A 57,671-nucleotide genomic window follows, 5' to 3' on the forward strand; every position below is an offset into this window, starting at 1 on the left:
ACTGTACTGCCAATAATACAATAGTAATGATTAATGCCGCACCCCATAAGGTTGACTTAGAAAGCATCACAGCTGCCACTCCAAAAAATGCACTCATTGAGTATATGATTAATACTGTTTTACGGTGAGAAAAACCTAATCGTAATAAACAATGATGCAAATGCGATTTATCTGGAGCTGATAACGGTTGTTTATTGACAATTCTGCGGATAATCGCAAAAAGCGTATCTGAAATTGGTACACCTAGTATTAACACAGGTAATACTAATGAGAATACCGTAATATTTTTAAATCCTAAAATTGAGATAACAGAGATCATAAAGCCTAATAATAGTGCTCCTGTATCTCCCATGAAAATTTTTGCTGGATGGAAATTGTATACTAGGAACCCTAATGTACTCGCTAATAAAATTGATGCGACTATGACAACAAACATGCTGTTACCCATGATAAGTGCCATTGTGACAATTGTAATTAATACAATTGATGATACTCCAGCAGCAAGTCCATCGAGACCATCAATTAAATTAATCGCATTTGTTATTCCGACAATCCATAAAAGTGTGAACGGAATACTGAAATAACCTAAGTCAATCGTTCCACCAAATGGAAGGTTAATAAGTGGAACTTGAACTCCCCCATATATCACAACTGCCGCTGCTAGTATTTGTCCAAGTAACTTAACCTTTGGAGAAATTTCAAAGCGGTCATCGAAAACTCCTGTTAAGACAATTATTGTGGCTCCAATTAGTAATGGCCAAGTATATTCACTATGTGGCTGGGCGATTGCAAAACCTAGTAGCATACTTATAAAAATTGCTAATCCACCTAACCGTGGCATAATTTTTTCATGAACCTTCCGTTGATTAGGTTGATCAACAGCGCCGATCTTTATTGCAAACTTTTTAACGATTGGTGTTAAAGCTACCGAAGCTAGAAAACATATAATTGCCGTTAATATAAGCATATTTGAAGACACTCCCCAGATATCCGTCATTCCTACTAACTATCCTATTGTGACTTATACATTTATTCTTACTGCAAATATTTCTAAGAGAATATGATTTTGTTTAATTTGCCTTTTATTTCTAGCATCACATGAGATTATACCATATCTATTAGTATAGAGTAATCTTTTTTGCGACAAAATGCGATTATGTTCGTTTTTTCGTTGATATTTTTCATGACTCTATATGTATTAGGTTAACTCAATTTTGCTGTTGTAATTTGCTGAAATAGCGGCCAATTACTGGCAGCGATTGTAACTCTTCTTTTTTTAGACCTTTCCCTACTATTACTAGGGCTGCATAAATGATACCGCCAATTGGTATCATAACCACGATATACACTAATGACTGAAGCCTTGACCAATCAGTCTCGACAAAATATAGTAATGGCGAAAAAACCACAAATCCCATTATAATACTTGCTCCAATAAATACAAGCGTTTCTTTTCGCCAAATGCTGTAAGCTGTTGTTTTAAAAATAAACCAAACGTTCACAAACATCAGTATTACGTAAATTAAAAGTGTGGAGTAGGCTGCTCCTATAATACCTGATTGGGAAACAAACAGGATATTGAATAACCCTTTCAGCAACGCACCTGCGACAATAATCCATGCTGCAAGCTTTACACGATTAATCCCTTGTAATATCCCCGTTGTTAAGACCGTTAATGATGTGAATACAGAACTAAAATTGATGATAGCTAACACATCACTACCTTGAAAATCCATGAATAATCCCTTATTAATAGGTAATGTTAGTACGAGTAAGCCCATCGCTGCAGGCCATGAAACTAAATGTGCGAGCTTTAAAGAACGTTCTATATATGTATTCGTTTCTTTCATATCGTTTTTGGCAATAGTTTTTGTAATCATCGGGATTAACGGCAAAATGACAGCACTCGAAAATACTGTTGCAATTTGCACAGTTGATAGACCGCGTCTGTAAATACCGACTTGCTCTTGAATATCACCATCTGATTGTATGCCTGAAAAAACAAGCCCGTGAGGAATCGTAACGGAATCAATCATATTTAGCAACGCCATCGTTAGTGACCCGACTGCAATCGGAATCGATAGTGTTAAAATCTTCGGTGCCCACTGCCTAAATATATTCAAAGAAAAAAGTTTCATTCCTTGTGGCCGCGACTTAAATTTTACAAAGCGTGTACGAAGATAAACAAGCGATAAAAGTGCTCCGATTGAGGAACCAACCATTACACCACCTGCAACTTTTTCGCTTGACGCCCCTTGATTCACAAGGTAAAGCGCGATCGCGATAATAAGACCGACACGAACAAGTTGCTCAATGACTTGTGATGCGGCCGTTGGTTTCATATCTTCAAATCCCTGGAAAAAACCGCGATATACAGCCATGTATGGTGCGATTAGTAACGTTATTGAAACAATCATAACAGCTGGTTTCGTAAATTCCCCACCTAAAGCTATGGAAATTTGATTTAAAAAAATCATCACGATCGAAAAGCTTATGATTCCGAATAAAATTGCTAGCGCACTGGCGGAATGAAAAATTTCTGCAATTTCGTTATCACGATTTGCTTCCTTCGCTTCCGAAATTAATTTTGAAATTGCTAGCGGTATTCCCGCTACAGATAGTATTAGTACTACCATATAAACTGGGTATACGAGAGCATATATTCCAAGTACCTTGTTCCCCGCAATATTTTGCAAAGGAATTTGGTAGATGCTTCCTAGAATTTTGGAAATCAGCGTTGCGATTGTAATGATAACTGTTCCTTTTATAAATGAAGATTGACTCATAATCGAGTTAGCTCCTGACTTTGGTTTCATTGGGTAAATTTTGATTAAAAATTTAAGACTCTCTGAGCGATTAATTAAACGTTTGTTTAACTAGGCCAATTCGAATATTTAATTGTTTCTTAGATGTTTTTTAATTTTTTTTTTGATAGTTGCCATCCACTTTGCTTGTTAAATGGTTGCTAGCAGTTTATTATACTTTTCTAAAATTTTTACAATTAACATTATTAATTTTTGCCGTTACCAGTTATTTTTTGCTCATATACTTTAAGAGCAAAATGAGGCAATGCCAGCATCCGCCGCCACCTTGAAGGTTGCTTTAACAAACGGTATAACCATTCTAAATTCAGCTTTTGCCAAAACGCCGGTGCCCGTTTCACTGTACCAGCAAGAACATCAAAGCTGCCGCCAACGCCAATAAATACACCTTTTTCCACTGTGTCAATATTCTCCGCTATCCACTTTTCCTGACGAGGTACACCTAAAGCGACTAAAATAAGATCCGGTTGTTTTTCGAGGATTTCATTTATCATCGCTTGGTCCTCCCACTGAAAAAAACCATTATGATAACCAACAAGATCAATTTGTGGGAATTCTATTTTTATTGTTTGAACGGCCTTTTGAATCGTTTCTTCTGTAGCGCCTAGCATATAGAGCTTTAATTTTTTTTCGTTCACGACAGTTAAAAGATTTCGCATAAGATCATAACCAGCAACCCGCTCTGGCAATGGGTTCCCTAGAATTTGTGCTGCCTTCACAACACCAATACCATCTGCTGTAACATAATTTGCTTTGTCTATGTATTGTTTGTACGTTGAATCCTGAAGAACTTTCATGACAATCTCAGGATTTGCTGTTACAATAAACGTCTTTTGATGGTTCAATAAGCGTTGCTCAATTCTCGCAACCATATCTTTCATATTTGTATCAATAAAACTCACGCCTAATATAGAGACGAATTTATCAGCCATTTGTTTCACCAACTTTTTGAATTATATAGAATTTTATATTTGATTTGCGATATTGGACGTTTTTCATCTATAACTGTGTTATGCAAGTTCACCATATATTAGTGAAACACTTAATTCGTTAATGATTTACTAAACTTTTAGTTAAGTTTGATGAAAAATAAAAAAAATCAATCATTATTCAACTAATCACTACATCAGACTATATCAAATTAAGTTAAAAAAGGGAATGGAATAAAAAAACGATCGATTTTCTTGCAGAAATCTTGAATCCTCATTATAAATTTAAACTTATTAGCGGGATACGACCATTTATTAACCTCAGCCTGAATTTTATTGTCCTGCTAGGCTAACTTTTTGTCCGACTAGACCATTTTATTAGCCGACTACCATTATTTGGATATTTGGCGATTTCTAGACTACTTGACTTAATCTTAGCTCATGCACCACTTAAACGTATAAAAATCCCATAATTGTTTGTCCAAAATTGTTCCAAGTGCCAGGGTGGTGTCCATAGAGGGTGCCATAGAGGTGTCCATAGAGGTTCCTGACCCCAACATATTTTGGTAACTAAGCAAATAACTACCATACGGAGGTTGGTGGCTAGTTAATGAAAGAATCCCACCGCGTGGGTGGGACTCTATTATTTGTTTTGCAATTTTATGACGCGCTCCATGAAGGATGAGAATTCGGCACGTGTTGTTGGTTTTGATGGCCTGTATGTGCCGTCCTCAAAGCCGCCAGTAATTCCGTTTGCAGCAAGTGCGTTGATTGCCGCGCTTGCCCAATGGCTAGTGCTAACATCAGCAAAGGTTTTATCTGTTTTGCCTGATAAGTTGTAAGCCTTCACTAATACGGCTGCCATTTCTGCACGGGAAAGTGGTGCATCTGGTGCAAACTCTGTTGCTGTTCGGCCGTTAATTAATCCTTTTTCAGAGACTGCTTTTATAGCATTATATGCGTAATGATTAGCTTTTACATCGGTAAATTTCAGCGGATTGTCTGACTCAGTCAGGTTAAACTCACGCGCAATCATCGCAGCCGCCATTGCTCTCGTAATTTCTCCACTTGGTCTAAACGTTCCATCTTCAAAGCCGCGAATCGTATTTCTACTACTTAAGAAACCGATTGATTTATATGCCCAATGGTTGCTTGGAACATCCTTGAATGATACAACTACAGGTGGCTGAGGTTCTGGTTGAACCGGCACCGTTGGATCAGTCGGCTGAGTTGGATCCACTGGTTGCGTTGGCTGCGTGACAGCTCCACTATCACTGTGATTACTTACATAAGCTGCAATTAATCGATCAATATAAATTTCGCCTTTATTTTGTTTTTCCTTTACGGCTTCTGCTACATATATACGATCAAATTTCACTGGTGCTAGGAGATTAGCTGGCATTTGTGCACGGACATATTTCCAGCCCTGCCACGTCAAACCGCCTTCTTCAGTAAAGTTAATGGTATGCTTTTTACCTGTACCATCTATAACGCTAGCACGTAGCCAATGTTCTGCTCCATCACCGTAAACCCAAACACCTAACTCCTTTGGATTCCCTTGAAGCTGAATTGGTGTTTTTGCTGCAACATAGGCTGCTTTAATACCTTCTTCACTAGTTGTAAAATCATATGATAATTTTATTGAAGTTTTACCATCTTTTACTGGTTCACCATTCTCTGAAAGCCGAACTGATGCAGAAGCCTTCGCCTGATCGGCAGACCAGTTTGCAATACTTTCAAATCCATCAATTAAAACTGGATCCGCGCCAACTTTGACTGGAATTTTTGCCGTAATATTTCCGTATGAAGCTACAATGTTACCAGCAGCTTTTTCACTTCCTGCAGTAAACATGCCGTCAGCGGAAATCTCACCAATTCCACCTTCAACGGACCATTTGATTAATGAGCGATCATACAGTAGAGCTTCGCCACTGTTATTAAGAGCATTAGCAGTTAACTGGATAGCTTCATCAACCCCAATGACAACTGACTTCGGTAGAATTTCAATTTTATCAAACGAATCAACTACCGTTATCGGAAGCTCACCATAGGCGTCATCATATTTCGCAATAACTTTCCCTGAACCGGCCCGTTCCGCGGTAAAAGTCATGTCGTCAACATCACCAATGCCACCATCTACTGACAATCTAATGTCATCAACGTCTATCGAAACCGGATTCATATATTTATCAATCGCATATTTAAATGTTAACGGAACTTCTGTACCTTTTAAAATTTTCCCGTCAGGCTTTGTAAGCTTTAATGTTTTCGGCTCACTTGTTGGTGCCGTACTTATCACTTGAAAAATAGTTGATACCTTTCTTTCCGTACCACCTGATGGATTGTTGACAAGCGTTGGCTTCTGACCACCTAATTGACGAACAACCATCGCTGTTGAGCCACCGCCATCAAGATTAATAGCATGATAGGCTCCTAACGAAATTAAATAATTTGCTAAATCACGCAAATTCGCACCGCTACTAACACCATTTTGTCTACCATCCACAGTGATTAAAAAGATTTCATCACCTGCTTTATTTGTAGCAATTGCTGTACGCGGATGACGGTCCTTCGCAAAAGATTGTGACTCATCCATCGAGATGGATACTTGGCCATTTTTCACTAACAACGGGCCTGTACCGATTATATATTTTGCATCCTGCCAAACATCACCTAAGTTAAACTGAATAGTAGCAGAATCACCCTCGTTAATATTTTGAAGTTTTTCTGCCCACTCTTCACCATGAGCAGAAATTACAAATCCATTGGCTGGAATAGTAGCATTCCCACCTTCTCCAAATCTAGTAATCTTCGAAACTATACCAGTCATGGATTGTCCAATCGTAAGATTTTGCGGAGAAGGAGTAACATCAGAAATCACAATTTCTGTACCCCATTCATTTGTTCCAGTAGTCTGTTTTGGTCTCGTATAAAAAACGACCGCACCATCCTCACGCGTTGTATTTATCTTTGTTAGTTTTTGTGAAAAATCACCAACGGAAACATCAAAGTTCAATTCATATTGTTCAATAATAGCTTTGCCGTTACTGTTCAAGCCGAACGCAATTGGGGCATTTGTTGGACTTTTTTTCGTTAACCCAAAGACACCCAAATTAATCAACTGGTTGTCTTTAGCGATTAAATTTACCGGATACTTCCCATTCGTATCAAAAAATCCACCATTTGTTGCACCAATCACAAAATTGCCTTCACGATGATTTTGTGCGGCATGTTGTGAAACAGTAGCGGTTGCATTTAATGGATATGGAATACCTACATCTAAAAATGTAAACGGATCATTTAAATCTACATTCAGTATATTAACCTCTTGTTTTGTAGTGCTGCCATTGAATGTTTGTTCAACATAGGTTACTCCAGGTGAAAGCTGAGTGCTTGTCTCATCCACTTTCTTCCCAAACACAGAAGCACTCGCTAGCGTTGCACCAGCAAAGCTTTGAAAAACTAATAAAAATGACAGTATGACAGCCAATCTAGTTCGTTTCATTTTACCTCTCCCTTTACCTACTGTGCTTTTTTATCTCTATCTTATATTGTCGTATTTGGCTATGAAATAGTTTCATTTTTTTTCAGTCTAGCAAAATATTATTTTGTTGTTTTTGTAAAAACTCTACCCTTAATTTACTGTGGATAACTGTTATTTCATTCAATTTCGAGCTAAATATTTACATGGTTGTCTATTAAAGGTGGATGTTGAACATTAAACCACAACAGAGCCTTTGTAAAAAAAGCCTCATTTTTTCAGTCTGGCGATTTTGCGAGTGTAAGACTTTGGGTTGTGAAACTTTCATATCCGTTCCTTTTATTATTTTAACATAATAGTATAAATCAAGTATAATATTTAACTGTCAAGCGCTAATCAGCCGTTCGCAGTTCATAATTCTGCCACGTTAGTATTTCATATAGTAGTGGGTCATTTTTTTTACAAGTAATTAACTACTATTTCTTAAATTTACCACGTTAATATTTCAACCAATAAACTAGCAGTTTTGCCCATTCGGTCAAAACAATTTGCTGTTTCTCAGAATCCTTCCACCATTCTTTAAGACTATCAATCCGCTCGTCCGGTGCAGTTGCATACGTCAAACGAACCCCAGACCCTTTAAAAACATTATCGAAAATAAACTGACTTCGTTTCGTATGCCATTCTGTCGTTACTACAACCGCTGAAGTCCAGTTATTTTCTATCATCATTGCTTTTGAATAAAAAGCATTTTCATATGTACTGCGTGAATCGGTTTCTTTTACAATATCCTCTTTTGGAACATTTAGATCAAGTGCCAAAGCTACCATTTCATCAACAGCTTTTGTACGCCATGATAAATCGGTTCCATCTGAAAAAATCAGCTTGTCACCATGACCTTGATTGTAAAGCTCGACCGCTTTTTTCGTACGTTCTCCAGTTATTTCCCCACCGAGAACGATTATTACATCGCTTTTTTTCGCAGTTTCCTCCGCAACTAAAAAATCCGCCACTGCTTGCAGCAACGGATTTTTCCCAATAAAACCGATAACAATCAAAACGAATACAATCCCAAAGAACAGCTTGAGCTTTCTCATTACTTTGCCCTTATCGATTTCATTTGGGAAATCATTTCTTGAACCATTTCTTTAGGATTATTAATAATTGATTTTTCACCTTTTTGATAAGCAGATTGAAGGATTTCTAACAGCTGCCCTTGATTCAGTTCACTAACTTTTTGTTCATTCATATATAGTACTCCTTTAAATCTTATACTAGTTACCTATAATACTAAGAAACTCGTTGTGAGAACATATCAAATTTTTGGTAAAAGGTTGCATCATTTGACAGTACTTCATATTATTCGGCAAAATGAAGCGTTTTTTGCCCCTTCATTATAGCATACATATACGTAACAAATTATGAAGAATTTCCAATAATTTTCAATTATGAATTATGATGATCCGGTACACTCATTAATTATTAGTTCCGAACTTAACGACGATTTGAAATATATATCCGTGTTTCAACAAATTGCAGGTACACTCATTAATTATTAGTTCCGAACTTAACAACCCGGTTCAGGTGGAGGTGACGATAAGAAGTTTACTCGGTACACTCATTAATTATCAGTTCCGAACTTAACAACTCTATTTTTCATGTTGTATACGTATTTTTCTAAACATAAAAGGTATCAAATTGTAGCTGCCCTTTAATTAGGTTAATAGTATTTGAAAAAAGGATTTTCATTTTCGTATTTTTTTGTATCAATTAACCTCTTTAAAATCTAACTAGAGCTTAAATTCTATATGCGGCTAATAGTCTTTATTCTTTTTTGATAATCAATCATGATTTTAATTGAGATCGGAATTAGCAATACGGTTAATGCGACAATTCCTCCCCAGCCGAATGAGGTCCACAAAAGACCTGTTGCGGTACCACCTGATGCAACACCAATATAGTAGCTTACTAAATATAGACTTGATGCCCCACCTTTATGATGTCTCGCTTGCATATTAACATATGCGGCTGCCATTGAATGTGTGATAAAAAAGCCAAGACATAGGACACATAACCCAATGACGATCATCGGAATTGAGCTAAATAATGTCATAAGATCGCCAGCAATCAAAATCACAACCCCAGAAATAATTAAAGTACGGTGACTAAACGTCTGAACAAGCTTGCCTGCTATTGGCGAACCGACCACGCCAAGTGTGTACGCTAAGTACATTAGTGAAATCTCCTTCATTGATAATGAAAAAGGTTCAGCCCCTAAATAAAACGGTAAATATGTCCAAACACCTGTAAAAGCCAACTGTAAAGCAATTCCCATAAAAAAGGCATTCACTAATACGGGATCTTTGAGATGTACTAACATTCCTGTAATGTCCTCTTTAATCTGCAATTGACTCGGCTCAAAATTTCGCGACTTAGGGAGCCAAAACACAAATATTAATAAGATGAGTAAACTGATGCCACATAACGTCCAAATTGCTATTTGCATGCTTGTGATGTCCGTTAACACCCCAATAAGGACTCTTCCACCCATGCCGCCGATTGCGTTACAAGCAATATAAATCGTAATCCCTAGTCCTATGCTCTTATGTTCTATTTCCTCACCAATATAAGCAATGGCAGCCGCGGGTAATCCCGCCATAAAAAATCCTTGCACAGTCCTAATGACTAGGAGCAACCAAAAGCTTTCTACAAATGGAATGAGGAATAAAGGAATGACCGATAAAAGCATCGTTACCTTCATCAATGTCGTTCGACCATATCTGTCAGAATAGAAGCCAAAAAACAACAGACCAACAATTAATGCAATTACAGCAACTGATAAAGAAAGACTTGCAACTGTTGGAGTAATGTTAAACCTCTCTACAAAATCTGGCATTAAAGGATGGACAAAATATAAATTTGCAAAAGTTAAGATTGAACCTAAGCCGAGTGCTGCTATGGCTAACCAAAATTGGCGGTCCTTTGGCGTTAGCCGCTCTTGTCTGTTAAAATGTACTGCGTATGCTTCCACTTACCCCCACCCCTTGTAAACGACTTTATGATGATTTTTTAAAATAAATTGTCGCACTTGAAACCATTAATTTCAAGAAAAATTGTTTGCCGGGATCAATAATGCTAGTTTTTTACATAAAATGTTTAAAATGTTGTAATTGTTAATAAACTAAATACACTATTTTTTATGTTTAATAGCTGGGAGTTTTGAAAACTCGGTGAAGTTCTGTCTGATGTAGCATGGCGAGGATGAAATAAGAAAAAAGTGTCTGACATCATTGCCATATTTAGTATGCTACTAAACATGATCTACGAACAATGCCAGACACGCTATTTCAAAATTTTCATTACTTTTATCAAATTTCTTAATATCTATTTTGTGTGAATGATGATGACACTTTCAATTTTTCCCCACTTTATGCCATTTCGGTTTAAGGAATTTTTATGATTACATGCCGCTTGGACTTGCTACTCTATAAATCTTCACATGATCGAAATATTCGCTTTCGATTTTTTATAGTTACATGCCGCTTGGACTTGCTACCCACGGTTTTTCATAAGTCATTTTTAACAATTCAAGCTGTGCCTCAATATCAAACATTTGTTTTTTGATTCGTTCGACCCCTATATTTACTTCCAGAAGATTAACTAACGGAACCATACCTAAGTCGTATCTAGCCTTCATCGCTTTTTGGTTTTGTTCAAGATTGGCCAAATTCGTTTTTAATATTTCATATTTATTTTCTAGATCTTTAATTGCATGGTATGTTTGTCTAATTCCATCTTCAATATCTTTCTTTTGTTGTGAAAGCGATAGCTCTGCTTTATCAACCTCAAGTTCATTGAAAGTATATGATTCTTGTGGAAGTCCACTATTAAATGTATATAGATTTAATCCAAGTTTAGCTAACTTAAGATTTTCTTCAGCAACATATATTGCAGTACTATCGGATATTACTTTTGCAACCTGATAGTCAACATTCTCTTCAATTGGTTCATCACTCTTAGGTGTATCTGTTAAATTAAAACGTTTATCTTTTGAATATCCTAAAAGATGATTTAGTGTATCGTACGCCTTATCCAATGCATCTTCAGCTGCTTTATATTGTTTTTGAGATTCTATCAAAGTATTATCTGCTGTTATTTTTTCAATATCACTTATTAGCCCTACAGCTGCTTGCTGTTTTTTAATATTATTTTGAACCTTAGCAAACTCTAATTCTTTTTCTGCTAGTTTTAAATTTTCTTCAGCTTGTAATACACTATTATATGCATTTTTAGCCTGATAAGTCAGAGTCTCTTTTAATATTTCAATTTCCTTTTCAGCTTTACGGATGCCAGAATTTATTTTCTGTATTCCTAAAGCTGTACTTCTATCTGCTGCATCCTCTGGACCATTTCCATGGTCTGTTGGAGAAAAATCAATACCGTTAGTAGCATTATCATGCTTATCTTCAAGCTGTTCCATCCCAACATCAGCTGCTCTCAGCTTCGTACTATTCTCTAGGGCTTTTTTTATAGCTTGATCTGCAGTTAATACCGGTAGAGATGAAGATGCGTCGTTGTCGTTGTTATCATTGTTGTCGGCTTTACTTGTTTTCCCAGCTTTGTCGTTCGTTTTGGCATTTGCGGATTCAGCATCCTTTTCTCCGGACGCTTCTAAAGGCGAAGTGATTTTTACAGTTCGTGTAGCTTGATCCCAATCAACTTTCGCTCCAAATGATTCTGAGACAAACCGCAACGGTACCATTGTGCTGTTATTCATAATCATTGGTTCCTGTCCTAAAGAGATTGGCTTATAATTTTTAAATGCCTGTTTTTCGCCAATTTTCAATTCAACGACATCACTACCTTTATTGGCAGTAACCTTTTGCAGCTTTTCATCCCACTCCACTTCAACACCAAGTGCTTCAAAAATACCTCGTAACGGAACAAGTGTTAAATCGTTGTATACGACTGCCGGCTGAGAGAAGTTTTGTTTTACACCATCCATCTCAATATCAGCAGTTGGATAATTCTCTGCAGCTTGAGTCGTATTTATAGCAGGAAGAGCAAATATTGACGCAGCAACTACTGATGATAGTAGCTTTTTATTCATTTTAATCTCATCTCCTAATAGTAGGCTTTTTGTAAATATGTAAGGGGTAAGGCTAGTATAACCCGTCGTTGATACCCTACCCCGTATAATCCATTTTACCACAAAAACATATTTACATCTCTATAAATTGCTCATCAAATTGATCTATATTTTTCGCTTAAGCTAGTTTCCATTTTCCGGAGGGACACAGTGGTGTCCATAGAGGTTCCTGACCCCGGAAAAATTTTACATTTCTGCAGGAGTATCTTCGGCAGGTTGCTTGTTCTTTCTACCGAGTTTGCCGATTCGGCCGATTTTGCCGCCAATTTTCTTAAAGAATTTGTTCAGCCATTTTGCATTGTCTTCTAAGATTGTGTACATAACTGGTACGAATAATAATGTAAAGCACATTGATGCCGATAAGCCGAAGATTATAACGACTGCTAACGGTATTTGCGCTTCGCCCCCTTCTCCAAATCCTAGTGCAAGTGGGATCATACCTAGTACTGTCGTTAATGTTGTCATCAATATCGGACGTAGACGAGTTGGACCTGCTTGAAGGATCGCTTCTGTACGTTCCATCCCTCTACTTCTTAAAATATTGATATAATCGACGAGCACAATCGCGTTATTTACAACGATACCCGCTAGCATAATTACCCCGATAAAGGCTGGAATACTAAACGGCTGACCTGTTATGAATAGGCCGAAAATAATTCCAACTATTGTTGTTGGCATTGCAAACATAATAACAAATGGGTTAATAAGAGATTCAAATTGTACAGCCATCACAACATAGACAAGGAAAATTGAGAATACTAATGCTAACGCCAGCTGTGAAAACGATTCATTCATTTGCTCAACTTCGCCACCCATTGAATAGCTATACCCTTCAGGGAAGTTCATACTTTCCAATGCTAACGTAATGTCTCTTGTAATACTTCCTAAGTCGCGTCCACTTATATCGGCTGAAACATTAATTTGTCTTTGTTGATTTTCACGAGTAATTTGTGCAGGACCTTGAAGTTGTTTTAATTCTGCAACAGCTGAAAGCGGTAATAGTGTACCGTTTGGTGTTTGCATAAACATGTTTTCTAGATCGCTAATTTTTACTCGCTCTTCCTCTGGTAAGATAACGCGAACATCGTATTCACTACCATCTTCACGGAATACGGTTGCCAGTCTACCATTAAACCCAACTTCAACCTCACTCATAACCTGCTGATACGTGACCCCATATTGCGCTGCAACATCCTTGTTCACTTCAACGCGAATTTCAGGTCGACCTTCAGATATTGAGCTTTCTACATTCGTCGTTCCTTCCACATCTTCAACGACCCAAGTGATTTGTTCAGCAATTTCTTCAAGGATATCTTGTTCTGCACCTTGAATGCTAATGCTAATTGGTTTACCAGAGCTTAAGCCTGCTGACATTTCTGCAACTTTTATTTCTGCACCAGCAATGTCTTCAACTGCCTTTGACAATTCGTTAACAAACTCGTCAGTTGTTAAATCCCGCTCTGATTTTTTTACTAATTGGATTTGGAAATTACCAAAGTTTGTATTTCCTTGACCGCCAACATGGCTAGCACCAATCGATAAATAATTCGTTTCAAGTATTTCTTTATAAGGCTCCATTCGTTCTGCGATTTGGTTCGCAATATCATTTGTTTCCTCAAGCGTTGTACCAGATGGTGTTTCAAACGTTATTTGAAGCTGTCCTTGGTCTGAAGCAGGAATCGCTTCTGCTCCAAGAAACGGCGTTAACGTTAAACTTCCAATTAATAGTAAGATCGTTACTCCCACCGTTGTTTTCCTGTGGCGGAGAGCCCAGTCGAGTGTTTTTTTATAAAAATCATAAAATCGCTCAAAAAACTGTATAAACTTGCTCTTTTTTGTTTTTTCAGTCACGACCGGCTTCGTTAATAGCTTTGATGCTAAAACTGGTACTAACGTAATCGCAACAGCTAAAGAGCCAATCAGCGAGAATGATACAGCTAACGCTAATGGTGTAAATAGTTCAGAAGCAATTCCATCAACGAAAACGATTGGCAAAAATACAACTAAGCTTGTTGTTGTTGACGCAACTACAGCGGACCCTAGCTCTGATGCCCCTTTAATCGCAGCTTCCTTTACAGAAGCTCCTCTTTGACGATAGTTAAAAATATTTTCCAAAATAACAATCGAGTTATCAACCATCATCCCGACACCGAGCGCCAAGCCACCGAGCGACAGAACGTTTAAGGTTTGACCAGCAAAATACATCATTACGAACGTGGCAATAACCGCAAACGGAATTGACACAGCAATAACTAACGTTGGACGCATACTACGCAAGAATACCAATAGCACAAAGATCGCTAATAGGCCACCCGTAATCATATTCGATGAAACAGAGCTAATCGAATCACGTATAAACGTTGATGTATCAAATACATTTATAATCTTAATACCTTCCGGTAGCTGTTCATTAATTTTCTCCATCGATTCATAGACTTCATCTGCTACTTCAACTGTATTTCCATCTGATTTTTTCAAGACGGAAAGAACTAGCGATGATTCGTTGTTTACAACTGATACAGACGTTTGCTTTTTATACGTATCATTTAACGTTGCAACGTCACTTACTTTCACATGCCCACCAGTAGGAAGTGAAATAAGTGTATTATTAATATCATCAAGTGACGTAAATTCCCCATCAATTCTAATTTGTAGGTCCTGACCACCTTTTGTGATCGTACCACCTGAAGCTGAACGATTTTCTGCCTGTAACGCTTGAACAACTTGATTTGGGGTTAGCTTATAAAGCGCAAGCTTCGCGCGGTCTAGCTCTAACCTTATTTCCCGTTTCTTTCCGCCTTCAATCGATACAGAGGCAACCCCTTCAGCCCTTTCTAATAAAGGTTGAACCGTTTCCTCAGCGATATCTTGCAGCCGGACAATGTCGTCACCTACTAGCCCCAGCCACATTACTGGCATTTGTTGTGGATCAAATCGTAAGACAGACGGGTCATTACCGTCTGCAGGTAACATCCCTTTTACTTGATCTACCTTTTCCCTTACTTCTAGAAGTGCATTATCTAAATTTGTTCCCGACGTAAACATTAAAACGACTAGTGAAGAACTAGGTATTGATTGCGATTGGATTGTATCCACACCTTCAATCGAAGTTAATGCGGCCTCCATTGGTTTGCTTATCATTTTTTCAACTTCTTCAGGTCCAGCACCTGGATAACTTGTAGCAACAACAGCGATTGGTAAATCAACCTCTGGATACAAATCAACCTTTAAATTTGAAAATGAAACAAAGCCTAATGCTAAGATGGCAAGAACAATCATTAATACGCCTACAGGGCGACGGACAGAAACATCTACTAGTTTCAAGATTAATTGTCCTCCTCAATGATTTTTACAAGATTTCCATCCACTAATGTGAGTTGACCTTTATATACTACTTGGTCATTCGCTTTTACATCACCTTTAATAGCTGTGAAATCTGTTTGGCTTTGAATGATTTCAATTTCTTTTTCAACTGCTTTGCCATCTTCAACTATAAATATTTTCGAAACGCCGCCTTGTTCAACTATGCTTGAGGTTGGAACAATGATTGCTTTTTCAACTAAAGTTTGATCAATCACAAACTTTCCGATCATACCTGGCTTAATTTCTTTATTTTTATTTTCAATTTTTGCTTCAACAACATAAAGACCTGATTGGTTGGCAACTGGTGAAATAAAGCTGACTTCGCCAATAAATTTTTTGTTTAAGACTGGTACGTCAATATTTACCTTCATACCCTCTTTAAACAAGCTTAATTGACCGGCACTAACCGTTGATTCAATGATCATTGGATCAAGAGAAACGATTGTAAACAGCGGTGATTGTGGACCAACTGTATCTCCCACTTTTGCATTGACCTCCACAACCTCACCTGCTTGAGTTGCTTTTATCGTCGCATCCTTTAAACGATCCTGCGCCTGTTTGACAGATAGTTCTGTTTGCTTTAATTGAGCTTGGGAGCTTTCAACACCGATCTCAGCTTTTTCAATATCAATTTTTGCTTGTTCATATTGAAGTCTTGAATTTTGCTCCCTAGTAATAGCTGCCTCATATTCAACCTTTGAAACGGCACCGTCTTCATATAAAGCTTTCGTTCTTTCAAGGTCTTTTTGGGCATTTTGCCAATTAATCAGCGCTGCATTTAAAGCTGAATCACCCGCAGTCACTGTCGTTTTCGCAGCTTTTTCACTTGCCTTTGCAATTTCCAATGCTGCTTGCTGAGCTTGCAACGCTGCTTGTTGTAATTGTAAAGTTGTTTGCAAGTCACGATCATCAATTTTCCCAAGTACTTGCCCTTTATCTACTTGATCTCCTTTTTCTACATTAAGAGCTACTAATTCACCAGACAGCTTCGGCATAATTGCTACATTGACATCAGCCTTCATTGTCCCGACAATCTCGGTATCTATTTTTAGCGAGCTATTTTCCACGTTCACTACTTTTACTGGAGTTTGTTTCTCCTCCTGTGTAGCTTGATCTACCGGCTTACCCGAACACCCTGCTAGAGCTATCGTGAATGTAGCAAAAAGTGCTACCCCTATTTTCAAGGGCTTTATTAAAGTTTGTTTCATTATAAAACTCCTTCCTATTGGTTGGCACTGCAATTTCTAATTAGTCCAAAATTCTTGTTTGTCATGTTCATTACCAAATTACGTATGAACAAATTACCTATGATTCTATTTCCAGTAAAAATCCCCAATTATCATTGACGAATGAACATATAAAAAGGTTTCGTAATATATAAAAAATTTTTGCGAGAAAATTAATCAATACTCAATTAATCTCAACGTTCACATTTAAAATTACCTTTTAAGCTTTAAGAAATTAGCTTAATTTCCAACAAGTCGGCAATTTGTTGACGGCTATCTTCTAGTTCTGAAACGCCATGAAAATTAGATAGCATCCCTTGAAAAATAATTTTTTCAGGTTCTTCTTTCTTTACTTCCTTTAACAGAAAATCAAGTGTTTTATCCAAATCTTCGAATTTAGTTTTTTCCAAAACTAAATTTGGTAACCTTTCCTTCATATCTACTAAAATCGTATTAACCTTTTCCCTCAATTCATTTCGGTCGTTTATTTGATATAGAGGCTTAAACATTGCTTTATTTAGTTGCGGTTTTTCTTGTTTATTGAGCATACCTCTAATCACATCATCCGCCCTTCTGGCAAGGAATTTTGAAAACTCCTTCAAATCTAAATCTACACCATCAAACAGAATGACCTTCATATACGAATCTACTAATCCTTCAATTAAAATAATGCCATCTACGATAAATGGCTTTACTTCGTCACCGTAAATTTCCAATAAATTTTTCTCATACCAAGCATGGGCCTCAATCCTCATTTTAAAAACAAGAACCTCCAGCTCTTTATGTATAGAAAAATGTTCTTGGAAATGCATAATAATAAATTCTTTTTTTCTCATAAATTCTTCAAAAAACACTTCAATTTCTAATTCAAATTTCTGCCATGGGCTTAAATCTGTACGCGCGCCAACTTCATCCAGACGATTCTTCACCGTATCATAGTAATACCTATATATCGCGACTGTAAAATCCTTCTTCGACTTAAAATGAAGATAAAAAGCTCCCTTTGATATTCCACAATGATCGGCAATTTCTTGAATGGACGTACTATGAAAGCCCCTTTCCGCAAAAAGCTTCATACCCACTTCGATTATTTGTTGTTTCTTATCATACATTTAATCACTCCTTTAAATAAAGCAGCATTCTATTTGCCATTTACCAAATTTTGCCGGGGTCAGGAACCTTGGTGGTACCCTCTATGGACACCGCCCTGGCACCGGAATATTATTAATTGTCTAACGTCTGACCGGTTAGTCAGCAAGTGTACTTCATAACTATATATGTTTATTACACTTTTTTCAAACATAAACCCACAATTTTTTTATTAAATTTTTGTAAAGATTGATATGGGAAATTCCACCCCAATATGGGTAAAAGTTAGATCGTTAATTAAACTAGCAAGATGTAATTTGATCATTTTGGTACAAATTTTGTTTAGATGAAAGGTCTAAATTTAATCTACGGCTGTTTTAGGTTATAATAGAGGGATGGTTTGCAGTTTGAAGTGGTGGTGTAAATGAATGTTAATAAAGCAACTTCCAAAAGCGAAGGTTACCGACAGTATTGAAAAAGTTTTTTCAATACTTGATCCGTGTGATGAGCATATAGTAAAAATTGTTAAACAATCACTTTTCTTATATCGAAATGGTGCTGTTTATAATGCTTCCGCTTCTGATGATACGATCAAAGCAACTGTTTTAGATAACGGCCGACAATTTGATGTGGAATTGGTGTTTGATTTTATTGAGGTAAGTTATTGTCAATGTGAGGAATTACTCTTTTGTGAACATAAATTAGCTACTTTGTTTTATGCCTTTTCGTTGTTTAATAGCCCTGGTGAATATTTTAACGCCTGGAAAAACAGTGGGAAAGATATGTTGCATCAGCAAAAACAAATATTTTCTTCGGTGCAGGATGATGTTGAGTCAATAAAAGATGAAGCGAAGTTGAAAAAAAGTGGCGTTGAGCTCGCTGGAAACAAAGGTAATTTACTGCAAAACAACACTTGGGTTGGGAAAAGCGATACTGGATTGGTGCAAAATGATAATAGTTCGTTGGGAAACAATGCTGAATTAGAGAAAAATGATAATAGTTCAGCGGAATACGATACTGGATTGATGCAAAACAGCACTAGGTCGAGAAATAACGATGCTCGTTTGATGAAAAATGGTTCTAGATCAGCGGAAAACCATACTGGATTTACGAAAATTAATTCCGTATTGACTGGAAACAATGCTAAATTGATGCAAAACAACACTGGAGCCGAAAAAGGCGATGCTGAAATACTACCGAACAAATACGATGCTAAATCAAGACCAAACGCGCGAATACTACCGTATGAAGAATATTCCTTAGAAAATTGGTACAGCTTTTTCAATAAAAATTATGAGTATTTCCAAAAAAGACAAGAGCAAAAGACATCATACTTTTGGAGCTATAATCGAAATACAGTTCTAGTTACAACTATTTTTGAAGAGTTTTATCCTACTTTAGGGAATGCTCCAAAACCATCGTCACTCGTTGGGTCGATCTTATTTGAAATACACGAAGCTATTTTTACGTTTGAAAAAATTCTCGAGTCAGCTAGCAATGCTCCTGTCTCTATGTACGCCCATCAATACACAACAAAGTATTTAGACGAACTTTGCCATGACATTGATGACCATATTGTAACAATTCAGGAAAAAAGCCTTATTCCTACCGAGCAGGATGAAATGATTATAAGTAAAACTCCAGAGCGAATGCTTGAGCTTTTATTTCTCTCTAGAGATTTTCAATTTGAACGATTTCGTCTTTTTCAATATTTATGCCCGCTCCTATCGTACTCAAAAAATTTAATTGAAGAACTCGAGCAAAAATTATCTATTCGTATGAAAACGGAAGAACATCTGAAAAAGTTAGGAAAAATTAATTTTTCGTCAGAGTGTCGATTGGCACTGGCCCATCTATCATTTTTATTAGAACAAGACAACGAAGCAATTAATAGACTAACAAACGGAAATCATTATGAGCTTTATTTTTATACAACATGGGTCAAAACCCTGGCACATTATAAACGATGGAACCGTTTTGAAGTTTGGCTACCATTTATCAACAAGCGAATGGGAGAATATATTCACCAATATGGCGATCAAAAACATAAACGAGAGTTGGCAGACTTTTATTTATATTTTATAAAGCAATATAGTGATGAAAATAATTTGGAATCTGTTTATTTTCATACATTACAGGCATGGCTCCCATATAGCTTCAGTGATTTTTCCAATTATTTAATGGAGCATAAAGATTACCGAAGCTGGGTGGAGCTGCAGCTTTTTAATGAAATATCGATTGAATATATAGACGAAGATGATATGAAAAAGGTGGAAAGTGTTGATCGTTCTTGCCTTTTACCTCTCTATCACAACGCTATTGAGGAACAAATTAATTTGAAAAATCGCAATGCTTACAGACAAGCTGCAAAGTATTTGCGCAAATTAAGAACTCACTATCGAGCTTTAAAAGAAGAATTGATTTGGGAGAATTATATCAACCATCTAGCATTAAAATACAAAAGATTAAGAGCCTTTCAAGAGGAGCTGCGAAAAGGGAAAGGAAAATTAATCAATGATTAAACAACAACTTCAATATGAAATTCAAATTGATTATATCGATTCGAAACAGTTTTTTATTTGGGCAAACTATGTTGATTATAAAGGGAGAAGAGCACCTCTTCAGGCATGGAAGAAGCTGATGTTTTGTTGGCATAAGGAAAGCTTTTATGGTACAAATTTTCCCGAAATGAATGAAGGGGTTCTCCTGTCTGCATGGGAAACATTGCATTATTTTTCACGTTATTATAATATCTCTCTTTTCGAATTTCAATCTAGCCATCGCGTCGAATGGCTACAAAAATGGGCTCCTGTTATTTATAAGGAGATTTCTTTAGGGCGATTTTCACCTGACTTTGAGCAATGGAAAGAAGGACAAATTGGCTGGAAGCTGCTTCTGGAAAGTGAAGAAATAGAGTGTGAAGATTCTTTATTTATGATGTCGTTTGTAAAAAAGTGGATATCGATTGCGATAACAGAATATATCCAAAATGACATAGAGCTACGTTCTATTTGGGCTAATATATTAGAAAAATTCCCGCTTCTGTCGGCAAACAAGCAAGGTGATTCCGGTATATCCTTTCATGAGGACTTGTGGTTGGAGAGAATTGGCTGGAAGCAGGATTTGACACCGTTTACGATCGAGCTTCGCTTAACCGAGCCGCAGGATGATGTTAAGACGCTTGATTTTGGTCAAAATGACAAAATGTCAGAGTTTGATAATACCGTTGAATCGTTCGCACTTGCGGATAATGCTAAAATTCCTGCGGTTGATAGCGACGATGAGGCGTTCGCACTTGCGGATAATGCTAAAATTCCTGCGGTTGATAGCGACGATGAGGCGTTTGGACTTGCGGACAATGCTAAAATTCCTGCGGTTGATAGCGACGATGAGGCGTTCGCACTAAAGAGTAGTGTTCATGATGGTCATGATACAAATGACTTAACAAATACTTGGACATTAGATATTATTTTACGAGACAAGAAAAATCCAAATTTCTTGATAAATTGGAATGATGATCGGGCCCTTTTCTTGATTCCAACTGAATGGTATGACCACCTTGGAAAAATTGAAAAAAGCAAGCAGATTTGGTTTGAAATTGTTCCGTGGTTACAGCTTCCAGTAACGTCCAATGAACTTGATCTTGAGAATTACAGCCTTGAAACCACCACGGACTTGCAAAATAAATCCGATGAAGATTCACTCCTTCCAGCAAATGATAGACTACAAAAAATAATTGATGAAGATTCACTCCTTCCAGCAAATGATAGACTACAAAATAAAATGGTGCCAAGGTTGACAGAGGGTCCTGCAAATTCTAGCAGCCATTCAAGAATGATTCATTCTCTACGTGAAGATGAAGCCTGGACATTTTTGACTGAATCGAGCATTCAATTAGCTGAGGCAGGTGTTGAAATTCTTTTGCCATCATGGTGGCAAGAAATTAAAGCGCTAAATCCAAAGCTTAAAATTCAGCTTCGCTCCTCTGTTGGATCAGCACAGCAGTCTATTCTAGGATTGCAAGCAATTGGTGACTTTGACTGGAAGCTCGCAACCGGAAATACTGAATTAGATGAAACTGATTTTTTGAAAATGGTTGAACAAAACCGACGGTTAATAAAAGTAAACGGCCGATGGATGAAGCTGGACCCAACTTTCATAAAACAAGTCAAAGAAATTATGACAAAAGTGAAAAAAGAGGGACTATCCTTCCAAGATATAATGGCACAGGAATGGCTGAAGGCTGAGGAAATAGCAACAAACCATAGTGAAGAACGTGATAACCCGCTCTCACAAATTCAAATTGAACTAAACAAGCATATGGAAAAGCTGTTATTCCATTTGCATAATGTTAATTCTATTCCGTCAATCCAAATCCCTGATGATTTACATGGTGAACTCCGTCCATATCAAAAGCAAGGCGTTGAATGGCTTCTATTTTTGCGAAGGTTTGGCTTTGGTGCTTGTCTTGCAGACGATATGGGCCTTGGTAAAACAGTGCAAATGATCACTTATTTTTTATATGTAAAAGAGCAAGAAAAACCTAAGATGCCTGCACTAATTATTTGTCCAACCTCCGTACTTGGGAATTGGCAAAAGGAACTAGAAAGGTTTTCTCCATCATTACAGGTTTATTTACACTACGGCACATCGCGTAAAAAAGACGGGGATTTCCAAGCTACTATAAAAAATTATGATATCGTCCTATCATCATATGGGTTAGCCCAAATTGACGAGGATGATATGAAAAATAGTATGTGGAGTACGATTTGCCTAGATGAAGCGCAAAATATAAAAAATACTTTTACAAAGCAATCAAAAGCAATTCGTAGCTTTAAAGGTAAGCATCACATTGCCTTAACAGGAACACCCATTGAAAATCGTCTTACAGAGCTGTGGTCCATTTTTGATTATATGAATAGGGGCTATTTAGGGAGCTTAACTTCATTCACAAAAAGATACGTGGCGCCTATTGAAAAAAGCAATGATGAAAAGAAGATTAAGCAAGTACAGCAGCTTGTTAAGCCATTTTTATTACGGCGTACAAAAAAGGACGAAAGTGTCAGCCTAAATTTACCGGACAAACAAGAGCAAAAAGAATATATTCCGTTAACTGTAGAGCAGGCTTCGTTATACGAACAGCTAATTCAAGATACTTTTGAAAAAATCGAAAAGCTATCTGGCATGGAACGGCGCGGCCTTATTTTATCAATGTTGCTAAAATTAAAGCAAATATGTAACCATCCGGCCCTTTATTTAAAGGAGGATTTATTGAAAGGGACATTTGCAGCTCCTTCTTATAAAAATGGCACTTTGAATGATTCCCATAATGTCACTTTGAATGATTCCCATAATGGCAATTTGAATGATTCCCATGCATTTCGCACTCTTACGGACGACTTGTTGGATTCAGACGTTGGAGTTCAATCACATAAAAATGATTTTTCTAATATATCTTTTGTAAACCGTTCTCATAAAACGGAAAAGCTAATGGAATTAGTTAGAAATATATTGGATCAAGGTGAAAGCTGTCTCATTTTCACTCAATATATTGGAATGGGGAAAATGTTGCAAACGTTAATTAGCGAACATTTTCAGGAAACCGTCCATTTTCTCCAAGGAAGCTTAAAAAAACAGGAACGAGACAATATAATTGACTCCTTCCAAAACGGTGACCAAAAAATTCTCATTCTTTCCTTAAAAGCAGGTGGCACAGGGCTTAATCTTACAGCAGCAAATCATGTGATCCATTATGATCGATGGTGGAATCCAGCTGTTGAAAACCAAGCAACAGACCGCGCTTACCGAATTGGGCAAAAACGGTTTGTTCATGTCCATAAGCTGATCACCACTGGGACATTAGAGGAAAAGATTGATGAAATGATTGAAAAAAAGAAATCGTTAAGCGACGACATCATTTCTGGGGAAAATTGGATTACGGAACTCTCTACGGATGAATTACGGGAGTTATTTGCACTTCGCAATGATTGGAGCGAGTAACACGAGCAGCCGGCGATTATCAAGTACATTCAAGCAACGACTATTTTGATTGGAGAGGTAAGCCAAATGAAATCGAAGGAAATAACGAGGCAAGATTTAAATAATAAAGCTATAGAAAATCCCAACGCTATAACAACCCAGCCTACTTCAAATCGTTCTAATTTTATTAATAGAATGGAGCCGTTATGGCAAGAATTATATGAAAAAATTACTGAAAAATTAGCTACTTAATAAAAAGGAAAAAGAACAGGATGGATAAGCTTCGACCAGCCCCCTGTTCTTTTTTACTCTATATCAATCCCTACACTTAGTAAACAATGATTATTGATTTTTTACTATTCTTTTTAGATCTGAAATATCAGCTTCATTTTGTACAGATCGTTTTGATAAAAGCTCGATAAGGCGCTCATGTCTATCGATTTCGATGCTATTTCGATTAGAGCTGCTGCTTACAGTACGAAAGCTATTTTCTATATACTCTTCTAGATTAGCAAAATAAGGTGCCAATCCCTCAATCGTCTTCTTATGGATATCATCAACTTTTTGCTCAAGAACATCAAATCTGACTTCAAGACCATCAAATCTGACTTCAAGACCTTCAAATCTGGCTTCAAGACCATCAAATCTTTGCTCAAAACCGTCAAATCTTTGCTCAAGACCGTCAAATCTTTGCTCAAGACCGTCAAATCTTTGCTCAAGACCGTCAAATTTGACCTCTAGACCATCAATACTTCCATCGATGTTGTCTAATCTGCCCTCAATTCGATCAAAACGATCACCAAATTGATCAATTTTGGTCTCCGCTCTTGCTTGCCCTTTTACAATTTCTTCTAGTATTTTATTTAAATCATTCATCTAAAATACCCCCACTCTAAGTCCATCTTACCATATCTCCCGCTTTTTCGTGATAATAGATTTTTATATAGTGGAAGGTACCTGCCCTATTGGCCAACATCTTGTGTTTCCAGCCTTTCTTCCTCTTTTTTGGCTTCAGGATTTTCAGATTTACTCTCATTATTTTCAGATCTATTCTCAGCAGTTGCATTGTGGTTATTTTTCAGAGTAATGAACCTGATATCTTCAACTAATACCTCCGTCAAATAAACTCGTTTTCCCTCTTGATTTTCATAATGTCTTGACTGAAGGCGCCCCGTTATCCCTACTAGAGAGCCTTTCAAACAATAGTTTGCTGTACTTTCTGCTTGTTTCCGCCAAACATGACAATTTACAAAGTCAGCATCATATTCACCATTAGCATTTTTATAATTTCTATTTAAAGCAAGTGTAAAATTTGCAACTGCTACACCATCTGCGGTATACCGCAATTCAGGGTCTCTCGTCATTCTACCAACTAATGTAACTTGGTTAAACATATTATTCACGTCCTTTTATTATTTTTCTCACGCTTTTCTCGTATCCTTTTAAAAAATCAAAATGTAAGCACTCGTGGTTATGAAATTTAGTATTTCTCTCATTTAATTATTTGGGGTGTTCCCTCTATATGAATTTTCAATCTGCAAAATGCAGAATCGTGGGGACCGATTCTATAAGAGCGGAGACTTTCATTTTGAAGATTGAAATATAGAAGGAACAAGATGAGGATCTTTTTGAGTGGTTAGGTTGAAAAGCCCGCAAATTACAATTTTCTTAGAATTCTTTCAAGTGTTTTTATCAATAAGGAATTTGATATTTAGGATTGTGATTAGAAACAATAGAATATCTATTTTTTGAAATTATTATAATTAACTCTATGGTGTGAGTTGACGGGTAAGATTAATTATCTGAAGTATCTCTTTCGTTTGAACTTGTAGGACGCTGAGGAATAAATATAACTCGGTTGCCTCGTAGGTTTGATGATTTAGCAACTTGAATCGAAATAATCTCAATTTGTTTTTGTAGAGCTTCATATTCATCATTTGAAATTGTGTTTTTGCGTAGTATTTCAATTTCCCTACATACGTAATCTAACTTAAGTATTATTGTATTAATTAATCCATCGATAACGCTATGCATTTTAAATACCCCTTTCATTAATTGAACTCCTGTAATCAATGTTCATGACGAAGTTATTCTTGATAGCATTTAAAATATCCCTTTCATTAATTCGACTGGCTTATAATTTACTACGCTTATGACAGACTCTGGCTTTATATTGTATCGGTCAGTCAATAAAAATAACCCATTTTTTAAAATGACCTCCTCTCTATTTAATGTTGGATTTCTATTAAAATGTTCCTTTGACAAACAAACATAGGTCACAATTTTATGGAGTTGTTTGTTTGGCATTATGACCAAAAAGGAAACATCATACTCTTCAATTTCCATGATTTCACTCCTTTAATAGCCTTCTAGCTTTAGTAGAAACCAAATCCTTTGCATAGTCCATGGTATACCTATAGTCTTTGAGCCAGCTACTATTAAAATACTAACTATTACGCAAGGACGCAAATCAACAAAATTACAAATTCAAGAGATAAACGAAGTGAATTCTTAAAATTCTCGTATGAAAATTGAAAATTCAATTTCAAGATCGAATAGATATTTTATATTTTCCCAAAATTAAATGTTTCAAATTTTTTTAAAATAAATTTTGACCATTGCTAGCGAGATAAACTTTTATGAAAAATCATGTTATAATCTCCACAAATACTAGTGCGTAAAAAAGGGGGAACAAAAGGTTGAAAACATTTCGACTTTGTTCATTAACGGTTTATATTGAAAATAATGGTATGACAACGCGCCATTCCATTCCTCTGCAAGATGGCTTAATTATTAATAAGGAAACTCAGGATGATCAGTGGTTAATTGAAGGTATAATCCACAAAGACTTTAAGGGATTTTTTGACAAATTGAATACGAAAAATGAACTTATGCTTGTCGAAGCAACAATCACGTATAAAGATAATCCACCAGCTTCTTTTGTCGCGACTGTTCGTGAAAATAAGTTTATTGAAGATGACGTCCATCTTTTGTTGGATGCTAAAAGGCTGATCAGAAAAGAAAATTATTCTGAAAAATTATTGAAAAGTCTAATTGAAAAAGGATTTTCTGGAGATGAATTATTGAGAGAATTTAAACGTCTAAAAAAAGAGCGCGGAACAGCTTTCCAACTGATGGTTGGTCAAGAAATTAAACACTATAAGTCAGAGTCAGATGAGTAATACGAAATGGGCTTTTTCCTTCGTTAATAAAATTCATTTGCACTATTTTTTACTGCCATACAGACACTAAGCGCCGCTGGGGCTATTGTGGTTCTAAGTCTAAGTAGTCAGAAAATGGTATGATCGAAATTCCGCAATCTAAAGGGAAATGGACAAAAGACTCTTGATTCAAATTACGCAGTCTGTTGTGAAATGGGCAACAGACTCTGAATTCAAATTCCCATAATTTATCGAGGAGTGGATAACGAACCCTTGACTCTCAAGTCCACGTTATTGTGATGAGATAAAAAAACAGAGCTGAATGAGGGTCTTCATCCAGCCCTACTAGAAAAAGAGTGTGTTTAGTAGACACAAGATTATGAATTTCAAATAATGATGCCTTGTATGGAATCACCACACAAAACATTTTCCAACTTTTCCTCTAACATTGTACTTAATTAGTGAGAGGTTGGCAGACTAGTTGGCTTAATCTCATGGTCGAATGAGATTGCATGTGCTGAAGCTCCAAAAGCAAGAACACCTACCGTAAGCAAAACCACTATTAACTTTTTAATAGGACTCACCTCCAGGATTTTCTTAGGAATTTCTGAAAAACTTGCCATTACAACTATACAAAAGTAGCGAAATTATATAAAACGCCAAATTCTTTCAATTTTCGACATTTTTCGTCTTTTCAAAAAAGGATTTTTAAATTCTCTGCCGTACTATATAAATATATATTCTTTTAGGAATAAATTTTATCACGGAGGATCTTTTGATGATGAATGAATTTGATTTTTCAAGAGTCGGAAAAGAAATCAAACGGCTTCGATTAGCGTTAGGTTTGTCGCAAAACGATCTGTTGGACGGGGATTTACGACAAAGTACTTTGAGCAAAATAGAGAATGGAGAAATCGCAAATATTCGGATGGTATCATTTTTGACAATTTGCGAGCGACTAGGAGTTGAGCCAGACTATTTTATTAAAATAGCTATGATTGATAGTTATCCTTATATCGACGAAGTTACAAAGAGGATGGACTGGCATCGCAGAAGAGATGAATTTGAAGAACTATATCAAATTGTTAAAGCTGAAAAAGAAAACCTCTACTTCCAACAACAAACGAAACCTAGGCAATATATGCTCTGGAATGAAGCGATCTGCATTTTTACTATCGACCACAATTTTGAGCTAGCTTTGAAACAACTAAAAGCAGCACTCCGCCTAACACATAAACCCAAAAAAAATTACAATGAAAGAGAAATTGAAATTTTAGTAAGTATAGCCGGGATTCAAATGGATCAGGGCTATAGCAATGAAGCAATTGCCAATTATGAGTTATGTTTAGAACATCTTAATAAAATAGAGAAACTTTATAACAGTGATATAAAAACAAAAGTATACTCAAATATCGTCAAATGGAAGGCAAATCACCAGCAAAATCATAAATCGATTGATTTATGTTATTTAGGAATAGATTGGTGCCAGCAAAATGACAGCTTATATCTTTTTGATAATTTCCATTATTATCTTGGTTATAATTACGACTTACTAGAAGAGTACGACAAAGCTATCAATTACTACTATCAATCTCTTGAAATGTTTGAAAAAAAGAACAAAACCGAGCATATTAACATCGTTCGTGAAAAAATTGAAAATTTGAAGGACAAGTTAGAGGATAACCAGTAATAGCATTTGCACGTTTTTTTATTTGGAAAAATGACCAATATTTAAAACGCGCTTGGAAAATTAATGTTTTATGTTACGATTTCCATCCAAGCGCGTTTTTGGGGATTAGCAATATTATATTTACTTGTTATTCTTGGCCACATCGCTAAAATTTATAAGTTATTACCTTTTATATAAAAATTCACCATTAATTTTAAGTTTTCCGTGTAACTCCATTAAAAATATCAATTCCTCTAACTCAGGCTTTGAAATTTGCAGGGTATGACATATTTTCGATATTTTAAGCGGCCCTTGATTAAGAAGCTTTTCTAACTGAAATTCTATGGAGTCTATTGAATTGATATTTTCTTTTTGTTTGATAGTACCTGTGTTTGTAGTTTTGCTTTCCGCTAGTTGAGTTCGTTGGTTAATTTTTAATGAATTTATTTTTAAATAAGGCTTTGCAATTGTTTCTAACAGTGCATTTGTACCCCACCCTTCAGGCACATCAATTCGATTTGGTACGGCATAAATTTCCCGTTTATATTTTTTTGCAAATTGTGCTGTTGTAAGGGCTCCACTTTTTTCGCCAGCTTCGACAATGATAAGCTGCTTTGACCATGCGCTTATAAGGGCATTTCGTTGCAGAAAAAACTTCGGCAAAGCAGGCGTCTCGGGTGGATATTGGGAAAGTACTGCACCATTTCCAATTATTTTTTCATAAAGTTTATGATGCTCTGTCGGATAACATTTATCAACCCCATTTGCGAGAAATGCTAGTGTTTCGCTTCCATTTTGTATAGCAGCCGTGTGGGCGTAGCCATCTATTCCTTTTGCCAGTCCACTGATAACAGGAATATTATATTTTGCGAGGCTTTCTACAATTTCTGCTGTTATTTTTTGACCATATTTTGTGCACCTTCTTGATCCAACAATACCTACTGTATGTGTGTATGTATTAAGGCTGCCTTTAAAATAAAGAACGGTTGGTGACTCTGGACAGGATTTTGCGAAGTCTGGATAAATTGGGTTTTCAAATGTTAAAATTTTAATTTCTTTCTGTTTTGATTTTTCGAGAATGCGCTTTGCTTTTTCTAGTGCTAGGTTGCGATTTTCTACTATTGAGGAAATGGCAGTGGATGGCAGGCGTAGTTCTTGAGTTTTAGTTTTTATGAGATCCTGCTTTGAGCATTGAAAAATAGCCTCAGGGGATTTGAATTTTTCTAGCAGACGCTTTTGTGTAATCGGGCCAACATGTGGTATTGTTGAAAGCCAAAGCCAGTAAAGTGTATCCATTGCTTAATTATCACCCTTTTTTTATATTTTCGCCTCAGTTTTGGGTCATTTGATCACTAGTTCTATTTCACGATGTTGAAGATCTACTCATTTATTTTGGATTAATGGTATTTTTTGTATTTGATATTAATTATACAAGAACAAAATCGTAAGCGCCCTGATTAGCGACGTATTAACTGGAGCACATCGACTGAAATAAAGGAAACACGTCGAGGGACGAGTCGATGTTGACTTATCGCAAAAGAGATGAGCGAAGTTTACTAGTCGCTGGGTACTGGAACTGGACGACTACTCTCTGTGCTATTACCAACAAAATAATGACAAATACCAATGTTATGACTGGGTGCTGGAGCTGGACGACTACTCTCTGTGCTATAGTATTTATCCACAGGATCATTTTTTTAATTTCCTAAACAACAAGAAAATCGCGCTGCTCTTTGTCTAAATCTCGTGACATTAGGCTATTAATTACATCAATTTTGCGAATTTGCTCTGAACCTTCCAAATCCGCAAAAGTTCGGGCTACTCGTAAAAATTTATGAATTGCCCTAGCGCTATATTGAAATCGCTCATATGCCGATTGGAGTAGTTGTTCCGATTCAGCATTCAAAGGGCAAAATTGCTGGATGTGAACAGGCTGCATTTCTGCATTGCTTTGAACGTTGGGTATGTTTTTATATCTCTCATGTTGAATTTTTCTAGCACCTTCTACCTGCTCCCGCAATTGTTGAGACGTTATTTTAGTATTGTTTTTTTCAAAAAGATTAATAGATGTTACATGCTTTTGGATATCAATTCGATCCATAATCGGGCCTGAGAGTTTTTGCCGATAACGTTGAACTTCGTAATCGGTGCAACGACATTTTTCATTCCCGTAATATCCACAGGGGCAAGGGTTCATAGCTGCCACTAGCATAAATTTTGCTGGATATGTATGCGTATAATTCACCCTCGCGATTGTCACTTCACGATCCTCTATCGGTTGTCGTAGTGCATCCAAAGTATGCTTCGTAAATTCAGCAATTTCGTCTAGAAAAAGGACACCAAAGTGTGCTAACGAAACCTCACCTGGAGTGGAATTTTGACCGCCCCCAATAAGGGCTGGTCCTGATATATTATGATGCGGTGCTCGAAAAGGTCGATGAGTTATGAGACTCCCTCTTGTTTTAAGTAGGTTTGCAACGCTATAAATTTTCGTAACCTCTAGCGCTTCCTCTTCAGTCATTTTTGGAAGTATGGTCGGAATTCTTTTGGCAATCATAGATTTTCCACAACCAGGTGCACCTGACATTAACAAATTGTGATTGCCCGCTGCTGCAACCGTAATATATTTTAACAATTCCTCATGACCTTTTACCTCGGAAAAATCAAGCTGGAAATTATTTAGGTTTCGCTCGTTTTTTGGTGCCTTTTTTTCAGGAAGAAGCGAACGGTTTCCTTCTAACAAATCCACTGCGTCCTGCAAGGTGGTTGCACTATGAATTTTGATGCCATCGACAAGTAAAGCCTCTGGAACATTTTCATATGGAACAATTAAATGACGAATTTTAGCCTGCTTTGCTTTTATAACCATCGGTAAAACACCGGCACAGGAACGAACCTCAGCATTTAAAGAGAGTTCACCTATGAACCCGAATAACTTTAGTTGCTCGCTTGTAACATGAATTTGATCCGATCTTGCTAGTATGCCGATTGCCATTGCTAGATCAAATTGTGTGCCACTTTTTTTAAGATCGGATGGTGCTAGGTTAATCACTAGTTTTAGCATGGGGAAGGTGTATCCCGCGGCGGCTATTGCTGATGTTAGTCGTTCCTTTGATTCCTTGACGGCTGTATCTCCTAGACCAACGATGGATACTGAGGGTAGCCCATGAATAATGTCAGTTTCAACTTCTACAAGTGAGCCATCCACGCCTGAGATGTTAAAGCTGTATGTTGTTGACGCCATATTATAGTCTCCTTTTTTGGGGGATTTTTTTGGGTTTTGAAAGTTGTTTGGTTTCTGGTAATTTTTTGGGGGTTAGGTAGTTTTGGGATTTAGGTAGTTTTGGGATTTAGGTAGTTTTGGATTTTGAGTTTCTGGATTTTGAGTTTTAATAATTTGAATTTTGGTCTGGTTAGTTTTATGGGACATTGGTAGTTTTATGGATTTTTGGAGTTTTTTCGATTTTGGGTAGTTTTTATTTTGATAGTTTTATGCCTTTTGGAATTTTTCGGATTATTGTTCTTTTAAATTTGATTTTTTGTTTTGTATATTTTTATATTAGAATAGTATTGGATTGAATATTTTCGTTTAGGTATGTAGTGATAATCGTATTTTTCAATCCAATTGGATACTGAGAAGTTTAATTCGGTAGAGCTCTAAATCACGTCAAAGGGGCTCGTATCTGAAGTTAGAAAATGCTCATAATTGCTTATTTGCGGTGAGGGAAAATAAGAAAGCATCGCTTTTATCTCCTCCCCATCAATTAATGGATCGAGCTTTCTACCAGCATAAGCATGATAGCTACTCCAAGGATAATCATTCAAATTGTTTACGATATTTGCCTTCAAAGGATTCATATGAATATAGCGATTGACCTCAAGCTCATAATCAGGATATTGAATGAGTTCTGCCTTATACCTGCCTTGAAAGACATGCCCCACTAATTCATATTTGTCATTAAAAAAGCGCGCGTAGTGTGAATGAATGTACCCAATAATCCTACTAATATTCGTATTTTCAGTTTGAATTTGAAGGTGAACGTGATTGGACATTAAGCAGTAGGTTTGAAGTTTAAAGGAATAATTGGTTTTTGCTTCGCAGATGAGAGAGAGGTATTTCACAAAATCTTGGCGGTCGTAAAAAAGTAACTGTTTCCGATTCCCACGGCTAAACACATGAAACTTAGCACCCGGGTACCATGTTCTTCGCTTTCTGGGCATTATTACAAATCCTCCTTTTTTAGTTTAAATTCACATTCAGTATATCTATCATTCTTCTGATAGTAAAGGATTGAAAAGTGACAATTTGGTGCCAGGTTAGTAGGCATAGTGGTAGCCATAGAAGTTGCCATAGAGGTAGCCATAAAGGTTCCGGGGAAGAGCCAGGCACCTATCCAGAGCAGGTGCCAGGGCGGTGTCCATATTGGGTGCCAGGGCGGTGTCCACATAGGTGTCCATAGAGGCGCCTGACCCCTCCAAAAAAAGGGAGACCATTAGTTAATGATCTCCGCAAATTCACCTTTTTCTCCATTTGCATAAATATAGCCAAATTCGTAATCTGGATGATCTGATTTAATTTTGTACCATGTGCCGTCACTCGTTTTTTCTTTATCTACTACAACCATTGCAATACCAGCATATTTGTGCTCGTAGATTACTTTATCGTCCATGCTTGGACCCCTTCTTACATTTAAAGATGGAACGGTGCTTATTGCTAAGCGATAGTTATCCAAATCGTCTCCACCTAGGAAACGGTCGATCCGATACATATACCCAGAGATTTTTTGGCCCCAGTATGGGTCTGAAGCGTAAAAAAGATTCATCCCAACTCCTTTATTCCCTAAAAACGAACCGGAATAATATGAGCTTGGCCCCGGGGTTAAATACCGATCTTTTATATAGTTGGCCGCATATAATATACATTCTTCGAAGCTATCAAATTCCATTGCACTATTAAAAGCATCGACATCAACGGCGCGCAAACCATAGAGGTTATATTTCTCAGTTGCAATTTGACTAAAACCCCACGCACTTTCGTGAATCGCATGCGCTAATAAGTAAAGCGCATTAACACCAGTTTCTTCTTCGACCTCTTTGAAAAATTCCCCTAATCCAACAAGTGGCGATGCTGGGTATTGTTCCTCAACAAACTCATCCAACTCCCTTGCTGAATAAGAAGTTTCCGTTAATAGCGGAAGGTAGTTAAAGTATTGATAAAACGTTCCTTTTGAAAAAGTCTTTCCATCAAAGCTATACTCTTTGTCACTACCTTTAAAAAATGACGGAACTTGACCAAAAATATAGCTTTCATACTGACCATTTCTTGCAACGTAATGGCGTAAATAATCGTTATCTATTTTATAATAAGATCGAACAGCCTCATCTTCGCCAATTAATTCTACTTCATCTTTGTTCACATAGCCAATTACTCCTGCTACCTCTACCTTAATTTCATCTTTTGACTCATCTAAAAATTTCATCTCAGTTCCAGCGTTTACATAAGTCCTTTTAATACTATTTACTTTATCTTCATAAACGTGTAAAAGATTTTTCGCTATAACAATCGGGTTAAAAGGTCGGTCTTCACCTTCTTCATCAGAGTCACGATCGTGATCTTGATTGTTGTCTCGGTCCTTATCTCGATTGGATGAATCTTTTTCCTCAACAATAGTTTCACGGTCAAGATCAAGTATATCCACATCTAAATCAGGATCATATACCATATCCTGCTCTAGTTTTTCCTTTTCAATTTGTTCGAGCAAATTATACATTTTGTAAATAACCGCTGCCGTTTGCGCGCGTGTTACGCTTTCCTGAGGGCGAAACGTTAAATCGGAATTCCCCCCCATAATACTATAAGCAAAAACAGGCTGAACCTCGTTTGGATACTTAAATTTGTCAGCATCAATAAATGGTAATGGCATCGGCTCGGACGTCAACCCATGGGACGTCAAAACCCGGCTGATAATGACAGCCACTTCTTCCCTTGTCAGGTCTCGATCAGGTAAAAAACTGCCATCACCAATTCCTCCAAAAACACCCGCAGCAACCGCATTCCCTATTTCTTTCTCGTGTATATGCCCCATCGTATCAGTAAAAGGTTCTACTTCCACTGCTGGCAGCTTCAACGCTCTGTTTAGAAATGTCGCAAACTGAGCCCTTGTCACATTTTTATTCGGCATATAAAGCCCCTTGCCATCACCTTTCATAATCCCCAATTCATCGAGACTACGAATTTGGGTTTCAAAGAAATGTCCGGTAATATCATCTTGAGCATCTACATAGGAACTGAAAGTACTACTTCCAACTACTAGTAACATTGTTGTAATTATGGGCCATTTTCTCATTCTTTTTAACCTCCAATTGGGGTTGAGTCGATCGTTTCCATCCATTGCAAATTAAAATATTCCCTTCATCATCTCTTAAGGTGCCAGGGCGGTGTCCATAGAGGTATCCATAGAAGTGTCCATAGAGGTTCCTGACCCCTCCAAATGATGGGAAATATAGCGGCAGTAAAGCTTGGTGCTACTCTTCATTTGATAATTAGTATGTTAGATTCATATTGCTACTCTATTATTCTATTGATTGAACGACAATTTCATTTTCGCTATTTTGGTTCACTATTGCGCGATATAGAAAGGTTGCAAATTCTCCTCGAGTTACTGGCTTTTGAGGAGAAAAGGTTGCTTCGGATGTCCCGCTAGCAATACCATTTTGGTACACCTTGAGAATATCTGCTTCAAATGGCGAAGCCTCAATATCCGTGAATAATAGATTGTCCGAGATTTTACTCGTAAGGTCAAACGCTCTTGCTAAAAGAGCCGCCATTTCTTCCCTTGTTAAAATTGTTCCCGTCCCAAATTTTTGTGCTGATTTACCCTTCATAATTCCAGCATCATTTACAGCAACAACTGATGAATAAAAATAGTCACCTTCTTGAACATCCTTAAAGCTCAATTCTAGCTGGCCTACATTCTCAGTTTCTAAGCCTAGCGCCCTTGTAAAAAACACAGCCGCCTGCTCTCTTGTTACATTGGAGTATGGAGCAAACTTTCCATCATCAACTCCTTTTACAATGCCTTCGCTAGATAAAACCTTTACAGAACTTGCAAAAAAATCATCCGCCATCACATCTGCAAAATTGGTCTCATTCCCTACTTTTTCATTGATTTTATCAGATGTTTGAAAATCTAGTATATAGTCTTTTGTTCCTGAATCTATTAATAATAAATAAGTAGAGTCTATATTTAAGTTTTCTTTCGGCGCAATTTCAAAAGTTCTTAACGAGGTTGGCCTTATAATTAACTCAATCTCTCTGTCGCCAAGTTGAATAAGCTTCATCCGTTTCATAAGCTTCTCGGCAGAAACTGGATCTTCTAGCTTAATCGTAATAATCGGATTTCTTGCTAGTGCCTTTGCAAATCTACCATTTTGATTAGTAAAATTGACTATACTTGCGACACTACCTGCTCCCTCTACATTTTCTATATTATCTTCTATATTCGCTCCAGTGCTATTCGCACCGGTGCTATTCGCTCCAGTGTTATTTGCTCCAGTGCTATTCGCTCCAGTGTTATTTGCTCCAGTGCTATTCGCACCGGTACTATTCGCTCCAGTGCTATTCGCTCCAGCGCTATTCGCTCCAGTGTTATTTGCTCCAGTGCTATTCGCTCCAGTGCTATTCGCTCCGGTGCTATTCGCTCCAGTGCTATTCGCTCCAGTGCTATTCGCTCCAGTGCTATTCGCTCCAGTGCTATTACCAAGTCCGTCTTCCTTCTCAGAACGATTGGTGCTGCCGCCTTTCAATCTATCGTCTACATTGCCATCCTCTTCTGTATCAAATCCAGCATCATCATTACCCTCATCCTCTACTCTGGCAACCAAATTTCTATCATGACTAGTACGCAAAATTAAATCGCGATGAGCCGTAATGAGCTCTTCTCCGAATTCAGTTTCTATATTCGGAGAAATTCCAATATTATTAATAACGTGCCCTTTTGGTGTATAAAATTGGGCAACAGTCATCTTAAACATATTTCCACTTGATAGCATAAAGACTGATTGCGCTAATCCTTTTCCGTAAGTAGTTTGCCCATAAAGCTGGGCCCCATTTTGATCTTTAACAGCACCTGCTAATATTTCAGCCGCACTTGCAGTTTCTGAGTTTATAAGCATAATTACCGGACCAGTAAATTTCATATCTTGTTCAGTAGATAAGTAAATTCTCGGCAGTTTATCTTGTCCTTCAACTGCAACAGCAGCTTTAACATTTTTGAAAAATCCCGCAGCGTCTTGAGCTGCATCTAAATATCCGCCACCATTATCACGAATATCGACAATCCAACCATCGACACCATCAAGAAATTGAATAGCTTCCTCCAATTCAGGCACTAACTGCTCATTAAAGCTTTTTAATTGTACAAAACCAATGTTCCCACCTAGCCAAGCTGACTCAACGGTTGGAGCAATTTCTGTTTTTTCACGAGTAATAGTAATTGTAACCGGTTCATTTTTACTAGACCGATAGACTTTCAGATTAACTATTGTTCCTGGATCGCCTAATAAATATTGCTGTGCTTCATCGATCGTTTTTCCTTCAATGTTTGTGCCATCAACCTCAAAAATAATATCATCAACTTGCAAGTCGGATTTAATCGCTCCACCTGTTTCAAACAAGTGAAGTACCTTTACACCCTGTTCATGTTGCTCACCGAGAATGCCGATTCCAACATAGTTCATATCTATCGCTTTTTTAAATTCTTCAAATTCCTGCTCTGTAAAAAATTCAGTGTAAGGATCATTTAACGCCGTTAAAATTTCCTCAATAGTAGTTTTTTGTAAAATTTGTTTGCTAACAGGCTTATAATATCCTTCCTCAAGCATTTGTCGTATTTCTTCTATATCACCTGCGAAAGTCGTAGTTTGAAAGCCAAATAAAAGTAAAAATAGAAGTAATACACTGATGCAGTTTTTTATGTATCGTAAATTACTAGATAATAGGTCACCGGATAATATTTTTATTCGTCTTCGTCGCAATTTTTGCATTAAGTTGACTCCCTCTCATTTTTTCGGATATCCAACAGAACTATTTTACCATTAAAATCCTTATATAACTGTATTCGCTAGTTTAAATTTATAACAAATATCGATTTTTTATAAAAATTTCATAGGATTGCATCCTTTCAATAGATTTGTAGGGTGAATAAAAAATACCACAGCATAAATGACGATGGCTGTGGAAGATAGTATGCACTTCCTCTCTATAATGTTTAAAATTGCCTGGTAGATTTCATGAATCGTAGTTTTTGTAGCAAAGTGCTGCAACTCCAGAAGTGGTGAACAAGGATTCCTTCAAATTACCATAAAAAGGGAATCCGCGATTTAATTCTTGGTTTTTTTGTCCGAATTTGGCTTGAGTTCGGACTCAATTTTGGCTTTTGCTGCGTTTTCTGTCCGAATTTGGCCTCAGTTCGGACACAATTTTAGCTTTTGCTGCATTTTCTGTCCGAACTTGGCCTCAGTTCGGACTCAATTTTAGCTTTTGCTGCGTTTTCTGTCCGAACTTGGCCTCAGTTCGGACACAATTTTAGCTTTTGCTGCGTTTTCTGTCCGAACTTGGCCTCAGTTCGGACTCAATTTTAGCTTTTGCTGCGTTTTCTGTCCGAACTTGGCCTCAGTTCGGACACAATTTTAGCTTTTGCTGCGTTTTCTGTCCGAACTTGGCCTCAGTTCGGACACAATTTTAGCTTTTGCTGCGTTTTCTGTCCGAACTTCGCTTGAGTTCGGACTCAATTTTGGCTTTTGCTGCGTTTTCTGTCCGAACTTGGCCTCAGTTCGGACTCGACTTTGGCTTTTGCTGCGTTTTCTGTCCGAACTTGGCCTCAGTTCGGACTCAATTTTAGCTTTTGCTGCATTTTCTGTCCGAACTTGGCCTCAGTTCGGACTCGATTTTGGCTTCTGCTGCGTTTTCTGTCCGAACTTGGACTCAGTTCGGACTCAATTCCCGCTTCCGCTGCATTTTCTGTCCGAACTTGGCCTCAGTCAGACTAATAGTTTATTAAATATATCCTTCCTTTTCCAAGAAGTGCAATACTTCATGAACAGATTGAGCTAATGTTTGGCGATCCGTTTCAATTACTAATTCAGGATGTTCAGGGGCCTCATAAGGAGCATCTATTCCTGTAAATCCAATTATTTCTCCGTTTCTTGCTTTCTTATATAAACCCTTTGGATCGCGCTTTTCACACTCATCGAGGGCACACTTTACATATATCTCAATAAACTCTTCATCCGTCATTAACGCTCTAACCATATTGCGATCCCTGCGATACGGAGAAATAAAGGCAGTTAATGTCATAATTCCAGCATCACAAAATAGCTTCGACACTTCACCAATTCGGCGTATATTCTCTGTACGATCTTCAGGCAAAAAGCCGAGATTTTTATTTAATCCGTGACGAACATTATCACCATCTAAAATATAAGTATGAATACCCCGCTCATACAGTTTCTTTTCAACGGCAACCGATAATGTCGACTTCCCAGCCCCGGAGAGACCTGTAAACCATAAAACTGCACTTTTATGTCCATTTAATTGCTGACGATCCTGCTTCGTAATTTGTCCTTGATGCCAAACAATATTTGTTGATTTCATAAAAGTTCACCCCCTTCTGTTAGTCATTTATTAAGAGGTATTTATAATAAATGATATTGTAAAGGTTTTTGGTAAAAGCTTTTGTCATAGGTTACTATAAAAGTTTGTGGAAATTTTTTGAGTAATATCTTTGGGCGCAGGTTTGTTAAGTAAATCTCTTTAGTTTTGGTAAATCTATTAATCTATAGATTTTGGCAAAAAACGCAATTTATGATATTGAAAAAGTTTTTTCACTCAAGTAAGGAGCAGTTATTTAGAAACACCTTCATTTCCTCATTTCCCCATTTTCATGCCGCGAATTAAAACTTCCGCAACTTCGGGTCGGGAAAACTCTGCTGGTGGTTTCACACCTGAACGTAGCATTTCGCGCACCTTCGTCCCGCTCAAATGAACGTGATCCTCCTTTGAGTGTGGACACGTTTTTGACGTCCCCATGTTGCCGCATTTTTTACAAAAAAAGCTATGTTCAAATTTTAAAATCTCAATGCCTATTTCATTTTTTTCAAATATGTCAAAAATTTTCTGGGCATCATATGTCCCATAAAAGTCACCGACTCCGGCATGATCGCGACCAACAATGAAATGCGTGCAGCCGTAATTCTTCCGAACTAACGCATGCATAATCGCCTCCCTAGGCCCTGCATAGCGCATTGCTGCTGGGTAAATAACTAAACAAACACGCTCACTAGGATAGTATTTTTCTAAAATTACCTCATAGCTTTCCATACGAATTTGTGCAGAAATATCATCACTTTTTGTCTCGCCAACAAGTGGATTTAGCATCAAACCATCAACTATTTCTAATGCGCTTTTTTGAATATATTCATGGGCTCGATGAACGGGGTTCCGAGTTTGAAAACCGACGATAGTTTGCCAGCCTAAATCAATAAATAGCTGCCTTGTTTCTGCAGGGTCCTTGTAATATTTTTCGAAAGGCTGGTGAGAAGGGCGATTCAACAAAGTGACTGGCCCGGATAAATATACGTCACCTTGGTCAAATATCTTTTTTACACCGGGATGCGCCTCATCAGTTGTACGAAAAACTTTTTCAGCTTCTAAAAGCTTGTCATAATGATATTTCTCTTCGAGGTGCAAAATCCCATAAATAATTCCGTCTGTTCCTTTTAACGCAACGCTTGAGCCAATCTTAAGTTTTGCAGCTACTTCATCAGCAACGGGTAGCGAAATCGGAATGCTCCACACAAGTCCATTGGCCAGTCTCATTTCCGTAAGAACACGTTCGTAATCCGCTTTCCCCATAAAACCGGTTAACGGGCTAAAACCACCAATCGCAAGTAACTCTAAATCAGAGATACTCCAATTTGATATCGTTAGCGACTGAAATTCACCAGCTTGCTGCAGCAATTTCTCGCGCTCAGCCCCCTCTGCAACTCTGTTAATCAATTCCCCACCATGAGGAGAAATCAAACCATTCTTTTGTATAATCTCAACCGGCATTTTTTATAGAACCTCCTCGATTTCAATTTAAATGAACAACACGATTGCATAATTTCAATGTACAATCTCGGTGTACACAATCTCAACGCAAAGTCTCATAGCATGCTGATCATTGACTACATCAATGCAAAGTCTCATAGCAAGCTGATCTTCGATTACCTCAACGTAAAGTCTCAAAGCATGCTGCTCATCGACTACCTCAACGCAAAGTCTCATAGCATGCTACTCATTGACTACATCAATGCAAAGTCTCATAGCAAGCTGATCTTCGATTACCTCAACGCAAAGTCTCATAGCATGCTACTCATCGACTACCTCAACGCAAAGTCTCATAGCAAGCTGATCTTTGACTACATCAATACAAAGTCTCAAAGCACGGTACTCATTGAACAACGTCAATGTTAAGCCTCAAAACGAATTGCTACATGTACAACCCATTACTCAATCACGGTGTATACTCTCATTTTCTTACTTCAATTCGGGGTACTATTATTGCTCACACCAACGCTCAAACTCAATTCATACAATCTCAGTGTGTCTTTCTTACTATTCAACCTAAACCTAAATAAACAACCTAAGTAAACTAATCTTCAATTCAACCAGCTCAGCCTAGTATCGATAACCATAGTAATAGCCTATGAAACCTTGGCGAAAAGTTACCTTGTCACAACGCCCAAGTTCTAAAAGTCATACAATAATGCATGACATCTTCTGATCTATTGCGCCTGTTTGGTTATCCACCGTATCAAAGCCCAAACAACTACATTAAGGTGCGACACCTTAACACGTACATTTAATAAGTATATGATTCTCAACGTAACAATTATTGTGAATTAGGTTTACTAGCCATGTAAAGGAGAGTGAACAACAATGGACTTGCAACCAGTTGTAACAATTGTTGTGAATTAAATTCACCTAGCCATGTGCCATTTAAAATCTTCTTGAATTTCTTTCGGTAGCCAACCAATAATGAGTACTTAACCAATCGGGCCTGTTTATCCAATTAATGGAGGGGTCAGGAACCTCTATGGACACCTCTATGGACACCGCCCTGGCACCTATGCGTTACTTTTACAAAATTGGGCAAGCTATAACTATAGAAATACTTTTGTTCTATAGGATGAGTTATAGGATGAGTTATTGGATGAGTTATTGGATGAGTTATTGGATGAGTTATTGGATGAAAAATCGATATGTGGCTTCTATAACAGTATTGATTGGAGTTATTTTTATTTTTGTTTTCAGTTATGCTTCAGCAAATTTTATAGCAACGAAATCAACAATAGCTCCGAAGCTCAGGACAATGGATTTTTTCGATGGGAAATTCAATTCACAAACAGCACAGCTTATAAATAATAGCCGTTTTGATGTCATTGTAATTGGCAGTGATCCCGAAGCTATAACATCAGCGATTGCTGCTGCCCGCGCAGGAGAAAAAACACTATTAATTGATAAAAACCCAATTGTCGGCGGTTTATTTACGCTTGGAAAGTTAAATATGTTGGATCTGAGCGTCGCTCCAGCCAACGAGCTATTAACTAAGGGGCTGTTTTTAGAGTTTTATAAAAACATTAACAAGCGTACATCTTTTGATGTCAAACAAGCTCAAGTTGTATTTGAAGATATGCTTGCAAATGAAAAAAATTTAACAGTACAGTTGAAGGCTAAGAACATTAAACCACTTATTGATGATAACAATCGACAGCATAAGCCGCGGTATAAGCATATAGATGGTTTAACATTTTTAGATTCCTTTGATAACACCAAAACAATATATGGAAAAAAATTTATTGACGCTACACCAGATGCGGATTTCGCCTACCTAGCCGGAGCAACTTTTTCAATTGGCCAAGAGGATTATCGTAACGAGCAGAAAATGATGGCAGTCTCCCTCGTGTTTGAATTAGCCGGTGTCGACTTCCCAAAAGTTCAAGCTCACCTTAATTCAGATGATGACCCTTATACAGGAGCAGATCAATATTCTGCGTGGGGATACGGCAAGCAAATGGCTAATTACCATCCCCTCGAGGATCATGTTCGCATCCGCGCCTTGAACATCGGTAAACAAAATAACGGTCACGTGTTAATTAACGCTTTTCAAATACTTGGTGTCAATGGCTTAAATCCCGAAGAACTTACAGTAGCAAGGCGGAAAGCAACCGCTGAGCTCCCTAGAGTTACAAAATTTTTGCGCGAGAATTTAGAAGGCTTCGAAAATGCCAAGCTAGTTGGAACTGCGGACCATTTTTACATAAGAGAAACAAGGCATTTAGATGCCGAGTACCAATTAACTGTTAACGACATTTTGGAAAATCGAGATTTTGAAGATCGGATTGCATTTGGTAATTATCCTGTCGATGTTCAAGCAACTGTTCTAGAGGATGGTGATGTTGTCGTCGGCAATCCAACCCAATACGCTATTCCATTCCGTAGCATCGTACCAAAAGGCTTTACTAATTTACTTGTGGCAAGTCGAAGCGCTGGGTACGACTCATTGGCCCATGGAAGCACCAGAACAGTCCCAATTGGAATGGTTGTTGGTCAGGCAGCAGGCGTGGCCGCCGCTTATACGAATCAAGAGGATATCAATTTCCTTATGGTAGTCCAAGACAAGTTGCTTACACATATTCGTAATATCCAACGAATTTTAAATAAAAATGGCGCCGATCTGAAAAAAATCCCTCAATATGATCATCCGATTGTCACTCATTGGGCGTATGAAGGGGTAAAATTTTTAAGAAGATTTGCACTTATTGAAGCAGGATATGAGAACAATTACAGGTTAGACGAGCCACTAACCCAGGATGAATTCCGTGAGCTGTGCGAACTAGTGGCATCCTACTCTAGAGTACCTTATAAAATTGCATATCCACCAGTCCAAGAAAAAAATAAACCGATGACGCAAAATGATATTATCAACTTTTTAAAAGCAAACAGGCTTTCAGAAACTGATTTAACTGCTGCCACAAAAAACTACTTGATGGAACAAAACGGTATTATTAGTAGGGACATCCTTTATATGGTTATCTACGATTTTTTTAAAGCAAAAAACAAGCTGTCATAACGCTAGTTTAAGAACTGGGCCGACCACGAGGTAGTTTATGATTTGGCCCGTTCTTTTTTTGCATTTTTAGACACTTTTTTCCAAGATTATTGTAAAATAGAAAAATAACCACTCCTTCAAATAAGTAACTTCTAAAACGTGGTGGTTATCTTATACAATTGACAATACGATCAATCATCAAGGGAGGATTTTCATGTTTATGAGAAAAACTTTTACAGTAGTTGTATCACTTATTTTGTTGATGTTACCATCATTATCGTCCTATGCAGCAAACGAAGAGGTATCTAGCAAGCTTGTAAATATAGAAAAATATGAATCTAGCAAATCTACTCTTGTAAAAAAAGTGTCGGATTCTGCTATTAGTGAGGCAAGTGAGCAAAGCTTAAATAGAAAGGAAAGTGCTTCTAGCGTACATACTAGCGGAAACGATGAAAGTGCGCCGCTCAGTGATAAAACTAGTGCAAACGAAGAAGGAGCGTCCATCGTACATACTAGTGCAAACGGAGAAGGAGCGTCCAGCGAAAATACCGGTAGAAACGATTCTAGCCTGAATTCTGAAGGCGACAAATCTACGTTAAATAATGAATCTGTTCCACCACAAATAAAAGAACTAATTTTAATCGTAGATTCACAGCAAATGTATAATAATGGTGTTTTAATAATGGCGCCAGAAAAAATTATTATTAAAGATGATGCTACCTATGTCCCTGCAAAAGCTGTCAGTCAGGAGTTGGGAGCGACGGTCACATATGATGCCAGGACAAAGACAATCATTGCAAAAAAAGGGGATTTCACATTAACATTCAAGGAGAACGCAAAATCATACACTATCAATGAGGACACATTTCAAACAGCTCAAGCAGTTGCCTACACTGAAAAAGACATTGCTTTTGTACAAGCAAAAATTTTAGCAAAGGCGTTTGGCGAATCGATTCAGCAAATTGAAAAAAACAAAGTTGTCATTACCTATGGCCCTGCTATCATCATTCCAAACGACCCACCGGTTGCTAAATTTGAAACAGACAAGGATTCATATAAAATTGGTGAACCAATCCAATATCAAGACTTCAGTACTGACGATAAAGAAATCGTAGAAAGTGTTTGGACTAATAAAGAGCCTGCTTTTTTTGAAGCAGGAGACGTTACCATAACTTTGAAGGTCAAGGATAAAGAAGGATTAACGAATACCGCTTCAAAAACAATCACCATTGACGAGGAAATCATGTATACCGAAAAGGAATTCGGACTTACATTCGCTCCAATCGGTGGAAAAATTAAAGGGCTTGGCAGAGAAATTCTTGAATTTCCAGAAATAGAACCAAACGATAGTAAACAAGGCGGCGCACCTCTAGTTCGGATTAATAGCCCTGAACGAATTACTGGAGAATTGGTCCATTACACACAAACATTAGAGGGCTCATATCGGTTTACGATTCATAAGCAAAACGCCCTGAAATCAAATGTGAACTTATATTTTACTGCCCATAATCCGACAAATGAAGTAGCTAGAATCAAAGTAACAAAATTAGGAGTAGGCGGCCCAGCTTTGTATTTATACCAAATTGGCAAAGCTGCGGTAGGGAATTATTTGTTAGCTGTTCAAAAGCCTAATAGCTTTGAAATTGTCCTACAGCCTGGTGAAACGAAACCAATTTTACCGAAAAAATATCAAACATTGGCACCAAACTACTCATTGACGGCGTATGCAGACATTTATTCAAATGTGCCTGTTACTTATACTGTTGCTAGCTTATTGCCAACTAGCTCTCTTGAAAAAATTCCATCCTTGCCTGTCGCAGCACGTGATGGGAACCATAATCGTGGTGTGTTTACTTATTCAGATAAGGAGAAGACGATTAACAGATTAGTTGGTGAAAAAGAGGAACGATTAATCATCGGTGATGGCACGATTGACACTTATCAAATCGGTTACGATGATCTTTCAAAGGAAGAGCAAATCAATAAAGGGAATCGTGGCGTTTTATATACGGTTACGTTTAACAAGGTTGCACCAAATACTATTATTACCGTCAACGCTCGCGGGGGTCAATATGCCGGTGCTTTTTCCGTGAATGGCAATGTCGTACACGCAGTTGAAAATGGGTTGCTAACAAATCCAGCGGAAGCCGCAGTACTACACCGTACAGGTGAAGAGGAAGAACGGGTAAAAATTCAATTCATCCCGGCGTCTGGCAGTAACCTCCCTATTAATATTGTATTTTTTAAAGCTTTAGAGGACGAAGACAAAAACTAAGTACTGCTGTAAAAGTAGCAATAAGATGTGGCTTAATTGATAATGTATTTTTTAAGTGATAAAGGACGCGGACAAAACTAGCTACTGCTGTAAAAGTAGCAATAAGATGTGGCTTAATTGATAATGTATTTTTCAAGAGAGAGAGAATGCTATTTTTAATACTCTAATCAATATTTATTGCGATATCGATAATATTTTAAAGTGATAGAGGCAGCTGAGTGAATACCTAAATAAATCAATACAAAAACCAATCCCATTTGAAACGTGAACGTGGGATTGGTTTTTTTTTACAAATAATTTATTTAATCATGGACACTAGATAATCTCCTGTAAATCTACCATCGGCAGTGTAGCGTTTTAATTTCATAGGAGAGTTGTACTTCGTATTTTTACCTTGATCAATCGTAAATCCAACTGTGTATCCTTCTTGTTTTAGCAAATTAACAACTGCATCGCTGTATACTCCATAAGGATAAGCAAATGCGTAAACCTTGTTGCCTAGGTTTTCTTCAATTAATTGCTTTGACGTCCTCATGTCTTCCTTTATACGGGCTGCCCAGGTTGTATGGTCCTCATATGGGAGTTTATCAACTAAAGCATACCCTCTATTTGTACCATTTTTGGGAAGCTGGTAATGCAAATCATGGGTATGGCTTTGTATATCCATAACACCTGAATCCACCATTTCCTTCATTTGTTCCCAGTTCATATATTGCATATAACCAGGCTTCGTTTCAGCTTTGCTTGTTGTCAAATAAACGGTAGCTTTATAGCCTTCCTCTGCTAAAATCGGAAAAGCCTCTAAATAGTTGCTTTCGTAGCCATCATCAATTGTAATAATTAACGGTTTTAACGGTAAATCAGTGTTACCTTGTTGATAATTTAGGTAATCTTGTTCGGTAATCGTTTCATAGCCTTGCGCTTTTAACGCATGAAGGTGCTCTCTAAAACGCTCTGGACTTATTACAACACCGTTCGCGGCTATACCATCCTGAAAATGATGGTACATTAGCGAAACAACCTCTTTTGGCTTATATGCATACATTGACGTTTCCGGTTTAATGTAAATGTATAAATCCTGGTTGTCTCCTGAAAGTTCAATCCAATTATTTAGTTGGTTATGATAATAAGGAATATCAAATGATTTTGCTATTACATTAAATGGGACATAATTTTGGCCACTCACCATAAAAATTTTCGTTTCAGCAACATATTCATTGCCATTTACGTAGTATTTATTGGACCCAGGAATAAACTCTACCGTTCTGACAAAATTTTCAACAATTAATCTACCATTCTCAAATTTAACTTGTAAATCAAGATATTCAGAGATCGTTCGGATTGGAACCATTAAACGGCCATTTGACGTGTAGCCACTTATGTATTTCTTTGTTTTTTGATTAATTATTGAGAGGTCGTTTGTAGGATCTAGTTGTGTTTCGCTGTCAGTTAGTTGATCGGAAGCAGTCTGATCACCTTCAGCCGTTTGCCCGTTTGGATCCGTTGTTGACTGATCCTCTTCAATTGTTGAATCGAGTTGGTCGGTTGTTGGGTGATCTCCTTCTACTGTTAAATCGTATGGATCGGTTGGTAGTTGATCCCCTTCTAATGTTAAATCGTATGGATCGGTTGGTAGTTGATCCCCTTCTAATGTTAAATCGTATGGATCGGTTGGAAGCAGGCCGTCTTCGGTTGTTATGGTAGTTGGATCACCTGTTTCAGTTAGCATACCGTCGCCTTCAAGCGTTTGGTAATCTAAAAGTTTATCACCAACTGGCACTTCTATATAACCTTCCCCATAGTTTGTCATTGATTCAAATACAAGCGAGTCATAATAAGCAATGTAGTGCTTTGCAGAAGTTGAATTTGCATACCCTAAATTTGCATACCCTAAAGAAAAAAATAAACCTAATGCCAAAATAAAAAATACTTTAATTCTATTATTCATAATGCAGACTCCTCTCGAAGTATATGTTTAATAATAATAGATATTAAAGTATTAATCTAGGAAAAATTTTGCAAGAAACTATTATTTTTGTTAATTCGGACAAATAATAGCATGCACGAAAAGCAATATTCGGATTCCAATTTTTAACAGGGTCAGGGCGGTGTCCATAGAGGTGTCCATAGAGGTTCCTGACCCCGGGAAAATTTGGTAATTAGTCGAGTGTGCGGCTGTTGCGTTCTTCGTTAATGCGAAGGTCGAGTCCGGTGATGATGTTGTCATTTTCGTCTGAGATTGCTGCACGTTGTTTAACATATTCACCGACTAGGTCTTCGACACGATTGCTACCGAGATTGACGACTAAGCAAACTTTGTCACCATCTTCTACAAACATTGAGTCAATTTCAAATTTCTTACCATTACCGATCATAAATGAAAGGCGTGTTAACGTAGATTCATCAATGTCATCAGTGAACTTAAGGCTAACAATTGCTTTTGATGAATCGTTACGAACAGATTGAACATATACTTGTTCTGTTCCACGATATGTTTCAATTTTCGGAACGATACCATCTTCAACACGTAAGTTCGTGAAATCAACTTCTTGGCCGAAACGATTTGTTGTTTTGACATTTTTATTCGTCGTTACATAGACAAAATCACCACGATACCGCCCATCGCTATCTAATTCATCATCCTCAAGCTTAATTGTAATTACAGATGAACCATTTTCGGTTCTCATCGACATTTCCGCATCCAGTTCTTCTCTTGAGTCAAAGCGTCGATCATTATCGCGATCCGCAAATACGACAAAGTCATCTGCATCGAAATCCTTTAATTCATCATCGAATTCAAGCTCAATCGTGTCAAAATCTATTGCTTCAGCTGTCACTTGGTCCTTATCGAATTCACTTTGTACACTCAGCTTGACTTCATTTACAATGTTAACGGTCTTGTTATCATTTTGATCGGCAACTCGACCAACAATTAGTTCGAGATCATCCAAGTCCTCATCATCAATTGCATCGGCAAGATTATCAAAGAAATCATCCCAAGCATCGACTAATTTGCCAGTCTTTTCAATCAAAATTTCTACTCTTTGTGTCTCTTGATTTGTGCTAATTGAAACATCTAAACCATTCACATCATGTAAATCATCTAAAAGAATCGTTTTACTACCAACACTTAATTGATATTTCTCCAATTGTGTGACAGAAAAATCCCCAGTATTAGCCATCTTCTTTCCGAAATCAACTAGGATCATGACTTCATCCTCACGGTCGTTTAAAACCATCTTCCCTGTAAAATCTCCAGGCGGTTTCTCGCTGCTTGCCGTAAAACTATATGAAAGTTCACGAGATTTATTTCCCATTAAATCAACAAGTTCATCTGCATTCATTGTAAAACGTTGACTTGGGACGTCACCATAATATTTATCGATTGTAAAGGTAGCTACGTTGCTGTCTGTTGAACTATTATCAAATGTAATATTTCTAATTTGGATTTTATTCCCTTGCTGATCTTCTAGCTCATAACGGTTGATATCTTCAGCAACATCTATTTTAACAGCTTCCGAAAAGGTAACCTTCATCTTAATATAACTGCTACTAGCAACAGTGCTATCTATAAACTGAACATTTTCGATTGCTGGCGGTGTTTTATCATCCTGAATTTTGATAGACTTCGTCAGCTTACTATTTTTATTGCCCCACAGATCTTCGATGGCACCACTATCAAGAATGAGGTCTGTTGACTTTGTAATAAGATCCTTAGAATCAAATGTTAGCACAAGCTCATTCCCATTTTGCACAGTTGCTTTGCTAGGGTAATGACTGCTCGTTGTGTGATAAATATAGCCTCGATATCGCATTTTGATAAACTTATCAAACACTAATGTTACTTGATTTGGCTGAACATTTTTTACATCTAAAAGCTTTGGAGCAGTTTTTTCAATTTTCATTGTAAAATCTGCAGACGATGTTTCAAGCTCATGGCCTGCATAATCTTCAAACCATTTTGTTTCTATAATCTCAAGCTCATGTTCGCCCTCGCGAAGATTTACTTCTAATTCAATATGTAATGCCTGTCCATGCTGTAACACTGTTATTTTATCAATCATATAATTTAATCCATCGACTTCAAAGGAATCGAGTATGTCTTTATCATTAAGCCTCTCGCCATTTCCAACGCCAAAGTCTAATGGCTCAGAAAAAGTAATTAAATAAGAGTTTTGTCCAGTAGCGGTGACACTCTCGATTTCAGGCGCAGAGTTATCACTGAAATATAAATCAAATTCTTCTTCATTACCTGTTACATCAGCAGCAACCACTAACTCCGCGTTCGTACGACTGTTAAGAGCTTTTTCAAGCGTTAAAACAATTTCTTTCTGATTTAAAGTAACATCTGCAATTTTAATAACATTGCCATTTTCATCTTCAATAGTATAGTGTTGCGGGTTCGTCAATTGCTCTTCGTTAGAGATTGAACGATTGGTTGTAAGCATCACTTGTTTTAAGTTTAGAACATCTGTATCTACTATCTCAAATTGAGTCGTTTCTTCTTTTTCCTCTATTTCGGTTGCCCCATCTTCAAATTTTGCCAATGCCCGTCTCATAAACGCAGTGAATTGAGCGCGCGTGACCGCATCTTTTGGTCCAAATGTACCATCCGTTTTACCGCCGATAATTTTATTCTGATATAAAATTTTTACATTAGGAAGGTCCTTACTTGAAATTTGATTAGCATCCTTGAAAGGAACTTTATCGTCACCATCCTCAGAAAAATCAAAAGCGTTAACGAGCCACGTTGCCATCACTTCACGAGTTAGCGGGTTTTTAGGACCAAAAGCTAACGATTCATCCTCTGAAATTCCTGCATTAATAAAAGCCGCCAACAGACTGGCACTCCAGCTATCTTTTTTTATGTCAGAATAGCGTTCTATAATACTAGTAAAATTAGCAGGCGTATCTAGTTCTAATGCACGTACGAACATTGAAGCAGCTTGCTCGCGAGTAAGCGGTTCATTGGGCCGAAAAGTCTCATCCTCAAAGCCGCCGATAATACCTTTACTTACGAGATATTGGACATCATTGTAATAAATCGAATTTGAACTTAAATCTTTGAAACTAACAGAATCTGCTTGCGTAACTGCAGGAGTAGCAATCGAAGTTACTAACGCCGCAGCAATCGAGCTTGATAATAATTTGGTAGATTTCATTATGTAAACCTCCCATGTATAATTTTTTGGGTTAATCGCTAGTTCACACTGAAACAGGCGACGATTTTCTGAACAATTATTATATTTTTATTCCGATAATTCATAGCAACACTTATAAAGTAGTTGTCGAAAAAACAAGCAAAAAGTTTCAACAAAATGCAAGTTTTCCCAACATAAGCTTACACTATATTTACATAAGGGTCAAAGAAGAATTGAGTGGGAAAATGAATGAGCGAAGTTGGTTGTTTTGTGATTTTTTCTCTTGGAGACAGTGTCGAAGAATTAAGAAAAATGCATTCTTATTTAAATTGAATATTTGCGGGTTAAAATTTGTAGGATTTGTGAAGAATTAGCGGTACTTTTTGTAAATATCGCCACGTGGTCCAATATATAATACAAGGATGACAAGTTCATTACTTACTATCCTATAAATGATACGAAAATCTCCAAATCTACAACGATATTCATCATGTTCTGAACCCTTCAACTTTTTTATATTTGATGAGGTATAAGGATTCGTTTGAAGCCTGTCCAATATTTAAATAATTTGTTGTCTCCGAACTTTATCTTGTTTTATAACGAATTTTTAAGCAGTCTTGGCAGTCTTGGATAGAATCAATTTATAATTCATCTTTAAGATCCTCCCATTTAACAAATTCGCCCTTTTTAATTTCTTTTTCTGCTTCTCTTACTAGTTCTCTTTCAGAATCAGTTAATGGGGAATCATCGTATTCAATTTCCATTTGATCTACTCCAAGCATTTTGTCAGCCAGTTTCTGCAAAAACTCATAAACAAATTTATTATGTCTTTCATCTAGCAAATCAATTAATTTATGAAGATCGTCCTTACGAATCGCCATCATAGACACCTCCAAAATTTTATCTATATTATATCACTTTTACTTCCAAAACTTTAGCAAGCATTTATATCGTAACATGCATACCGTAGACATACCGTGTGGTAATTATCCATTTTTTGCCGGGGTCAGGAACCTCTATGGACACCTCTATGGACACCTCCCTGGCACCTTATCGTGTTTGTAGTTTTTCTTTTTGTTCTTTGTTATACTATAGTGTAGAATTTTTTAACTTATAATTTTTCAACTTATAATAAGGTACTTTTTTGACGAACATTTATATATAGAATAGTTCGACAAAAACACTCAATACATATCCAAACTGAAAATACATATCCAAACTGAAAAATTCGAAATTCATTCAACAGCTACCAAAGCTTTCACATTAATAAAACTAACATACGAACACACGAAATTTGCGAAATACATACACGATTCCCATGAATCACGATACATACGAAATTCATGAAATAGTGAAATTGACGAAATCACGTATTACAACAAATCACGAAATAGCGAAATTCCTGAAAAGCGAAATCACGAAATTAAGAAATTTATGAAATCGCGAAATTCTTGAAATCACGAATCACAAAAAACTCACGAACCACTCGACGCAAATCAAATTAATTTAAATGCACTAAAAAAAGGAGAGAACTGCATGCTAAATGCACTGAAAAAAATCATCGGTGATGACCAACAAAAGAAGCTAAAAAAATATGCAAAGATTGTCGATCAAATTAACGCACTTGAGCCTGAAATGGAAAAGCTATCAGATGAAGAGCTGAAAAATAAAACGGCCCAATTCAAAGAGGAAATAGAAAATGGCAAAACGATTTTCGACATCCAAATTGAAGCGTTTGCGGTTGTCCGCGAGGCTTCTAAGCGTGTGCTTGGAATGCGCCATTTCGATGTTCAGCTTATTGGCGGGCTCGTGTTGACTGAAGGAAACATTGCCGAAATGGCAACTGGTGAAGGAAAAACATTGGTTGCTTCACTTCCTGCTTATCTCCGCGCTCTTGAAGGAAAAGGCGTACACATCATCACGGTGAACGATTATTTAGCAAAGCGTGACCGTAACTTAATTGGAAAAATTCATGAATTTCTTGGGCTAACAGTTGGCCTTAACGTTCCAATGCTGGAGCCTGATCAGAAGAAAGCAGCCTACGCTGCTGATATTACATACGGAATTGGCACAGAGTTCGGCTTCGATTTTCTCCGTGACAATATGGTTCAAGAGCTAAACCAACGTGTACAGCGCCCTTATCATTATGCGATTGTTGACGAAATCGATAGCGTTTTAATTGACGAAGCGAAAACGCCACTCATAATCGCAGGTAAAATGGAAGCAGCGGCAAATCTTCATAATATATGCGCTCGCCTCGCTAAACGTTTCAAGCGTGATGTGGATTATACGTTTGACCCGGAAACGAAAGCGACAAACTTAACGGACGAAGGCATTACCCAGGTTGAACGAGCATTTGGCGTTGATAACCTTTATGATTTACAGCACCAAACATTGTATCATTACGCAATTCAAGCATTGCGAGCTCATGTCATGTTCCAGCGTGATGTGGACTACATCGTTCAGGATGGAAAAGTCATGCTCGTTGATATGTTTACCGGCCGGATAATGGAGGGCCGGACGCTTAGTGATGGTCTTCACCAAGCGATTGAGGCAAAAGAAGGCTTAGAAATTACTGAAGAAAATAAATCCCAAGCCTCCATTACGATTCAGAACTATTTCCGGATGTATCCGATCCTTTCAGGAATGACAGGAACAGCAAAAACAGAAGAAAAAGAATTCAATATTACGTACGGCATGGAAGTTATCCAAATTCCAACGAACAAGCCAGTGATCCGCGACGATATGCAAGACCGTGTATACAAAACAAAGGATGAAAAATACGTAGCAATGGCTCAGGAAATTAAAGAACGCCATTCAAAAGGACAGCCTATTCTTGTCGGCACAACATCGATTATTCAATCGGAAAAAGTCGCAGAATACCTCGATAAAGAACGGCTGCCATATGAAATATTGAATGCAAAAAGTGTGGAACAAGAGGTTCGCCTTATCTCACTTGCCGGACAAAAAGGGCAAATTACAATTGCTACAAATATGGCCGGTCGCGGTACAGATATTATGCTTGGCGAAGGCGTTGCTGAAGTTGGTGGATTGCATGTTCTTGGTACGGAAAAACACGAAGCTCGACGCATTGATAATCAGCTTCGCGGGCGTTCAGGACGCCAAGGAGACCCTGGGTCAACCCAATTCTTTATTTCAATTGAAGATGATTTGTTCCGTCGCTTTGCCCATGATGAATTGGAAAAATTAACACCAAAATTGCAAACGGATGAAGATGGGCTTATTTTAAATAAAAATATATACGAATTTGTTGAACGGACTCAACGCATTTGCGAAGGTAGTAACTATGCGATTCGCGAATACAACCTAAAACTCGACGATATTGTCAATGATCAGCGAAAAGTCATTTACAACCTGCGAGATCAAGTTTTAGAAAAAGATGATATGTTATCGATTGTGCTTGAAATGATTCCAAGGTATTCTCACTACTTAGTTGATAAGTACTGTACCGAGGATATTTTACCTGAAGAATGGGAATTAGATCGGCTCGCTAGTGAGTTGAATCAATTGATCGCGGAACCAAAGGTGCAAATGCCTGCTGAAGTGGAGGAAGCCGAGGATGTACACCGCGCAGTTGCTGAGGCAGTCGAGCAATATTTAGAAAACCTTGAGGAAGCAAGAGATAACAGCAACATTCAGCAAGTTTTAAAACGCGTCCTCGTCATGGTCATTGATAAGCATTGGGTCAATCACCTTGAAACGATGACACGAATCAAAGAAGGAATTGGTATGCGCCACTACCAGCAAGAGGATCCGCTTCGTTTATACCAAAATGAAGGACTCGAGGTTTTCCATAACACGTATGCGCTAATTGACCGTGATGCTAGCCTGCAGCTCGCTCGGCTCGCCGCACCTTTATTTAAAAAAATAAAGGAACTAAAGCAAGAAAATCATAGTGAGGAAAATAGTAGCACTGAGGCTGAATAGAGCAAATTTTATCAGGATTAACCTGATTTTAAGAAGCTTGAAATAAGGGTCCTAAAGCCTATGAATGACTCGTGGCCATAAAAGGTATATCTTAATTAGAGGTTGATTATTAGCAATAGGACTTGCAGTCAACCTCTTTTATTTTTAAAATGAACAAGTAAGCAGTGACTTGTGCTTGCAAGAACTTTTTGCTCATACACGAAGCACCTAATGGCAAAATAAGCCTACATATTAAAAATTTACACTACATAGTAAAAAATAAATACAGGAGGGTATAACATATGCTATCTTTTTTCAAACGAAAAAAAGACACTGAAGACTATAAAAATACTGGCAGCGACAATTCCATTTCTGCAAAAGATTTAGTAAACGTTGAAGGCAGTGGCGAAGGAGATGAGAACGAAGAGGTCTATACGGAGCTATCCATTCATCCCGAATGGAACATTCCACAGGAACAGGAATATGTATTCCGTTTCCTTAACAACGAGCTTAGCCCTCTTAAACGCGATGAAGTCTCATTAAGCGGAATTGAAATTGAAAAAACAAAAAAAGAAGTCATTTGTACGGCATTTGTACGAAGTAGCATTAACCAAGCGATAGAAATTGGGACTGTAACGCTTATACTCATTGGAGAAAATGAGATTTACGGCCGTAAAGAGTTTGATTTCACAGAAATTGGACACCTTCCTGCTAATAGTAGCCGCCCATGGCAATTCGTATTCCAGCAACAAGATTTATACAAACCAATTGAGAAAATCGAGACAGAAACTTGGGGGCTGGCGTTCGATCTACAAAGCGAAAATCGCAACCATACCCTTGACCTAGCTGAAAGCTGGGAAAAATCGCTTGCCGACGAAGACAAGGAAAAGCTACGCAACATGGTAGCCTCGATGACGCCACCAAAGCCTGGTGAAGTCCAATTTGTCGGTCTACAATCAAAATTCCGTGAAGACGGAAAACTACAGGTATCTGTTTTGATTCAAAACGGCACAGATCAAAATATTAAACTGGAACAACTACCATTAGTCGTCGAGGATGCAAGCGGCGAAATCGTTGCCCAAGGCGGCTTTGTGCTCGAGGACTTACAAATAAAGCCAAACACAAGTAAACCGTGGAATTTCGTATTCCCAACCTCACTCTTCACAAAAGACAGAAGTGAAATCGATCTTACCACTTGGCGGGCCTACCCACCACAGGAGTAATTGTAAATTAATGGAGGGGTCAGGAACCTCTATGGACACCTCTATGGACACCGCCCTGGCACCTGGCAATATTTGCCTTAACAGCGGCGTACTAATAAATAAAACAGGATTAGGCCTGAACCTGATCCTGTTTGTTTTGTGTTTGTGTATCATTTGTATTGGATTGAACATCCCATTTATCACGCCATTTATTTCTTCGTTCCATCCGATTCCCTTTATATAAGTGCTTATACTTCTTCCAATGGACCTTCCACTTTTCACGTCTTTCTGATCTCATAACAATAAATACACCCCTTAATTAAGCATTATTTCATACTGAATAAGTTTCGCGGGGTGACCTGTCGAATCCTTTGACTTTTTTTGTCGTAAGGCTTATTAAATATCGGGAATTTCCGCTTTCATTCTTCTAGTTTCTTAGCTCTTTAAAAAAGCACTTATTAGAAGGGTACGACTTTTGACTTTCAAACTCGGACTTTTGATTTTCAAACTCGGACTTTTGATTTTCAAACTCGGACTTTTGACTTTCAAACTTAGACTTATGACCTCCGACTTTTTACGTTCGACTTTCGACCTTCGACCTCGGACTTTCAACTTTTAACTTTCAAACTTAGACTTATGACCTCCGACCTTCAAACTTAGACTTATGACCTCCGACCTTCAAACTTAGACTTTTGACTTTCTTAAGACATCAAAAAAGCGGCCCCGATCAAGTGGCCGCCTTTCCGTTTTATATGTTTACTTACACCTTTTCCAATACTAAATCTTGCAGCTCGTTCTCAAGTACGCTCGCCATTTCTCTTGAGCGACTGCTCACACTTGCCGGTGAAGCATCATAAAGCTCCGCTGCTTCCTTTTGTGTAAGCTTTTCCTCTGAAGGAACTTTATCAAGTACTAAATAATGAAGGGCTGCTGCATAGATTTTTTCATTTTTAATGGCAGGCTGTTTCTTATCACAGTAGCTTCTCCATAGCATGTAGCCCGCCTCAACGATATATTTTCCTACATCTACACGTTCCAGTTGTTCACCAAGTAAGCTTGCAACTGTTTTTTCTTGCTCATTATTCCACTCGATTTTATCGATC

37 protein-coding genes and 2 pseudogenes (2 of these 39 cut by a window edge) are annotated in these 57,671 nt (G+C 37.5%); 10 read left to right on the forward strand and 29 right to left on the reverse strand.

The features are described 5' to 3' along the window. The 11 genes from D612_RS0115820 to D612_RS0115870 form a co-directional block, all read right to left on the reverse strand. On the reverse strand, positions 1 to 967 hold the 5' portion of the coding sequence (locus D612_RS0115820; protein ID WP_017756470.1) for a glycosyltransferase family 4 protein. The gene continues 86 nt to the left of window position 1, outside the view; only the first 967 of its 1,053 coding nucleotides appear in the window; its start codon is at positions 965 to 967; its stop codon lies off the left edge, out of view. A 241-nt stretch (positions 968 to 1,208) separates the two neighbouring features. Continuing rightward, complete coding sequence (locus D612_RS0115825; RefSeq protein ID WP_017756471.1) at positions 1,209 to 2,786, reverse strand: putative polysaccharide biosynthesis protein; 1,578 nt, start codon at positions 2,784 to 2,786, stop codon at positions 1,209 to 1,211. 224 nt (positions 2,787 to 3,010) lie between these two features. After that, on the reverse strand, positions 3,011 to 3,754 hold the full coding sequence (locus tag D612_RS0115830) for a WecB/TagA/CpsF family glycosyltransferase (protein ID WP_017756472.1): 744 nt from the start codon (positions 3,752 to 3,754) through the stop codon (positions 3,011 to 3,013). Between the two features lie 640 nt (positions 3,755 to 4,394). Continuing rightward, entirely contained in the window at positions 4,395 to 7,256 is a 2,862-nt protein-coding gene (locus D612_RS0115835) for an S-layer homology domain-containing protein (protein ID WP_017756473.1), read from the reverse strand. A gap of 473 nt (positions 7,257 to 7,729) precedes the next feature. Next, entirely contained in the window at positions 7,730 to 8,329 is a 600-nt protein-coding gene (locus tag D612_RS0115840; RefSeq protein ID WP_017756474.1) for a YdcF family protein, read from the reverse strand. Then, positions 8,329 to 8,481, reverse strand: coding sequence for a hypothetical protein (locus tag D612_RS19555; RefSeq protein ID WP_017756475.1), 153 nt, complete (start codon positions 8,479 to 8,481; stop codon positions 8,329 to 8,331). The genes D612_RS0115840 and D612_RS19555 overlap by 1 nt, the downstream gene beginning before the upstream one ends. Before the next feature lie 555 nt (positions 8,482 to 9,036). After that, positions 9,037 to 10,263, reverse strand: coding sequence for an MFS transporter (locus D612_RS0115850; RefSeq protein ID WP_017756476.1), 1,227 nt, complete (start codon positions 10,261 to 10,263; stop codon positions 9,037 to 9,039). 501 nt (positions 10,264 to 10,764) lie between these two features. Continuing rightward, positions 10,765 to 12,342 (reverse strand): stalk domain-containing protein, encoded by a 1,578-nt coding sequence (locus D612_RS0115855; protein ID WP_017756477.1) that lies wholly within the window; start codon positions 12,340 to 12,342, stop codon positions 10,765 to 10,767. A gap of 225 nt (positions 12,343 to 12,567) precedes the next feature. Beyond that, complete coding sequence (locus D612_RS0115860) at positions 12,568 to 15,705, reverse strand: efflux RND transporter permease subunit (protein ID WP_017756478.1); 3,138 nt, start codon at positions 15,703 to 15,705, stop codon at positions 12,568 to 12,570. 2 nt (positions 15,706 to 15,707) lie between these two features. Further along, positions 15,708 to 16,952, reverse strand: coding sequence for an efflux RND transporter periplasmic adaptor subunit (locus D612_RS18820; RefSeq protein WP_017756479.1), 1,245 nt, complete (start codon positions 16,950 to 16,952; stop codon positions 15,708 to 15,710). A 245-nt stretch (positions 16,953 to 17,197) separates the two neighbouring features. Further along, on the reverse strand, positions 17,198 to 18,082 hold the full coding sequence (locus D612_RS0115870; RefSeq protein WP_017756480.1) for a TetR/AcrR family transcriptional regulator: 885 nt from the start codon (positions 18,080 to 18,082) through the stop codon (positions 17,198 to 17,200). Positions 18,083 to 18,487: 405 nt separating this feature from the next. Between D612_RS0115870 and D612_RS0115875 the strand changes: the two genes are divergently transcribed. From D612_RS0115875 to D612_RS19570, 4 genes and pseudogenes are all read left to right on the forward strand, one after another. Then, positions 18,488 to 20,581, forward strand: a complete 2,094-nt coding sequence (locus D612_RS0115875) for a hypothetical protein (RefSeq protein ID WP_017756481.1) — start codon at positions 18,488 to 18,490, stop codon at positions 20,579 to 20,581. 1,312 nt (positions 20,582 to 21,893) lie between these two features. Continuing rightward, positions 21,894 to 23,297 (forward strand): annotated as a pseudogene (locus tag D612_RS20065) (DEAD/DEAH box helicase); the annotation flags it as partial. Positions 23,298 to 23,513: 216 nt separating this feature from the next. Continuing rightward, a pseudogene (locus D612_RS20070) lies at positions 23,514 to 24,059 on the forward strand (DEAD/DEAH box helicase); the annotation flags it as partial. Positions 24,060 to 24,125: 66 nt separating this feature from the next. Beyond that, the gene (locus D612_RS19570) at positions 24,126 to 24,290 is read left to right on the forward strand and encodes a hypothetical protein (RefSeq protein ID WP_017756483.1); all 165 of its coding nucleotides are present in this window, start codon (positions 24,126 to 24,128) and stop codon (positions 24,288 to 24,290) included. A 90-nt stretch (positions 24,291 to 24,380) separates the two neighbouring features. Here the strand turns inward: D612_RS19570 and D612_RS18830 are convergent, their stop codons facing one another. The 4 genes from D612_RS18830 to D612_RS0115905 form a co-directional block, all read right to left on the reverse strand. Continuing rightward, a complete protein-coding gene (locus D612_RS18830) occupies positions 24,381 to 24,914 on the reverse strand; it encodes a hypothetical protein (protein ID WP_017756484.1) in 534 nt (177 codons plus the stop codon). 86 nt (positions 24,915 to 25,000) lie between these two features. Further along, positions 25,001 to 25,432 (reverse strand): single-stranded DNA-binding protein, encoded by a 432-nt coding sequence (gene ssb, locus D612_RS0115895; protein ID WP_017756485.1) that lies wholly within the window; start codon positions 25,430 to 25,432, stop codon positions 25,001 to 25,003. Between the two features lie 400 nt (positions 25,433 to 25,832). Beyond that, positions 25,833 to 26,072, reverse strand: a complete 240-nt coding sequence (locus D612_RS0115900) for a hypothetical protein (protein WP_154649497.1) — start codon at positions 26,070 to 26,072, stop codon at positions 25,833 to 25,835. Positions 26,073 to 26,141: 69 nt separating this feature from the next. Next, positions 26,142 to 26,384, reverse strand: a complete 243-nt coding sequence (locus tag D612_RS0115905) for a hypothetical protein (RefSeq protein ID WP_017756487.1) — start codon at positions 26,382 to 26,384, stop codon at positions 26,142 to 26,144. Positions 26,385 to 26,737: 353 nt separating this feature from the next. Between D612_RS0115905 and D612_RS0115910 the strand changes: the two genes are divergently transcribed. Together D612_RS0115910 and D612_RS0115915 are read left to right on the forward strand one after the other, a co-directional pair. Continuing rightward, positions 26,738 to 27,220, forward strand: coding sequence for a YwpF family protein (locus D612_RS0115910; RefSeq protein WP_017756488.1), 483 nt, complete (start codon positions 26,738 to 26,740; stop codon positions 27,218 to 27,220). A 757-nt stretch (positions 27,221 to 27,977) separates the two neighbouring features. Continuing rightward, complete coding sequence (locus D612_RS0115915) at positions 27,978 to 28,889, forward strand: helix-turn-helix domain-containing protein (protein ID WP_017756489.1); 912 nt, start codon at positions 27,978 to 27,980, stop codon at positions 28,887 to 28,889. Positions 28,890 to 29,051: 162 nt separating this feature from the next. Here D612_RS0115915 and dprA read toward each other — a convergent pair whose 3' ends face one another. From dprA to D612_RS19575, 8 genes are all read right to left on the reverse strand, one after another. Then, positions 29,052 to 30,164: a DNA-processing protein DprA gene (dprA, locus tag D612_RS0115920; RefSeq protein ID WP_017756490.1), complete on the reverse strand. Its 1,113-nt coding sequence runs from the start codon at positions 30,162 to 30,164 to the stop codon at positions 29,052 to 29,054. 409 nt (positions 30,165 to 30,573) lie between these two features. Further along, complete coding sequence (locus tag D612_RS0115925; RefSeq protein WP_017756491.1) at positions 30,574 to 32,112, reverse strand: YifB family Mg chelatase-like AAA ATPase; 1,539 nt, start codon at positions 32,110 to 32,112, stop codon at positions 30,574 to 30,576. A gap of 413 nt (positions 32,113 to 32,525) precedes the next feature. Next, complete coding sequence (locus tag D612_RS0115930) at positions 32,526 to 33,089, reverse strand: transposase (protein ID WP_017756492.1); 564 nt, start codon at positions 33,087 to 33,089, stop codon at positions 32,526 to 32,528. Between the two features lie 272 nt (positions 33,090 to 33,361). Further along, entirely contained in the window at positions 33,362 to 35,215 is a 1,854-nt protein-coding gene (locus D612_RS0115940; RefSeq protein ID WP_017756494.1) for an S-layer homology domain-containing protein, read from the reverse strand. 226 nt (positions 35,216 to 35,441) lie between these two features. Next, complete coding sequence (locus D612_RS18835) at positions 35,442 to 37,913, reverse strand: S41 family peptidase (protein ID WP_017756495.1); 2,472 nt, start codon at positions 37,911 to 37,913, stop codon at positions 35,442 to 35,444. Between the two features lie 1,012 nt (positions 37,914 to 38,925). Beyond that, on the reverse strand, positions 38,926 to 39,522 hold the full coding sequence (gene cysC, locus D612_RS0115950; RefSeq protein ID WP_017756496.1) for an adenylyl-sulfate kinase: 597 nt from the start codon (positions 39,520 to 39,522) through the stop codon (positions 38,926 to 38,928). Between the two features lie 273 nt (positions 39,523 to 39,795). Continuing rightward, positions 39,796 to 40,980, reverse strand: coding sequence for a sulfate adenylyltransferase (sat, locus tag D612_RS0115955; protein ID WP_017756497.1), 1,185 nt, complete (start codon positions 40,978 to 40,980; stop codon positions 39,796 to 39,798). Between the two features lie 54 nt (positions 40,981 to 41,034). Further along, positions 41,035 to 41,196, reverse strand: coding sequence for a hypothetical protein (locus D612_RS19575; protein ID WP_017756498.1), 162 nt, complete (start codon positions 41,194 to 41,196; stop codon positions 41,035 to 41,037). A gap of 916 nt (positions 41,197 to 42,112) precedes the next feature. Here D612_RS19575 and D612_RS0115965 point away from each other — a divergent pair. Together D612_RS0115965 and D612_RS18840 are read left to right on the forward strand one after the other, a co-directional pair. Then, positions 42,113 to 44,044, forward strand: a complete 1,932-nt coding sequence (locus D612_RS0115965) for an FAD-dependent oxidoreductase (RefSeq protein ID WP_233275004.1) — start codon at positions 42,113 to 42,115, stop codon at positions 44,042 to 44,044. A gap of 193 nt (positions 44,045 to 44,237) precedes the next feature. Next, complete coding sequence (locus tag D612_RS18840; RefSeq protein ID WP_017756500.1) at positions 44,238 to 46,298, forward strand: copper amine oxidase N-terminal domain-containing protein; 2,061 nt, start codon at positions 44,238 to 44,240, stop codon at positions 46,296 to 46,298. Positions 46,299 to 46,596: 298 nt separating this feature from the next. On the opposite strand, the gene D612_RS18845 is transcribed toward D612_RS18840, so the two are convergent. From D612_RS18845 to D612_RS0115985, 4 genes are all read right to left on the reverse strand, one after another. Further along, positions 46,597 to 48,246 (reverse strand): polysaccharide deacetylase family protein, encoded by a 1,650-nt coding sequence (locus D612_RS18845; protein ID WP_017756501.1) that lies wholly within the window; start codon positions 48,244 to 48,246, stop codon positions 46,597 to 46,599. A 211-nt stretch (positions 48,247 to 48,457) separates the two neighbouring features. Further along, positions 48,458 to 51,460, reverse strand: coding sequence for an S-layer homology domain-containing protein (locus tag D612_RS0115980; protein ID WP_017756502.1), 3,003 nt, complete (start codon positions 51,458 to 51,460; stop codon positions 48,458 to 48,460). A gap of 349 nt (positions 51,461 to 51,809) precedes the next feature. Continuing rightward, positions 51,810 to 51,995 carry a type II toxin-antitoxin system RelE family toxin gene (locus D612_RS20125; protein WP_161603226.1) on the reverse strand — a complete coding sequence of 62 codons (186 nt, stop codon included), beginning with the start codon at positions 51,993 to 51,995 and terminating at the stop codon, positions 51,810 to 51,812. An 85-nt stretch (positions 51,996 to 52,080) separates the two neighbouring features. After that, positions 52,081 to 52,320, reverse strand: a complete 240-nt coding sequence (locus D612_RS0115985; protein WP_017756503.1) for a hypothetical protein — start codon at positions 52,318 to 52,320, stop codon at positions 52,081 to 52,083. Between the two features lie 655 nt (positions 52,321 to 52,975). On the opposite strand from D612_RS0115985, the gene secA2 reads away from it, so the two are divergent. Together secA2 and D612_RS0115995 are read left to right on the forward strand one after the other, a co-directional pair. Continuing rightward, the gene (secA2, locus tag D612_RS0115990) at positions 52,976 to 55,387 is read left to right on the forward strand and encodes an accessory Sec system translocase SecA2 (RefSeq protein ID WP_017756504.1); all 2,412 of its coding nucleotides are present in this window, start codon (positions 52,976 to 52,978) and stop codon (positions 55,385 to 55,387) included. Between the two features lie 281 nt (positions 55,388 to 55,668). Next, on the forward strand, positions 55,669 to 56,589 hold the full coding sequence (locus tag D612_RS0115995) for an accessory Sec system S-layer assembly protein (RefSeq protein ID WP_017756505.1): 921 nt from the start codon (positions 55,669 to 55,671) through the stop codon (positions 56,587 to 56,589). A 109-nt stretch (positions 56,590 to 56,698) separates the two neighbouring features. Here the strand turns inward: D612_RS0115995 and D612_RS19785 are convergent, their stop codons facing one another. Next, on the reverse strand, positions 56,699 to 56,866 hold the full coding sequence (locus D612_RS19785) for a hypothetical protein (RefSeq protein ID WP_017756506.1): 168 nt from the start codon (positions 56,864 to 56,866) through the stop codon (positions 56,699 to 56,701). 462 nt (positions 56,867 to 57,328) lie between these two features. After that, positions 57,329 to 57,671, reverse strand: the 3' end of a protein-coding gene (locus D612_RS0116005) for an SEC-C metal-binding domain-containing protein (protein WP_017756507.1). It continues 1,199 nt past the right edge of the window; 343 of the gene's 1,542 nt are visible here — the last part of the coding sequence; its start codon lies beyond the right edge, outside the window; the stop codon is at positions 57,329 to 57,331.

It is taken from the genome of Calidifontibacillus oryziterrae, from assembly GCF_000331575.1.
GTDB lineage: Bacteria > Bacillota > Bacilli > Bacillales > Bacillaceae_J > Calidifontibacillus_A > Calidifontibacillus_A oryziterrae.

Bases quoted from the DNA above. Each gene is read 5' to 3' on its own strand.
- D612_RS0115825 (WP_017756471.1), bottom strand. From the start codon at position 2,786: ATGAGTCAATCTTCATTTATAAAAGGAACAGTTATCATTACAATCGCA.
- D612_RS0115830 (WP_017756472.1), bottom strand. From the start codon at position 3,754: ATGGCTGATAAATTCGTCTCTATATTAGGCGTGAGTTTTATTGATACA.
- D612_RS0115835 (WP_017756473.1), bottom strand. From the start codon at position 7,256: ATGAAACGAACTAGATTGGCTGTCATACTGTCATTTTTATTAGTTTTT.
- D612_RS0115840 (WP_017756474.1), bottom strand. From the start codon at position 8,329: ATGAGAAAGCTCAAGCTGTTCTTTGGGATTGTATTCGTTTTGATTGTT.
- D612_RS19555 (WP_017756475.1), bottom strand. From the start codon at position 8,481: ATGAATGAACAAAAAGTTAGTGAACTGAATCAAGGGCAGCTGTTAGAA.
- D612_RS0115855 (WP_017756477.1), bottom strand. From the start codon at position 12,342: ATGAATAAAAAGCTACTATCATCAGTAGTTGCTGCGTCAATATTTGCT.
- D612_RS18820 (WP_017756479.1), bottom strand. From the start codon at position 16,952: ATGAAACAAACTTTAATAAAGCCCTTGAAAATAGGGGTAGCACTTTTT.
- D612_RS0115870 (WP_017756480.1), bottom strand. From the start codon at position 18,082: ATGTATGATAAGAAACAACAAATAATCGAAGTGGGTATGAAGCTTTTT.
- D612_RS0115875 (WP_017756481.1), top strand. From the start codon at position 18,488: ATGTTAATAAAGCAACTTCCAAAAGCGAAGGTTACCGACAGTATTGAA.
- D612_RS19570 (WP_017756483.1), top strand. From the start codon at position 24,126: ATGAAATCGAAGGAAATAACGAGGCAAGATTTAAATAATAAAGCTATA.
- D612_RS18830 (WP_017756484.1), bottom strand. From the start codon at position 24,914: ATGAATGATTTAAATAAAATACTAGAAGAAATTGTAAAAGGGCAAGCA.
- ssb (WP_017756485.1), bottom strand. From the start codon at position 25,432: ATGTTTAACCAAGTTACATTAGTTGGTAGAATGACGAGAGACCCTGAA.
- D612_RS0115900 (WP_154649497.1), bottom strand. From the start codon at position 26,072: ATGCATAGCGTTATCGATGGATTAATTAATACAATAATACTTAAGTTA.
- D612_RS0115905 (WP_017756487.1), bottom strand. From the start codon at position 26,384: ATGGAAATTGAAGAGTATGATGTTTCCTTTTTGGTCATAATGCCAAAC.
- D612_RS0115915 (WP_017756489.1), top strand. From the start codon at position 27,978: ATGATGAATGAATTTGATTTTTCAAGAGTCGGAAAAGAAATCAAACGG.
- dprA (WP_017756490.1), bottom strand. From the start codon at position 30,164: ATGGATACACTTTACTGGCTTTGGCTTTCAACAATACCACATGTTGGC.
- D612_RS0115925 (WP_017756491.1), bottom strand. From the start codon at position 32,112: ATGGCGTCAACAACATACAGCTTTAACATCTCAGGCGTGGATGGCTCA.
- D612_RS0115930 (WP_017756492.1), bottom strand. From the start codon at position 33,089: ATGCCCAGAAAGCGAAGAACATGGTACCCGGGTGCTAAGTTTCATGTG.
- D612_RS0115940 (WP_017756494.1), bottom strand. From the start codon at position 35,215: ATGAGAAAATGGCCCATAATTACAACAATGTTACTAGTAGTTGGAAGT.
- D612_RS18835 (WP_017756495.1), bottom strand. From the start codon at position 37,913: ATGCAAAAATTGCGACGAAGACGAATAAAAATATTATCCGGTGACCTA.
- cysC (WP_017756496.1), bottom strand. From the start codon at position 39,522: ATGAAATCAACAAATATTGTTTGGCATCAAGGACAAATTACGAAGCAG.
- sat (WP_017756497.1), bottom strand. From the start codon at position 40,980: ATGCCGGTTGAGATTATACAAAAGAATGGTTTGATTTCTCCTCATGGT.
- D612_RS19575 (WP_017756498.1), bottom strand. From the start codon at position 41,196: ATGAGACTTTGCGTTGAGGTAGTCGATGAGCAGCATGCTTTGAGACTT.
- D612_RS0115965 (WP_233275004.1), top strand. From the start codon at position 42,113: ATGAGTTATTGGATGAGTTATTGGATGAGTTATTGGATGAGTTATTGG.
- D612_RS18840 (WP_017756500.1), top strand. From the start codon at position 44,238: ATGTTTATGAGAAAAACTTTTACAGTAGTTGTATCACTTATTTTGTTG.
- D612_RS18845 (WP_017756501.1), bottom strand. From the start codon at position 48,246: ATGAATAATAGAATTAAAGTATTTTTTATTTTGGCATTAGGTTTATTT.
- D612_RS0115980 (WP_017756502.1), bottom strand. From the start codon at position 51,460: ATGAAATCTACCAAATTATTATCAAGCTCGATTGCTGCGGCGTTAGTA.
- D612_RS0115985 (WP_017756503.1), bottom strand. From the start codon at position 52,320: ATGGCGATTCGTAAGGACGATCTTCATAAATTAATTGATTTGCTAGAT.
- secA2 (WP_017756504.1), top strand. From the start codon at position 52,976: ATGCTAAATGCACTGAAAAAAATCATCGGTGATGACCAACAAAAGAAG.
- D612_RS0115995 (WP_017756505.1), top strand. From the start codon at position 55,669: ATGCTATCTTTTTTCAAACGAAAAAAAGACACTGAAGACTATAAAAAT.
- D612_RS19785 (WP_017756506.1), bottom strand. From the start codon at position 56,866: ATGAGATCAGAAAGACGTGAAAAGTGGAAGGTCCATTGGAAGAAGTAT.